Genomic DNA, 45882 nt, shown 5'->3' with positions numbered 1-45882 from the left:
AATGGACACCCTTGCTTTCAGCTAACAGTTCCTACTGCCAAGCCTGTAGTGGACTTTCACCACCAAGTTATAGCCCATGCTGGGCGCACTAAAAATAGCAGACTGCCTTCAATTTATAAAGGCGGTCTGCTTACTTGATTTACCATATTATTTAGATATCAGATTGTTAATTAAAACTGCCACTGTTTTTACTCATTTATTCTTCTTGAATGTACTTTCTCTTTGTTGTGCTTTCCAATTGTTCCTTTTCAAGCTCCTTACATACGTGTGGTGCAGTCCAAAAGGTTGTTAACATCAATAAGGAAACAGGAACAGCTGTGACAACAATAAAGGATTGCAACGAATTAACGCTATCTTCACCGATCGTTAATAGAACAGTTGCTACAACCCCCATTAGAAATGCCCAGAATACACGTAATAATTTTGACGGGTCACCATTTCCCGTAATCGCCATCGAAATCGTCAGGGACATAGAGTCCGTTGTTGTTAGCACAAAAATAACGGTTGCCAACAAGAACAGAAAGCCTAAGATTGTACCAAATGGAAGCTGATCAGCTATAGCAATCATCGCTGCTGGTGGGCCGTCACTACTCAACGCTTCAGATATGGAACCAGGATTTTTTATTTCCTGAAAAATTCCTGTTCCACCAACTACCGTGAACCAAAAAGCTGTCACAATAGGTGCAATGACTGCAACAGCAGTAACAATTTCCCGAATTGTACGGCCTCGGGAGATACGGCTGACAAACATTGCCATCATCGGTCCATACCCAATGAACCAGGCAAAAAAGAAGACCGTCCATCCCCCAAGCCATGCCCCATCACTACGGAAGGTATTCATGCTAAAGAAGTTTTGTACGTATAATCCAAATGATTCTAGATACGAATCAAAAATAAATAACCCCGGACCTAGCAATAGAACGACCACCATAAGGAACAGAGCCAAAATAACATTATAACTACTCAAAATCTGAATACCCTTATGGATTCCTGTAACTGCGGAAACACCAGCAACGAATACAATGACAATAATGATTAAGGACTGGATATACACATTATCAGGAATCCCAAACAAAGCACTCAGTCCATAACCAGCCTGTAAACCAAGGAATCCAATTGGCCCAATGGTGCCCGCAGCTACCGATACAACGGAAAAAGCATCTACAACAGTACCAAGGACACTTTTCTTCATAATTTTTTCTCCAAAAATGGGATAAAGTAATGCTCTTGGCTTTAATGGCGCCCCGCGGTGGTAATGGGCATACATGAGTACAAACGTACCCAACGTACCAAGAATTGCCCACGAGAGAAAGCCCCAATCAACAAAGCTAGCTGCAAGTGCGGGCGTAACTGCTTCTGTACTGCCTGGCTCGATACCGGAAAAATGCGGTGGGACCGTTAAAAAGTGACTCAACGGCTCAGCAGCAGCCCAGAACACACCACCTGCCGCAAGTAACGTACACATAATGATGGAAATCCATTTAAAAGTACTAATTTCCGGTTTATCCAGCTTTCCTAAGCGAATCTTCCCAAATTTTGAAAACCCAAGAAACAAAGCAATTAGGAATGTCCCTAACATAAGAATTTGATAAACCGAACCAAAATACTTCACAGATAAATCAAATAGATAATTTACAATATTTGTGACCAATTCCTGATTGGTCCATGCGAAAATCACAAAAGCAATCAACGCTCCACCACTTAGAAACAGCACTGATTTGTCAATCGATTCGCCTTTCTTACTTAAATTCTTCAAAAATTAGTTCCTCCTAGTTTTTTTAACTTGTATCTATAAAACAACACAAAAATTCTCACTTTCCCCCAAGCAATTATTTAGAACGCGAGAATGAAAAGACATTTTCAAATGAGTATACAGCGTATTACTATATAGCTTTTTTTAAGCCATGTCAATTCTAAAAAGTTAAAAATTAACGAGAGAGTGAGACTGTAGCTCTTGCAGTTTTTTGATGCATTAATAAAACCATAATTGATATTAATAAAAACTCTCTTCTAATATTATAAGAATTCTTTACCCATATTTGAAATTCAGTTACACTCATTCTAATCCATCTTTCGTTTTTAAATTAATGAAGATTTTTAAACGATTTATTTCAGGAGGAGATAAAACATGAAATCGTTAGCAGTATTTTGTGGATCAAGTAATGGAGCTTCGGATGCTTATATCGAAAGCGCAACAATGCTTGGGAAAGAACTGGCAAAAAGAAATATAGCACTTGTGTATGGCGGTGCAAGCGTTGGGTTGATGGGTGCAGTTGCAGATTCGGTTATGGAAGCAGGTGGTAAAGTGATTGGTGTCATGCCTGACTTTCTTGAAAAAAAGGAGATATCTCATGAAGGCTTAACGGATCTCATCATTGTGGATTCCATGCATGAACGAAAAGCAAAAATGGCAGATCTAGCTGATGGATTTATCGCTTTGCCAGGCGGTGCGGGTACATTAGAAGAGTTTTTTGAGATTTTTACATGGGCCCAATTAGGCCTTCATCAAAAACCTTGTGGGATTTTAAATATCAATCATTACTATGATCCGCTTGTTCATTTGCTGAACCATATGACGGATCAGCAATTCATGCAAGAAAAATTCCGTTCGATGGCGCTTGTAGATACCGTACCAAATAGACTGCTTGATCAATTCCTTACATATGAAGCCCCTTCAGCAAAGTCATATCTAACGGATAAAAAGCAAAGCTGATTGGGACAAGAAAGAGCAATATATCAGGATGCAAGCGCACCTTGATATGTTGTTTTTTTGTATTTCTAGATTATACGCGGTCACATAAAGAAGTAGAGAAGAAAGACAAAATAGTTGCGGTCATGACGCTTTAACTTTATATCGTTACAGTGCGCAACCAATGATTTTATACTAGAATATAATCAAAAGGGAGATTCTATTATAAAGGCAAGGAAAATTTGAAAGGATGGGATCGCTTTGGTAAACCAAATCATTTTAAATAATTATAGTATTTCGGTAAAAGATTACGAGGAAAAAAAGGCGAAGGATGGCGATGTTATCTCCGTTACATTTGACGTGGCTAGCGAAGCCTACCATGACGTGACCACACTTCTGTATGAAGGAACTTTTGATGTCAAAGTACCTGAAAGGGATCTCAAATTTAAAGGCACGATCCAGGAGTATTCAACCTCAATCACAAACCTTTATGAAAAAGGCAATGTAGGTGAATTTCAGCTGTGTTTGAAGGGGGTCTGAGCCCGCCCCCCTGCTGTATTTCAAAGTCCATCTCCATTATAATGTTACCCTCATTCAGATGTATGCGCAACTGCCTCATGACAGGAAATGCTCCTATTCGAAGCCCTTTTTTAATTTTTCGCAAATTCAGTTCACCATATCTATCATGCTAGGAAAATATGGCCATCAAGGAATTTGCGAATTATTACAGTAGCAATCATAACTGCGCTTGCGCTACTGCTTATGAAAGTCGGGGACTTGCAACGCTAGAAGTGCTGTTCGGGCTCATGGGAATACCAATTATCATCATCCAATTTTTAACCATCTACGCAACAAAAAAGATGATCGACGAAGACAAGGCATGGAAATATAATGTACGAGCTGAACACCGGAGAAGATAGAGGGGAATATTCCCCTTCCTCTGCCTATTGCTTAGGCTAGCGTCTTCCCACTGTCCTTTTTGAATAAGAATCGACAAAAAAATTGGGAGGTGTCACTCCCAATTAACTATTTAAAAAGACAACCACCAAAGATAGGACGAGCAAAATAGCTGGCATCTTTGTTTGTGATATTGGATCTTTTGCGCGTACATGGGCTAAAATAGCAAAAAACATAATCATCGCAAGCCACATGCCGGATAAAAATGCAAGTTGTGGATACCAAATGCCAACAATGATTCCTATCGCTCCGATCCATTCAAATAAGCCTGTTACGATCCGAAACCATTGTGGCAGCCCAAAATGATTAAACCCATCAACCATTTCCTTGGAAGTGAATTTCATCCAACCGAACATGATAAAACCCAACCCGAGTAGGATTTGTACGATAATTGATAAAATATACATATGAATTCCTCCAATACAATTGTTATATTATAATTATGGAGGATATAGGAACTATTTTGAAGTACGCACAAAAAAGTGCTATAGTATCCAAAATGATACTATTGTAGATTGATTTAGGAGGGAAATGGTATGGAGGATAAAACCTGTCACGGGGTAGAAGTCGCTATTGATGCAATGGCTGGAAAATGGAAGCCGATTATTCTATTTCACTTAATGGAAAATAAAGTAATGCGGTTTAACGAACTAAAACGATCCATTCCGAACATTACGCAGAAAATGTTAACTTCACAATTAAGAGAGCTTGAATACCATCATATTGTTCATCGAAAAGTGTATCCACAAGTTCCTCCAAAGGTCGAATATTCCCTTACAGATTACGGACAAAGCATTATCCCGATTCTTAAATCCATGCAAAAATGGGGAACTTCGCATTTTGAACACTTAAACAAAAATGATAAGGAACAAGCAAGAGAATAATCGTCTATGATTCGTAAATTCAAAAGTATAACGGAAAAAGAAGGAGAAAAAGAATGAATAACATGGATGGTAGCTTTTTTGGCATTACCTGGTTAATTATCACGGCTTTAGTCATTATTTCGGTAATCATCATTTTAAAAAATAAGAAGAAACCGGCGTGCAGCGAGTCTATTTGCATGATCAATGATCGCTACCGACGTGGAGAAATTACGGAGGAAGAATATCGAACATTACTGAAGAAGATAAATGAATAATTGCGGGGTCTATCCCCTTCCCTAATATTATTCGACAAAATTCGGGTGGTGCCAGGCACCTTTCAGAAGGGTGTGCATATATTGATTGAAGTCTATACAGACGGAGCATCCAGCGGAAACCCAGGCAAGAGTGGGGCTGGCGTGTATATGAAAGCAAACGGAAACATATATGAATACGCCATTCCGCTTGGGGTACGCTCCAACCATGAAGCGGAATTTCAGGCGGTCATCGAAGCATTGAAAATCTGTCAGGAACATTTCCCAGATGAAATATTGTCCTTTCGCTCCGATTCCCGGATAGTCGTAGATACGGTAGAAAAAGACTTTACGAAAAATAAAACATTCCTTCCACTACTTGAGGAAATTAAGAAAGAATCCAATTCTTTCCCGTATTTCTTTATCAAGTGGATCTCAGAAAGTCATAATAAACATGCCGATGAATTGGCTAGAAAAGCAATCAGGATATAAGATGAATGGAATTAACAACAAAAAAAGCTGTACAGAGAAGTTCATTCCCCGTACGGCTTTTTTTCTTTACACTATATTGATTATTCGACAAAATTCGGGTGGTGCCAGGCACCTGTACTCCACTGTGTCCATGGGTGTTTTTTGGGTGGCTTGGAGTGGAAGGAGACGGGTTCTTTTTTGACTGGGTGTTCAAATTGTAAATAGTGTGCCCATAGCGCAATTTGTTCTCCTATTTTATTGGTATGACCCCCGTATTTTTGATCTCCGTAAAGCGGACAGCCTGTTTCAGCGAGCTGGACACGTATTTGATGCGGTCTGCCTGTATGAAGTTCAACAGAAAGTAGGCTCATATCCCCTGTTACGTCGAGTACTTCATAATCTAACACTGCTTTTTTAGCTTGTTTATCGCCGGGGCTGGTAGTAAACACTTTATTCTTTCGACGATTTTTAACTAAATAATGTTCCAACGTCGCTTCTCTTTTGAGAGGAACTCCACGAACGACGGCTAAATATTTTCGATGAATGACCCTTCTTCGCAGCATGTCGGATAGTCTGGATGCAGCTTTAGATGTTTTGGCAAATACGATCGCACCACCTACTGGCCGGTCCAGCCGATGGACAAGCCCAAGATACACATTCCCCGGCTTCTGATAGCGGATTTTTAAATCCCTTTTTAAGAAATTGTGTAAATCATCGTCTTCGGTCTTATCCTTTTGCACGGGCATATTCACAGGCTTTTCGACAACAAGCAAATGATTATCTTCATATAAAATTGGTATATTCATAAAGCAAGAACTCCTTTAAAACATCGTGCATCCATCATATCACAAGTAGATAGGCGGACATAGAAATAAGAGACACCCTTCCAGGTGCCCCTGCTTCTAACGATATTCAACTGTTCATCCTTAGCTTCGATAACGATCATATGGCATTGGATTCCACGTTCTATATTTTATCGATTCAGAGCGCAGTGATGATGGTGTATCTTCAAAAATTTTCCGTGCTACTTCCAACTCACGCTCGGCTTCTTCCTTATCCTGGTACATATATTCATCCGAAGCAGTTTCTGGTGCTTTATCCACCTTTTCTTCCAAATAATCAATAACCATTTGCTGCTGTTTCCTGACCGATTCACGAGCATCTGCAACCCACTCTGGCTGCACCTCACGCCTGATGTCCGAAGCATAACTAAATTCATCATAAATTTCTTTGTAAATTCGGTCCGCATTGGATCGAACATCCGTTATAGCCGCCTCTAAGTCATCAATTGTAAGTTGTTCTACCTCTAAAGGCTTCTTGCGCTTTGGTCCGCCCAGTCTTGAATATTCCAAGTAAGATGGAAATATACTTTTGATGGCTTTGCCTACAGGGTTAACGGCTTGATGATGCTCATCGACCCCTTTTGGCTGAATACCTTGCATCGCAATCCGAGCAGATTCCGGTCTCACAATCTCCTTTGGAGGCAAGACTCCATAACGCAGCAATTCCCTAACACCAGTACCAGAAATGTTAATCCGGTATTGTTTATCATGTGGGCACGTTTGCTCCGTTGACGGGCTGTCACAACGCGTGCAATAAAATACTTCGTGGAACAATCGAATATCAATACCTAATTCATCTTCTGTAAATTTATCAAAAACAGAATGGCTGGCATATTTATCATAGAAATCCCCGATCCCAGCATGATCCCGGCCAATCAAGGCATGCGTACAACCGTAATTTTTCATAATTAAAGCATGAAGAACGGCCTCACGTGGACCGGCGAAAATATACGTAACCCTTAGTGGTGCAAGTACAGAGCGTTCTTTCGGATAATACGTATCCATCACACTGCGGTATGCTAACATACGAAACTCAGGACGTGTATATTCGCGCTTTGCCATCTCCACAAGCGGCTGAACGAGTAATCCATCAAGCTCTTCCAGCGCATTTCGATGGATATATTCGTGACCGCGGTGCATAGGATTGGCCCCTGTAATAAATCCACCAACGGATCTGAAATTCTTTTCCTCATAAAAAAGTTCAAATGTATCTTTCGGCTCAAGTCTTAGCTGCTCAAAAGGACCCCAGTGCACGCGACGAAGCATCGTAATTGGTCCGCCTAAAGCAGTATCCCCCATCCGACGGTAAATCGAATCAACACCTGGGTGACTTCGATCAGTCGTTCCAAAAAGGTGAGAAGCACGAAAATCTCGATCATAAGCAAAAATGTCTTCCAATTTGAGAATCGCAACCGGCTCTTTCGTGTCGTCAGCAAGACAGACTTCATCGCCAACGGACAGCGAATCAATGACCTGCTTATTACGGTCTCCTGTTGGTGCAAAACTAAGTGGCGTCGGCCAAATCAGACCATTTTTTAATCTGCCCTCTGTCAGAACTGATTTATAATCTTCTTTATTCATAAAACCTTCATTCGGAGACAGAACACCCGTGGCAATCATTTCGAGCGTAATGACAGCTTCCATATCAACAACGATCATTGGCAGCTGCTTTGCTCTTTCCATCTCCTGATCACGTTTTTTGCCTGTAAGCAGACGGTTAACCAATTTCCCACCATGCGGTTGTTGGGGGTAACTCGCCATTTTCTCTTGATCCAAAACAAATGATTTTTGACTCATGACATCTCCTCCTTGTTTCAACTACTAACTTCCCAGTTTCCAAAACTTTCTCAAAAGCAATCTTGAAAAATAGTAGTCTATCTATGTAAGACTACTATTATCATAACATAATTTGTAACCGCTTTCAGTAGTGAACTATTCGAAAAGGTGAAATATTTTGTCTTTTAATGACTGATCCCCCTTGATTTACGTCTGCATTAAAGGAGGTCCGATTATATGTTCAAGCACTAGATGAATCCCTTACTCCTTTATTCGAATTATATACAGGGTTCTTTGTAATTCTCCATATAATTATATGCAAGCAAACAGCAAAAAAGTACGATCTATTTCAAGGACTATATCCATCCCGAGAACAGAGTAATGATTGAATTTGCTATCTATGCAAAGAACTATTTGGAAATGAACGGTTTAAAACCACTAAGAGTATGATTGCTAATGATGCTACAAGACCCTTGATTTCTCAAGGGTCTTGTAGCATCCAATCTTATTGACTTTCGTTAGGCAAACAAAGGACAACCGCAATCATTAACTTATTCATGTCTCATAGGACACGGCAATATTATTCGACAAAATTCGGGGAGTGCCAGGCACCTAACGTAATGATGTATGTTAAAAAATGGATGTGGATGAAGTCATAAAAAGCCTTCCAAATGGATTAAACAGTAGACTTCAGGATAGTGGGGCGAATCTCTCCAGTGGACAAAAACAGCGGTTGTATTTGGCTAAAACACTTTTAAGCAACCCTTCTAACATCATTTTAGATGAAGCAACGAATCATCTCGATGCGAAAACGGAAGAATCCATCTTGGAAGCTTTAACTAAAATAAAAAATGAACAGAAACTTATTATAATTATGATCAACCACAATAAAAATATGTGGAATTATGCAGACGAAACAGTTGAATTAGGTGAATACAGACGAGAGAAACACACACAAAAAGCTTAATAGAGAGAAATATTAAGCTTTTTGTGTGGATCTATAAGTCATGGAATTGACCACAGGGCACCCTGGGAAAGTCTGATTGTACGGTTAAAATGGCTGGTCCATTTTACGTAAGTAACGAATCAAAATCCCTCCTTGCTGTAGCTCAATCCTCTTTTATATTTATCTAGATGTAAATAGTTGCCCTAAGGAAAATTTAGATCAAAAAGTATACGTTATATTAATTTAGCTGAAAACGGTGTGGTGTGTGATTCGGACGCTGCCATGAAATTACGGACGAGGAAGCTCGCCTGCATTTGCTTTATCTGTTCGGCAAATCCTTTATTTTTAGCACAAACAGCCAGTTTATACGCTGGATCGAGTGCGTATTCTTTAACATAAAAGGTTTGTTTCCCGTTTTCAACCTCATATTGCCCAGAACGAATCGAAGGGGTGATGCTAAAAGCATCCATGGAATGATACAATCCTTTTCCAGTTGCTTTTAGGTAACTTTCTTTCAAGCACCATAACCGATAATAATATGCTAATCGCTCTATTTCTTCTTTGTTCAGCAATTCCGCATATTCATCAGGAGTGAAAAATCGTTTCGCTTTAGCATAATCAATCGGATTCATTTTTTCAATAACAACCCCAACAGACGTTGAGCTGATACTGCAGACAACCCACTCTCCAGAATAAGACAGATTAAAGTGAAGGGGCCTACTTGACTTCAACAATGGTTTACCATACTCATTTTGATAAAAGCATAAATCACTGCTTGCAACTTGTAATTTTTTGCTTAACACATATCTGGCCAACAGGCCGCCGATTAATGTCCGATGTGCTGCCAGATTATTCTGTAATGCACGTATTCGATTTTCCCTTTCTACTGACAGATAAGTCGACAATTGATGAAATGTTTCTTGGTCAAGCATCTGATCCAAATGAACTGCATAAATCCTAACCAATCGACACACCATCCTTTATTTTCGAGGAGATCCCCCCTACCGCTAGGGCAGGAGTGTAACCCCCTCTTATTTTTCGACAAAATTCGGGAAGTGACAGGCACCTGCGATTTCTTTGTTGGTTGCGCCGGAGTTTTTGGCATTTTTTAAGTGTAAGTCCATGCAGTGGGTACATCCGGATGCACATGCAACAGCGACCGCAATGAGCGCTTTTTCTTTTGCGTCAAGTAAACTTGGCTGCTCATGCCGATGAGAGAATTCGGTAAATGCTTTTGAAGCAGCCTTACTTAAAGAGGAGAATGCCTGAAGTTTATGGAAATAAACAGACCGATACACCCTACCCTGGTCAACTTTACTGAAGGCGTTTAAGGAAACCACACCATGCGCGATATCTGCTCCCGCCTTTAAGGCTGCTGTGAGCTTGATCACTTTCACTGCTTCTTCTTTTGATACTACTTTATTTTCCGCATGATTAACATGAAGTTTAACATAATAAGGACACCCTGTTGTATGTGCAACCGCAATGATAATTAATTCTTTTAACTTTGGTGATAAGACGTCTGAATCCGGGCCCTCTGGATGAACAAAAAACGTCTGGTAGATATCCGAATTTTTATTTTTAATTTGTTCTAATCGCTTGAAATATGCACTTTTATATAGGGTGTCTTTATACATACTTTTTCCTCCTGTTCATCATTCATTTCTTATTCGACAAAATTCGGGAAGTGACAGGCACCTTCTAAGAAAGGTTCATGACGATTCTGCCGTCAATTTTTCCTTTTTCCATTCGGTCAAAAATATCATTAATATTTTCAAGAGGTTCGACTGTTAAATTGGCTTTGATCTTGCCTTGTGCTGCAAAGTCGATCGCTTCTTGTAGGTCTTTTCTTGTGCCAACGATCGAGCCTTTAACGGATACGCCATTTAATACAGTATCAAAAATCGGAATCGGCAATTCATCGTTCGGAAGAGCTACCGCTACCAGTGTACCGCCACGTTTGACAGATTGATAGGCTTGTTCGAACGGCTTTTTGGCAACAGCTGTACTGATCGCTGCTTGAACGCCGCCAACCTCTTCTTTCATTACCTGTGCAGGGTCCGCTTTTATGGAATTGATGACTTTGTCTGCACCTAACTTTTTAGCAAGCGCAAGTTTATCTTCATGAATATCGACTGCAATCACGTTAAATCCCATTACTTTGGCATATTGAAGCCCAATATGTCCAAGACCGCCGATTCCAAAAATAGCTACCCAGTCCCCTGGTTTTGCGCTAGAGACTTTTAGAGCCTTGTACGTGGTCACTCCGGCACAAAGAATAGGAGCGATTTCTTCAAAACTGACATTTTCAGGAATCTTTGCCACGTAATCCGCTGGTGCCTTGCAATATTCAGCGAAGGTCCCGTCCACTGAATAACCGCCATTCTCCTGATCATGACATAATGTCTCTCTGCCAGTTAAACAATATTCACATTCGCCGCATGCAGAGTATAGCCACGGAATCCCAACCCGGTCACCTACTTTAATCGATTTCACACCATCAGCAACCTTTTCAACAATTCCAACACCTTCATGCCCAGGGATAACAGGAAGCTTCGGCTTAACCGGCCAATCACCCGTTTTGCAGTGCAGATCCGTATGACAAACTCCAGTAGCTTTTATTTTGACCAGAATTTCACCGTGTTCCAGCTCAGGAACAGACACCTCTTTGATTTCAAGATCTTTGGTAAACTCATTAACAACTGCAGCTTTCATGAAATAACCTCCTAAAATAATTTTAAGATATCGTTTCATGATGATACATGCAATTGTCATGCCAATAGAAAAAGTGGATCATTTCAACATGAAAGGGAGATGAAGTGCCAAAAAATCGGCAAATCTGTCGAAAAGTCGGCTAACCTGCCAAAAAATTGGTATTGGTCTGGTTCGTAAAAGATTATCAACCGGAGGACCGGGCAAATCGACTGGAGGGATGAAATTTCAACCGGAGAAACGTGCAAATCGACCGGTGGGATTACCCCCTCACATATGCCAACGTTGCACTCGCTTTCCATTTCAGAAGCGTTTTTAATCTTCCTTATTTTTTTCATTCAACAGATAACGGAACTTTCGCTGGGAAATATTTAAGAGATGTGCCGCTTCTTTTCGGTTCCCATCAGCTTCAATGAGAGCCTGTTTCACAAATGTGGTTTCGACCCGATGCTCCAGTTCTTTAATCTGGTTTTCGATGTGATTAAAGTCAAAGTTACGAAGATCCTCCAGCGAATGGATCATATGATTTTCCCATGCGTTTAAAAAAGATTTCAGGTCTGTTGTGTCATCATCCGTTGTTTGGACTGGCTGGCTACTATTCTTTTCACGCGTTTGAATTTCATTTCCAAGAATAATTTTTTCTGGTAAATCAGCTGGCGTGATGGTTGTCTTTTCCCCATCCATTAGTGTCGTGAGCTGCGTTACAGTATTTGCAAGTTCGCGGACATTACCGGGCCAGCTATAGTTTTTCAGGAGATTCATCGCCTCATCAGAAAAGGTTAAGCTGGAACTATTTTTTTCAAGGAAATAAGAGACAAACAAGGGAATGTCTTTGTTCCGTTCTCGTAAAGATGGAATTTGCAGTTTTACCACATCCAAACGGTAAAATAAATCTTCTCTGAACTGTTGCTGACGAACCGTTTCTCCCAGATTCGCATGGGATGCGGCAAGGATGCGTGTATTTGTTCTCAAAGGTTTTTCTCCACCGACTCGCATAAATTCGCGTGTTTCCAGTACACGCAGCAATTTTACTTGGACGGCGGGAGTCATTTCTGCGATTTCATCCAACAGCAATGTCCCTTGGCTTGCAATTTCAAAAATGCCGCTACGCTGGTTGACAGCGCCCGTAAAGGCTCCTTTTTCATGTCCGAACAACTCGCTTTCGAGTAAAGCGTGGGACAGTGCGCCACAGTTAATTCCAATAAATGGCTGATCTCTCCTCGCGCTTGCCTGATGGATAAAGCGTGCCAAAACCTCCTTCCCTGTACCTGTTTCTCCTTCTATTAGTACGTTGACATTTTTAGATGCAATTTTATAAGCCAATGTAACCAAATGCTTCATTTTTGCCTGCTGACCAATGATAAATCCAACCCCATGTGCCAGACTTTCAATTGTATTTTCTGTGTAATCCTTATCATTGAAAAGTGCATCAATTTGAACTTCCAACTGATCGATATCTTCAAATGGTTTTTCAATATAATCATTTGCACCAAGCTTGATTGCCTCCACTGCCGTTTTTACCGTGCTATATCCAGTCATGATAATTACTTTGCACAATGGGAGCTTTTGCTTGATTTCTTTTAATAGATCCAGTCCATTCGCATCCGGCAGCCTGACGTCGAGCATCGCAAGTCCAAACTTGTGATCGTTTAATAAATCCAATGTTTGTTTTCCACTTTCAGCCACACTAACACGATAGCCTTTCTCTTCTAATAAAAACGATAAAAAATTGCCAACTTCCTGCTCATCGTCAACGACTAATATGTTATCCATGCACATCCTCCCCATTTTCTTTTTTCGTGTGGGAAGGAATCATGAAGCAAAAACAGCTCCCCTGTTCTTCCCTATTACAAATCTCAAGTATTCCACCATGTGACTTTGCAATGCCAAGGCTTACCGACAGTCCCAAGCCTGTCCCTTTCATCGCTTCCTTTGTCGTATAGAAGGGATAAAAAATGTCATCTTGTTTTTCCACTGGGATTCCTCTCCCGTTATCCGAAACGCTAAGCATGACCCAGCTTGAACCTCCCCTCTCCTGTACACTTGTTTTGATCGTTATATTTTTGTTTGAATGGGTACATGCCTCTAGCTCGTCTTTGGCATTCATAAGCAGATTAATAACGATTTGTTCGATTTGCTGCATATTTCCTTCAACGAATGGAATATCATGGTTCAATTGCTTATTAAGTTGAATATTTTGCCGCTCTATTTGATAACCAGTTAAGCTAATGACTTGTTCCACCGCCAGATTGACCGAACATGTTTCAAAGCGTAAATCATCCTGTCTAGAAAAAGTAAGCAGATTGCGAATAATTTTTTTGCTTCTTTCCCCGCAATTATAAATAGCTTCCACCATACGGTATGGCTGATCTTGTTTATCCAATTTCCGCATGAGCAATTGGGAATTTCCGAGAATGGCAGTTAACGGACTGTTGAGTTCATGGGCTACCCCTGCTGCCATTTCGCCAATGGCGGCCAGTTTTGCCGATTGCATGAGCTGTGATTCCATATGAACTCTTTCGGTGACATCCTTCATATTAAGAATCGACCCAATGGTGTCTTGCGTTTCCTCATGGTAAACAGGTGATATCGACACCGCAAAAATACGGTCATTTTTTAGTCGAATTTGCTTCGAAACGGAGCTTTCCTTGAGGTGACTTTGCCTTAGAAGTTCTTGATTCTCATCATCAGACAGAGAAAAAACGCTTTGTATTGTTCTTCCATTTATTTGTTGATCCGGCAGTTGGAGAAGTTTGGAAACTGCTGCATTGAAACGCTGGATGACACCATTTTTATCCACAACAATGAGAAGATCCTGTACACCATGAAACGTATCTTCCCATTCCTTCTTGCTCTTAACAACTGCATGGTACAAGCGTGAGTTTTCAATACATACGGCAAATTGATCTGCCAGATGCTGAAAAAATGCCAAGTCTGCTTCATGGAATGTGATGTTTTCTTTACTACCAAGACAGAGCACACCTATCACACTTCTTCTTGAAATCAGAGGGATTACACAATTACTCTTTATTTGTAGTTGCTCAAAAGCCTTTTCTTCCAGGTACGATCCCATATGTTTATTTTCAGGTGTTCGACAAATGATCCTTTTTTCTTTAATCACTTGCCAATAAAGGGAGTTTTCATCATGAATTTCACACCCGACTGGCCTGAAGAAGCTGCTTGTGGGATAGACATTTTTTAAAACAAGCTGGCTATCTTCCAGCATCGTAAAACTGAGTCTAGATAAACGAAAAATCGGCTTTAGTTTTTCTAGCAGATTTTTAAGCATCGCATCGATCGACATATCCAAATCAAAACTTTTCATCATATCATTAATGATTGCTAGTTCTGCGTTTTTCTTCTGCATTTGCGCCATCGTTTTCTTCAGCTCTGTATAATAACTTTTTTTCGAGGACTTGATGCCTGTTAGTGATTCAATAAGATCTTGTTTACGCTGCATAGGTTTTCCTCCTTACAAAGCCAGACGAAACAATTCTTCGACATCACGAATCGTTACGTCTCTGGGGTTAGTAATCATGCATGCATCCTTTATGGCAATCTGACTCATGACAGGAATAGCGCTTTCATCCAGCCCCATCGCCGATAATGTTGTAGGTGTTCCAATGTCCCGAGCTAGCTTTCTTACATAGGAAATCGCTTTTTTCCCGGCTTCCATGGCCGTTAAGCCATTGATGTTTTCCCCCATCATTTCTGCCATAACGGCAAATTGTTTCGGGGCTGCCAGCAGGTTGTACTCCATGACGTAGGGGAGCAACACAGCATTGATCTCTCCGTGTTCTAAGGAAAAACGTCCTCCAATCGCATGAGACATGGCATGTACAGCACCAAGGATAGCGTTTGAAAAAGCAAGTCCAGCCTGCAAACTTGCCATGGCCATTGCATTTTTCGCTTCTTTATTGGACGTTGAAGCAACTGAGGGACGCAAATATTCAGAAACAAGGGAAATGGCATTTTTCGCCTGTACGTCTGTCAACGGAGTTGCAGCAACACTGACATAAGCTTCAATTGCATGGGTTAAAACGTCCAGTCCGGTAGAAGCAGTGAGTGCAGCGTCTTTCGTTGAGAGCGTAATCGGATCCACAATCGCAATATCTGGAATAAGCGATTTCGAAACAATTGTCAGCTTCTTTTTTAATCCTGTATCAACAATGATTGAGAATTGAGATACCTCCGAACCTGATCCAGCGGTTGTAGAAACCATGACAAGCGGCGGCAGAGGCAGGTCGATTTTATCAACACCTTCATAATCGTGAATATTGCCACCATTTGTTGCGATAATAGCAATCGCCTTCGCTGCATCCAGTGCGCTCCCTCCGCCAACACCAACAACAGCGTCACATTCGTTGTCAAGATATACCTTAACTCCGCGATGAACTTCCTTATCTTTCGGATTGGAAGTTATATCACTAAATACGGTGCAGGCAAGATTGGCATCCTGGCAGTTTTTCACCACCTTTTCTCCCCAGTTCGCATGCATCACACCATCATCACAGACAATAAGCACTTTTTGAGCACCAAGCCTCCTACAGCTTTCTCCCACTTGATCCACAGCTCCATCTCCAAAAATAATTTCCGGTGTAACAAATTTGCTGATATGCATGAATAACGCCCCCATCCCTATTATTCTAGCTTTCTCATAAATCTGAAGTTTTTCCCTCTTATCCGGAGCTCATCGTACAAATACAACGTTTTCTTTCAGTTTACTTGACGCGTTTTTTTCTGTCTAGTGGATTGGATGTTAAAGTGCGTTGTGCTCCACTCGAGCAATAACGCTCCGGACTCGCGCAGTTTCATGCCTCACTCGAGCGGCAGCTACATGAACTCGAGCGGCTCCATGCCTTGCTCGCGCGATAACGCTACTAAGTCGAGTAATAATACCCAAAACTCACGCAGCACTTCTACCCCTAGCTATCTATAAATTTGTCACACATCCATAGGAAGATAGTCTATCTATACAAACTACACCTTACTCACACCATCCCACTCCCAAAAAAGCAGACTGCCTCATCAGAAAGAAGGAAGTCTGCTTCATTGTTTAAAATGCTTTAATTGGACCACATCCAATCCGTTTCCCGGAATCTCCGGATGGCTGTGAGCGGTAATCATCGGGATTTTGGTGGATCATAACCGATCTTCCGACCACATCTTGGGGGCGGAACCGATTTGTAAAAAATGTCATTCTTGCGTAACCATCATTGGAAAAAAGTACTGGAAAATCCCCTGCGTGATTGCCGTGGGGCTGATTATCGGGATTCCAGTGTCCACCTGCTGCTTGGAATGGATCTGATTCATCTCCTACTGTACAGTTTGCATGTTTATGAATATGGAAGCCGTGGGGGCCGATGGGATCCTGATCTCCTTGTGCAGGTTGATACGCAGGCAGGCCTGCTACTTCCACGGTTACCTCTGTCCCATAAGGAACCTCCATAAATGTGACGTACCCATGGAGGTTTGGAGCAAGCTCGCTTCCTCTTATTTGTGCAAATGCTCTTGTTACCTCTTGCCTGACTGGGTAGTACATTTGATATGGATGATAATGATAAAAATACATATTTATATTTCCTCCCTGATTCTTGGTGACACACTATTTTATGCCCAGGGAGCCCACTTCGTGAAAGGTGGTTAAAAAAGGGCTAGAGATTTTTTATCTAATCTCCGCTATTAACAAGGAGTGATCTGAAAAATTTTCAATTCGTTCGTGGTGGGAGAGGCAGCATTCCGTCAAACGACCGGAGAGATCCGGTGATAGGAAAATGTAATCCAAACGAAATCCGTTCTTTTTATGGCTATACCATGTATAGTCCAGTGTATCTTTGTGTATTTGTTTCCAGGCGTCGGTCCATCCGTTTGCTTCCATTTTCATGATAAAATTACTATATTTCTTTGGTGCGCGTTTCTTTTCATCACTTCTTGCGGTATTAAAATCCCCTGCAACGATGGAACGGATACCGGATCTGCGTTCACTATGCTCAAGGATTTGCTCCCAAAAAAATTGCTTGTCATACGTTTCATTCACATTTGGGACATGGACCCCTAGTAAAAATAAGTGATGGGTCGGGAGATATACTTCGTTCCAGCGGTGGGATCCATGCTCGTTGGAAAAAGGGACTTCACAAGTTTCGAGTGGATAAGTGGATAAAATAAGAATACCATTTTCCCGGTTTGGCGGATCGGATGACTGGATATGATGCCACCCTGCTTGCCTCAGCTCCGAAGTAAGAAACGCACCTGTCTGATTTTGCTTGTATTCTGTCAGCACGATCACATCAGCCCGGTGCTCCTTGAGTGAATCAACAATTTGAAGGATTGCCTTTTTTCCGCCCTGGCGTATATTCCACGTTAAAACTTTTAATCGATGTATCAATGCTAATCCCCCCTTAACGGAGACCGATGGCATTAACCGGACCCCAGATTGTTAAGTAGGAAGCCATACGTGGCTGTTTGATAAAGCAGCCCTCCCTATCCTTCCTTTCATATGTTGAGAGGGATGAGCTTTTTAAAATGATTAATTGTGGATAAAACCTGTGGATATCTGTGTTTTATCTTGTGGATTTTGTGTATAACCTTGTTAATTACTTATTTGATCCTGTTAACGATGTGTATAAAACTGTGTATAAAATTTAAACAAGCTATAGTTTATAATGGTTATTACCACAATTTTTTTAAAAAGAGAAGGAGAGCAGGTGAGCAAGAACTTAGTCATGTTTCCTTTCAGGCACATTCAAATGTAGGAATGGTAAAGGGATTTGGAAGAATGAAAATTACTTTGATGCAGAAGCACCATGTATCCGTTGAAACGAATATAGGGGAAATTAATATTGTCGAACGGGGATAAAGGGGGCAGGCGAGGAGCTGTCCCCCTTTATTTCTTTTTTCGACAAAATTCGAGGAGTCCCCTATCTCACAAGCTGATTTACTTGAGAAACGATGCCCACTACCAATTCACGTGCGGATAACCTTTTGCTTAACCGAGACCCCTGCCCGCTCCAAAGGCTCAGCCACTCCGGCCTATCTTGCTTTGCCGCTTCTGTGCGGATTTCCTTTGTGAGCGCGTTTTGTACGGGATAACTCGGCAATTCTTTTTCATATGGCGCCATTTTCGTCATGAATTCATTTTGAATGCCTCGTGCCGGCTTCCCGCTGAATACGGAGGTGATCTGCGGCTGATCCTCTGTGCTGTTTAAAATTGACTCGATGTGCTGCTTTTTCGCCCCGCTTTCCAGACTGGTGACAAAGGCTGTTCCCATCTGGACGGCCTGGGCACCAAGGGTGAGTGCTGCGAGAACTCCCCGCCCATCCATAATGCCCCCTGCTGCAATTACCGGGATACCGATATGATCCACGGTTTGCGGAACAAGCGCCATTGTGCCAACCATCGCCTCACCAAAAGGAATCGAGAAAGTTCCGCGGTGACCACCTGCCTCACTGCCCTGCACGACAACCATATCCACTCCGATTTCTTCATTGATCATTGCCTCGTTGACCGTTGTTGCAGTACCTACGAGTGTAATATTTTCCCGTTTTAGCTGTTGAATGATTGCTTTTGAAGGAACACCGAATGTAAAACTGCAAACAGGTACTTGTTCCTCGATAATGATCTCCAATTGTTGTTCAAAAAGAGCAGTCGATGGCTTTCCCACAGCCGGTTCCTTCAATTTTAGCTCTTCGCGAAAAGGACGCAGCCATTCATTCGCCTTTTCCAAATCCACTTCAGATACTTCTGGAATTTCTGGTATGAAGACATTAACACCAAAGGGCTGATCCGTTAATGCTTTAACCTTCTGAATCGTCTGCTTCATCTGCTCCGGTTGCATATAGCCTGCACCTAAGTTTCCTAACCCACCGGCGTTGGAGACAGCAGCTATCAATTCTGGTGTGGTCACACCCCCGGCCATTCCTGCCTGGATAATTGGATAAGCAATTCCCAACTTTTGCGTAAGCTCATTTTTATTCCACATGCAACTTATTCCCCCTATCAGTTGTTCAACTTTCAAACGGTTTCTAAAAATGCTTTATATCTATTATAATGAAGAGACATAAACACGTAAAAGGATGTTTCTTGTTGCTTACCATCAAAAATAATGATACCTGAACATCGGCTGGAGGTTTTTATATGAATCTGGAAGATCTTCGTGTTTTTAAGGAAGTGGCAAAGCATGCCAACATGACAAAAGCGGCTGAGAGCCTGAACTTTGTTCAATCCAATGTCACCGCGAAAATGAAACGGCTGGAACAAAAATACGAAACCAAGTTATTTTATCGGCATAAACAGGGTGTTGAACTAACCTCACCCGGCAAAATGCTTTTATCCTATGCGGTGCAAACGCTCCAGCTGATGGATGATGCGGAAAAATCATTAAAGGAATCTCATGCACCGAGTGGAACTTTGTCCATCGGTTCCATGGAAACAACAACTGCTACCCGATTGCCGCGGATATTATCTGGATATCATGATCACTATCCAGTAGTTGAATTATCGCTTCAAACCGGAACTACAAAAGAACTTATCAAAGCTGCTTTAAAACGTGAAATAGATGGTGCATTTGTTGCAGGAGAAGTCCGTCATCCAAACCTTGTGAAAATCGAGGCTTTTGAAGAAGAACTGATGCTGATTGCAAAGAAAAATTCCCTTTCCAACGCGGAATTTGATCAGTTAGATAAGCAACTGTTCATCGTATTCAAGTCCGGCTGCTTTTACCGAGATACGCTGGAAAAATGGCTGGAGTCAAAAGGAATTATTCCCACACGGATGATGGAGTTGAACACATTGGACGGGATAATGGGCTGTGTTCAAGCTGGACTGGGCGTTTCCCTTTTGCCAAAAACGGCAACTGATCAACTTGACCAAAGCAAAACGATCACAAGATTTCCCCTGCCAGAACCATATGGGAAGGTCCAGACATGGTTTATTCATCATAAAGATATTGTGCAAACATCCGCATTTTGTAAGTTTAAGGAGATTTTTTATGATGAGGGAATTGTTGAAGTTGAGGGATAGTAGGTGTGATAAAAATGACAAAAAATAATCCCTCATGTGCTTTATCCAGCCGGTGAGAGATTATTCCTATCCATCCCCCCTTGATGGGGTTGTCTATTGTTTTCATAATAACTCCACTTTCGCACCCTGAAAATAGGTAGGTATCCCTTGATATAGTGGCCATGAAAACACGACATCCCTTGTAAATACAATGGTAGTATGACTGTGCTAGCCGCTACAAATTGACTTTTTTCCTTCCCCAGTCAGGTAATGATTCCTTGATCCGAGCACCTAACCAAGCCTTTCGTATCTTACGCCAACTTAACGAAGAAGTGACGGATTTGATTCGCTAGTACAGTGGCGGATGTGCTTGAAGTTGAAATTCAATAAACCTGAAAAACCAATTATCACGATCTATACTCGACGTTCTTTTCATTGGCTTTTCGTCTGCCCCGCCATATTGAAGTCTTTTATCCCTTGCTTTATCTTGTGCTAATCCTAATTCACGGAGACCCTCTGCCATTTGGGTCATTCCACCCTCTAAAAGCTTTGCTCCTAAAAAGTCAGCCCGAATTTCCGTCCATTGTGCAACAAAAGATATATATATAGGGAAAAGGATCATTAAAATATAAATAAGAGTGATTTTTACCCACTACGGGAAAGACGCTTTAAAAACGAACCACTTACTTCACCGTATCCATTGTTTCCGTTAATGCTTGTAACTCTTCCAATGTAAGGCTTGGATCAATGATAACAAGGGAGTAATTTAATCCATCTTCTTGCCAAAATAAAGCACGAAAATCATTTGAATCTGTATAGGTTCCGTCCTGATTACGAATCGTAACCTTTTCTTCATCAGGGAGGAGAAGATCTTCATCTGTATCTTCAGGCGATTCAAAAACAGATAGTGTTAAAAATGGTGCATCTTCTTTCTTATAATCAATATTAATCTCCGTCCGGTTAAGTTTACCTTTTAGTTCATCCATTTCGATGGCTGATATCGCTACCCCGTCTTCCTCAGGAAAGTAAAGAAAAGGTTTTCCAATACCTTCTTTTGCTTCCTCTAACGTCACTTCTTCCGTCTTTAGTAAGTCATCTGAGTTAACGATATCTACATCATCAGGTAGATCAAGTGTAAATTTTTCATCAGGAATGCTCGTATCAAAATCAATATTGTTATAGACTATTTCTGTCTTTTGATTGCCTGTACTGGAAACGATCTTTAAAACAATCCAATTTTCTTTATCAATCCATATTTCTTGTTTTCCCAGTAAAACATCATCTTTTTTCGGGGTAGCTACCAGATGGTACGCGGATCGACCAGCTATTTCTTCTTCCCCTTTTCCTTCTATTTGATGCGTATCACGAACCATATCAAGAATCAAATCAACTTGTTCTTTAGGTGATGGTTGATTAAATTCCAATATTTCTTCATCGTCAACCACAATCGCTTGATTTTGCTCTACTTCATATGTTGTAATCTTTTCCCCATCATTGACCGATATCGCTTTTTCTTCTTCATTTTGATTTTCAATTTCGACCCTTATCTTTCCATCTTTACTATGCCATTCTTTCATCTTCATTGCTTCCACAACGTCTTCATTTTCACGAATCGTTGATGTCGCTTCAGCTACGTATGATTCAGATTCTTTCTCATCTAAAGCATTATTAATCATTTGCTCTGGAGAATAATCACTTGTTTCCGAGCAAGCCGTCATCATAAAAATTCCTCCTGTCACACATAAAGTTACTAAAGCTTGATAGATTTTCATTTTTCTTCCCCTTTTCACTTCAATTTAGGTAGTTTGCATATGACACATGTACCAACGTTTTCTTTTGAAAATAAAAAGACTTCGCCGCCATGTTTTTCAATAATTTGTTTAGTAATACTTAAACCTAGTCCCGATCCATGTTTATATTGTATACTCCGTGCTTCATCTGCTTGATAAAGCGGTTCAAAAACATAAGCTGATTTTTCTTTTGCTATTCCTTTTCCTTCATTTTGAACGATGAAATAAACAGCACCTTTCGTTAACAATTCATTTGTGGGTATAAATTCAAATAACCAATCAGGGGGCATCTTTTCACTTGATCGGGCAGCAATCCACAGATGACCTGCCTTTTTTGTATAATGAATCCCATTACTAACTAAATTATCAGCCACACGTATCATTTGTTTTGGGTTCAAGTCATACGTTCCAACAACATCCGCATCTGCCTGTAATTCAATGCCTTTGTTTATGCATAACGCCTCATAATCTGAGACTAGCATTTCAAAAAACTCACTGCCTTCCACTTCCACTAATTCCATCGTATGGCTCGGTGACTTGAGTAACGTGTATGTTAACAAGTCATCTAACATAACCTGCATAAAATCCGCCTTTTCCATAATCACTTGGCGATATTCATTTTGTTCTTGATCTGTTAGTTTTTGCGTGTGAAGGGCTTCAGCATAAGCCATAATGGATGTAAGTGGCGTTTTTAGATCATGGGAAACACTTGCGATTAAGTATTCTTTCGCTTCTTGTTCCTGTTCAATTGTTTTTCTTGCTGTATCGATTTGATGTTTCATATGAAAAAAATGCGCTGTTAATTTTCCAATTTCATCTTGCTTTGTCTGGCGTTCATGAACGTCTTTACCAGCAGCAAAAGCTGTCATGTCATTCATCAACCCGGTTAGACGCAAGTTAAATTTTTTATTAACAAGAAGAATAACTGTTAAATAAATAAGCGTAAATACAACAAAAAACAGTCCTCCAACAATATAACTACGATTTGTCACACCTGCTACCCATTCGTCACGAGCTATGTGCACATCAAAAAAACCAATGAGTTTTCGATTATCGAAGACGGGTTGTTTATACGAATAGGAACTGTATCCTTGTTCTAATGTGTATAAGTCTTGATATAGTTGCTCTTTGCTAAGTCCATACCTCGTTGATTTAAATGAAGGATTAGATGTATAGATAATCACTCCATTCTGGTCATAAAGCGTGATTGATTTTGTCTGATCCGCATATTTCTTAATTTTTTTTCGATCTGTTTGAGAGGTATATAGTTTTGGATCGTCTAAAATTTGTTTTAGGTCATCTAACTCCATTTGGATTTGCACGTGCTCTTCCACTTTTTGTTCATTGTTATACGAATGGATCCAGGCAAAAAGGAAATAAGCTGTCATCAAAGGAAGAATCATCACGATTAAATAAGATAATAATAGCCATGTTTTTATTTTCACAGCAGGTCACCTATAAACTTGTAACCTTTTCCCCAAACGGTCTGAATAAAATAGGGGGTTTTTACAGGGTCTTTTAATTTCTCACGTAACGATTTAATATGCACAGTAACCGTGTGCAACCCTTCCGCTTCAACTTGGTTCCATATATGTTCATAAAGTTCTTGTTTTGAAAAAGTGCGCTGCGGATGCTTTGCTAAAACATGGAGTAAGTCAAATTCTTTTACAGTTAATAAAAGTTCATCCCCATGAAGCATGACCTTACGTTGATCCCAATCAATCGTTAAGCCGTCTGCGTACCTAGATCTATTTCCTGTTTCACAAACGCCTTGATATCGTCGCCATCTACGTAGTTGTGACTTGATGCGTGCTTTTAATTCAACAAGACTAAAGGGTTTTGCCAAGTAGTCATCCGCGCCCAGGCCAAGCCCTTCGACTTTATCTTCATCTTCTTTTCGGGCACTGATAATAATGATCGGGACATCACTTTTCAAGCGAATGTTTTTGCATAAAGTGAAGCCATCCATTTCTGGCAACATGAGATCAACAAGGACGAGGTCATACTTGGCTCCCTGAAAATCTTCCCATCCTTCAAGACCTGTAGTTGCCCAAGTTACTTCATACCCTTCTTGTATGAGTGTATTCCGCGTAATGCCAGCAATTTCCGAGTCATCTTCCACAAGTAAAAGACGAGCTTGCATGATGATTCCTCCCCTACAAATGTAAATATAGCATCCTTTTATAAAGATAAAGGAAAGTTTATTATTTCTTTATAATTAAGCGTTCTTCATTTTATCATTTCGCAGCTATGTCAAAACGTGTATGATTGACTTTTTTAAAAATAAAACGTAATATATATATGCCTAAATGACATATATATATAGCGTGGATGGTGACTAAATGTCGAATCGAATAAAAATGGCTCGAGTAGAAAAATCACTTACACAAGAGCAGCTTGCCAGCCGGGTGTCGGTGGCAAGACAGACAATCGGACTGATCGAAAAAGGAAAATACAATCCGAGTCTTAAGCTTTGCATTGCAATTGCCAAAACATTGGGGAAGACGCTCGATGATTTATTTTGGGAGGATGATTAAGATGGAAAAAACATGGATTGCCAATTTACTTCCACAGGATGAGTATAGGGAAAAACGACTTCTTTACTTTATTGCCGAAGCCGTTTTCATACTGGGTGTGTCGCTGTTTCTGTATTTAATGGTTGAATCATTTATAGTAGAGATGGATATGCCTGGTGATAGGATGGCACTTCTTTGTATTGGATTTTTAATCACGTATACGACTCTTCGCTCTACGTTGACCGGTATTGAATATCCAGACGTTGCATCAGAAAAACGATATCAAAAAGAAAAAAGGTTGAGAATTTATAGCACTATTCATTTCTGGATCATTTTTTTATTTATTTCCATCTTATTCAAAGGCATTCCATCCAATCTTGAAGAAACATTTGATATTGTTGGATCAGCTACTTTTGCCGCAATTTTCTTCTTTATCTTGAATTACCTTTCCTTAAAAAAATCGTACAAGAAAAACAAGGATTTGCTGGATGATTAAGACTTGATAGAATCGATTTGGTACTGTGGTTTGCGATGTTCTACTGATAATTTTCATCAAAGTTGAATTTCCAGCGCTATTTGGACAAGACCCATAACGCTGTCACTCAAGCTTTTACGCCTTAGGCTTTCCTATGTAGTACCCTTGCATTGCATCGACACCGAAGTTTTGCCATGTTTTTAGTTGATCGGCAGTTTCAATGCCCTCTACAGTCACATCCCATTCCTGCAACCTGAAAATTTCTAGCATTTTTTTAATTGTTGACTCCAAATTGGGCTCCTGATCTAATTTATACACGAGGCTTTTGTCCAGTTTCATAAAATCAATCGGTAAATCGACGAGGTCGTTGAAAGAAAAATATCCGTTTCCAAAATCATCAAGTCCAACCCGGAATCCCTTTGTCCGAAGAGAATGCATAATCTGTTTGATCTGCTTCCGCTTATATAATTCTTTGCTCTCGGTAATCTCAAACTGCAATCGATCAGGTTGCACACGATATTCCCTGCATATATTAGACACGCTTTCTGATAATCCTGACAAAAGCAGCTGTTCAACAGAAATATTTACGGAATAGATTCTTGTAATATAAATGGAAATTATTCGCATGAATTTTATCTAGTTTTTGCATCGAGGCAAGTAATCGCAAATCCTCATCCGTATCTTCTTCCGCGAGATAAATTTGCATCAAATCTGTATATGCCTTTTTGAAAAAATCCTGTCCCCCGTGACGCCCAAAACCATTTGGCGCTTCGTATACCAAATCCCTTACCATGTTACTATGTAGATCAAATAATTGGAAAAAAGTTCCTTCAATCCGCTGCCTCACTGATTCTTCTTTTTGTAATTTAAGCTGTTCCTTCTGACTCAAAAATGCCCATAAAGCAAATAATGCCGTAATTATCGTTAATATGGGTGTGGTGATTCCATTAAAAAAATCAGCTAGATAGCCATAATTATCTCCAAAAGTAAATGCTGTTGTATCTTCATGGTGGATAATATAGTACATACTAAAATAAATCACGGAGCAACTCATCATCATGATGATGAAGGAAGAACATAGTAAAGTGCAGTCTTCCTTAACTGCGTAAGTCGTTTTTTCTGCATTTTAATTCCCTCTTTATTAAAACTAAGATTCTTCTTCATTATACACGACTTCGTAAGGGCAGTCCTGCCAAAATTATTCGGTATAAACTGGAGGGAGAACGATCGTAACCCCTCCGTTTCATTCGGTAAAATTCGGGGATGTACTTCGTGTGGGCAGTTCCCCTCCTCTCGCCTAGAGGACAGACCCTCTTATTGTCAAAATCTTATCATTTTTAATAGCTATTCAAAATATACTTATAGAGGCGCTATAAATAATCCGTATCGTTTAGCAGGATAACACTTATACGCAAACAAGGAGGGTGTGTATGGACAAAAAGAAGGTTGGTTTCGTTGGACTTGGAAACATGGGATTTCCGATGGCATCCAATCTATTAAAAAGCGGGTTCACGGTATACGGTGTGGACATTAAGAAAGTAAATGAGGAACGTTTAGCAGCGATTGGTGGAAAGACAGGCTACACGGTAGCAACGCTTACCGATGAAGTGGATATACTATTCACCAGCCTCCCGACACCGCAAATTGTAGAGGAGGTTTATCTTGGTAAAGCTGGCCTGATTCATCATGGCTCCTCTCCCCTTACATTCGTCGATGTAAGCACGGTTTCTCCGGAATTAAACCGAAAAATAGCGGAGAAAGCCACAGAAAAAAACATGCAATATCTAGGGGCACCAGTAAGTGGCAGTGTTTCCGGAGCAGAAGCAGCTACACTGACCGTTATGGTTGGTGGCAAAAAAGAAGCCTATCCCCATGCTTTGCCATATCTGCACGCAATTGGGAAAAATATTTTCCAAATTGATGAAGATGCTGGCATGGGGACGATAGTCAAATTAATCAACAATCTCATGACTGGTATTCATAATCAAGCGGTCGCTGAATCTTTGTCCATTGCAGATCATTATGGGCTTGATCACGATCTTATTCATCAGATCGTTTCTGTAAGTTCCGGGCAAAGCGATGTGTTCTCAAGAAATCACAAAAATTTTATCTCTCAAGATGAATATAGGAAGGGAGCGTTCACTGCTTCCCTATTACACAAAGATTTGAAATTGGCCAAGTATGTGTCCGGAGGAACGCTGCCCCTGGTTGAAACACTGATTCAATATTTTGATGACCATATGGATGGCTATGCAGATAAGGACATGTCTGCTACGTATTTGATGTTAAAGCAGCTGCATGCCAAGAAAAAGCAATCATGAATTTTATTTTAAAAAGGATGGATGGATAAATGGAAGTAACAACATTAGATCGGATTATGCATTATATCAATGGTAAAAAAGTAAAAGGTACGAGTAGCAGATTTGGTTATGTGTACAACCCTTCATCGGGGCAAAAAATTGCCACGGTACCGTATGCTACGGATGCAGAAGTGGATCAGACGATAAAATTAGCCAAAGAAGCCGCTGCAAAGTGGGCGAAAACTTCCGTTGGAAAAAGAGTAGCGGTATTGTTTAAATTTCGTCAATTCGTAAGCGAACATACGGATGAGCTGGCTCGATTAATCGGCAAAGAAAATGGTAAAACGATTTCTGATGCAAAAGGAGCTATTAAACGGGGCATGGAGTCGATTGATCTAGCTATCGGGGCACCGCATATCCTAAAAGGCGAGCACTCTGTCAATGTGGGTGGAGATATTAATGCCTATTCGATAAAACAGCCGCTCGGCGTCGTTACATGTATTTCGCCTTTCAATTTTCCTGTGATGGTGCCACTTGCGATGAGTACGATGGCAGTTGCTGTTGGAAATGCAATGGTTTTGAAGCCTTCTGAAAAGGTGCCTTATTCCGCTCTCTTCCTCTCGGATCTCTGGGAAAAGGCCGGGCTTCCTGCGGGGGTTTGGAATGTTGTCAACGGGGACAAGGATACAGTCAATGCCATTATTACCCATAAAGATATAAAAGCAATCAGTTTTGTCGGTTCTACGAAAGTCGCAGAAAAAATCTATGAAACTGGCACCAAACATCATAAGCGGGTTGCTGCATTTGGCAGTGGAAAAAACCATATGGTGATCATGCCAGATGCTGATATGGACCTTGCAGTTGATGCTTTTGTTGGTGCGGCTTTTGGCTCTGCTTCCCAGCGTTGTATGGCTATTTCAGTCGCTATGCCAGTGGGAGAAAAAGCAGCAGAAATTTTTACAAAAAAAGCAAAAGAGAAAGTAAAAAACCTAAAACCGGGTGCTTATCAAGATGAAACTGCCGATTTCGGGGCCTTGATCAGTGAAGAAGCAAAACAGAGCGTATTACGCGCAATCGAATCGGCGGAAAAAGAAGGAGCAAATATCGTCGTCGATGGAAGGAATCCTTCTGTAAACAATGCGAACGGATTTCACCTCGGTGCCACGCTGTTCAATCATGTCACACCGGAAATGGCGATGTATAAGGAGGAAGTTTTCGGCCCTGCACGTGCAATTGTGACGGCGGAAAGCCTTGATCAAGCAATTGATCTCATTAATGATCATGCATATGGAAATGGTGTAACGATTTTCACCAACTCCGGCAGACATGCACGCAAATTTACGCAGGAAATCGAAGTCGGCATGGTCGGTGTCAACGTACCTGTTCCAATTCCAGTCGGCTATCATAACTTTGGTGGGTGGAAAGGGTCTCGTTTTGGTGAGGGTCAGATGTTTGGACCAGATACCGCGCGCTTTTTCACAAACACAAAAACCGTTTCAGAACGATGGCCGGAAGCAGATACAAAGAGCGAAACAAATTTTGATTTTCCGAGCAGTTAAACGAAAAATGATGATGGCTCCGTTTTCACACGGGGCCCAACCATAATCACATATCCATTTGAAAACGTTAACGTTTTTCATTCTCGAGGTGATTGGATGCTAGGAATTGTATTAGGGCTCTTGTTGCTTATTATCCTTGCATACAGAGGCTGGTCTATTATCTGGATTGCCCCGATTTGCGCGGGGGTTGTTGCATTATTTGGTGGACTTGATTTACTCGATGCCTATACAGGCACCTATATGGAAGGTTTTGTTGATTTCACGAAAAGCTGGTTCCCTGTCTTTATGCTTGGTGCTATTTTGGGAAAATTAATGGAATATACCGGTATGGCCCAATCGATCGCATCAGGAATCATCAAGCTTTTCGGAAAAAAACAAGCAACAATTGGCGTCGTACTCGCTTCCAGTGTTCTGGCTTATGGTGGGATTAGTGTTTTTGTCGTTGTATTCGCTGTTTATCCACTTGCCGTAAGTATGTTCAGGGAGGCTGACATTCCAAAAAGACTGATGCCGGGAACCATCGTTGCTGGCATGATGACCTTTGCCATGACTGCGCTTCCCGGGACACCGCAAATCCAAAATTTGATCCCAACGGATTATTTTGGTACAACCGCTGCTGCGGCACCAATGATGGGGGTTGCTGCGGCGATTGTAATGGGAGTTGGATCCATCCTTTATTTAAAATGGAGGGAAAAGAAATTAAAAGCAGCGGGCGAAGTTTTCATTGGATCGGACGAAGATGAAAAGGTAAAAAAGCAGCTGATGGAAAACCCGCCACACATTCTTTTATCTTTACTTCCCATTTTAGCTGTCATTATTACACTGAATCTCTTCAAATGGGATATTGTCATTTCCCTCCTGAGCGGTATCCTCTTGATTTTGCTTTTATCCGTGAAACGATTTAAAGGGTTTGTACCTGCACTGAACAAGGGTGCAGGGGATTCAGTGATGGCGATGATCAATACATCTGCTGCAGTCGGGTTTGGAACCGTGGTACGCGCAGTTCCCGGATTTCAGAAATTGAGTGATTTTGTGCTTGGATTGGATGCAAATCCATTGATATCCCTGACGGTTGCTACCAATCTATTATCAGGAGCAACCGGCTCCGCTTCAGGAGGGCTTGGTATCACCATGGAAGCTTTAGGGCAAAAGTACAACGAAATCGCACAAGCTACCGGAATCGCGCCAGAAGCATTTCACCGTATTGCTTCCATTGCCTCCGGCGGACTGGATGCACTTCCGCATAATGGAGCTGTTTTAACCATTTTAATCGTCACCGGCATGTCACATAAGGAATCGTATAAAGATATTGCCGTTATCGCGATTGCCTTTCCAATGTTGTCACTCATACCAGCTATTCTGCTGGCTAGTTTGGGAATCTATTAATCGGAACGCAAGCGGATTTGAACAAACGATGTAAAGAAAAATTCGCTTTTTCCAGCAGTGATATGCATGATGGTGAAGAAGATTAGCTTTTTCGCTAATAAGACAGAATAAGCCACCTTCTAGTAATCTGGGAGATGGTTTATTTTGTAATTTCGCTGTAAACAATGCTTATTCAATATGGCACAGTAAATATAAGTGTATAAGGATTTTACGGGTGGTTATATTTGTTGCCTGTGCTAAACAAACATAAAAATATGGTAAATCTTATCTTTTTAAGATGTATTTTTATTTTTTTACAGATACCCTATGATTAGCTACATCACGATAAAGCTTCATTACCTCTTCATTTCGTTTATTAAAAAACGCGTCGTTTATAATTGGTATCTTATACGCTTTTTCTAAATCCGTCATTAACGCTGTTAAACGTAAATCCTGCTGAAACATATTGATATCAGCTTCCATAATATTTTTAAATCTTTCTTCAAATTCTTCTAACATCCGAACACCTCCGATTCATACATTCACTCTCAGCTTTTTTATATTTGTATGCATTCTCTTACTTTTCTTTATCTTATCGTTATTTTTTTGCTGCTTTTATAGCAAGGAACTCATCCCATTCTCTGCATACAATGTTCCCTTAAGGGACACCCATCACAGATCGGCTTTGCTTTGCAATGCTGCTTCGCATGCTCAACAAGCAATGCATGAAACTCTTTCCAAAATAAAAGATCCTGCGATAAATCACCTTCCACTTCGATTCGAAACGGATCATATGACCCTGGCATATCATAACCAAACCGATAAAATATTCTTCTTGCATAAGCGTCCACCACAAACACTGGCTTATCAAATCCATAAAGCAGCATGACATCGGCTGTTTCCTGCCCCACTCCTTTAATCCCCAGCAATTCTTTCCTTAAATCTTCACGGCTTTTCCCTTTTAAGGAACACACATCAAATTGATGATCCCTAAACCAATGGAGGAAAGCTTTCAGCCGCTTTGCTTTGATATTGTAAAAACCACTTGGGCGAATTAACTGGGCTAATTGTGCTTCTTTTAATGAACGCATTCTTTTCGGATACAAATATGGAGCTACATTTTCCAACGCCTTCTCTACATTACGCCAGCTTGTATTTTGAACGAGAATAGCACCGACCATCATTTCAAAAGCCGTATCAGCCGGCCACCACCTCTGTGGTCCGTAATGTGCATATATTTTTTTATAAATAAAATCATAATGAAGCATAGAAACCTCCAAAAACTTTACAAAATATTTACTTCAGGTAAGTATTTATTTTATATTCCTCTGATATCATTGAAATAGAAGATCATAAGATAGTCAGAATGGAGGTGTTCAATTGCGACTGCTTGCTAAAGTAACTATCTGTCTTACAGTCCTTATGATCTATATGAATTATTAATTTCCCTCATTTTTTACTCCTCCATTTTTGTATACTTCTATATTCCATATACAACGGCGAAACCCTTCATACTTTTTTTTCCGCACATTCTGTTATATTCTTAAATAGTAGAAATCTACTTTTAGGAAAACAGGAGGGAATACATATGTCTATGAAAAAAACACTAACACTAGCTGGTTCAGATACCAGCGGCGGTGCAGGCATACAGGCAGACCTGAAAACATTTCAGGAACACAGCGTGTATGGAATGACTGCACTGACATCCATTGTGACGATGGATCCGAAGAACAACTGGAGTCACGGGGTATATCCGATCGATGCTGCCATTGTGAGTAAGCAGCTGGACACCATTCTGTCGATTGGTATCGATGCAATGAAAACCGGAATGCTTGGTTCTGTTGATATAATCGAGCTTGGCGCACAGAAAATGGATGAATATAAACTGGATAAATTCGTTCTCGACCCAGTCATGGTATGCAAAGGAGAAGATGAAGTTTTACAGCCTGAAAATACGGATGCAATGCGGGAATTATTACTTCCTCGTGCAACCCTTACAACTCCAAATCTGTTTGAAGCTGGTCAGCTTGCACAAAACGGGCCAATCAAAACAATGGATGATATGAAAGAGGCAGCAGTGAAGATCCATGAACTTGGTGCAAAAAATGTTGTGATTAAAGGCGGCAAGGTATTTGATCACGAAAAAGCGATTGACCTCTTCTATGATGGAAAAGCGTTTACAGTTCTCGAAAATGAAAAAATCAATACCACCTACAATCATGGTGCAGGATGTACATTTGCAGCAGCAACAACGGCTAATCTTGCAAATGGCAAATCTGTGAAAGAAGCTGTAGCAAATGCAAAAGAATTTGTCACCGCAGCAATTGCACATGGATGGAAGATGAATGAATATGTCGGGCCTGTTATGCATGGCGCCTATCATCAATTTGGAAAATAAATGAATGGAACTGTTATGAAAATATTCCTTAGGAGAAGGATTTTTTCAACATGTTCCCCTAAATTAGGAACATGCATTTTGAAAAAGTCCTTCTCTTTTTGTGTAACACGTGTACAATGTGGATTTAACCATTTCCCCGTCTTTAGATAAACCATTGTCCCATGGGGATTTTTATGATAAAAATAACATAATGTTATTGCAAGAAAATAAAAATAATAAGGTAGGAGCTGATTCGCATGGAACATGCTAGAGGATGTATAAAGTGTGGAAGTACAGATGCAGACACAAAGGATGTATCAATGACTGGTACAGGACTATCGAAAATGTTTGATGTTCAAAACAATCAATTTACTGTTATCTTCTGTAAAAATTGTGGGTATTCGGAGTTTTATAATAAGAACAGTTCAAAAGCCAGCAATATTTTCGACTTTTTCCTCGGTGGTTAAATGGTGAATGGAAAAATCCCGCCACTATCATCATTCAGGCTTTGTTCCAGTAACAGGGCGCTTTGTTGAAGAGAATCACACATACGAATTGGTGTGATTCTTTTTTTCCTTAAACGAACAACAGCACGGCAAGATGCCTCAATTAATGATACCGAAACCAGACGAACCATCCATCCTCTTTATCTTTAGCTATAAAAATCTGGCCTTCTAATGCGCTGGCACTCTTCCCTTCCCATTTCGGAAAATATAATCTGACTAACCACGATTGTTCAGCAACTGCTTCCCCGCAAAAATTCTTCGCCATTTCATCATAAACCGCATCCTTTTTTTCAGCTGTTTTTGGGAAAGGAAGGGCAGTAATTACTTCCCACTCCGAAAACATTTCTCCATGCTCTCCTTTTTGGTATGTCGCAGGAACAATTTCTTTCAATGCCTTTAAAAGTTCCTCTTTATCTTTCATGGATGTTTTCTCTAATTGTTTTACATCAGGACATTTCACATCGGATTGGGCGTGAATTAGACTTGGTACAAAAGTGAAAAATAAAAGGAAAGAAATGATCATGCTTTTCTTTTTCATAAATGTCACCTCTGTAATAATATCCCAATGATCTTTCTACTTATGTGCAAAATAAAAATTTTTTCTTCATCCCGGAACAAGCCGGCCAAATTATGAAAAAGGCTGACATTGTTATATTAAAGTGGTCATTCGTCCAATCGTATTTATTTTTTATATAAACTTAACCCTAATCTGAAAAGCAATATTAAGAAAAATACAGTAATTACAACACCAATTGTATCCCAATTTATTTCTTCATTATTCAATAAATATACAATAATTATCCCTGTAATTACGCCCGCAATTCCATAAAGAAATTGCTTCAACGAGTGAATCAAATTATCTCATCTCCCGTCTTTCATTCTAAACACTACTACCAGTTAGTTCTGGAAGCGAACTTCTTGTTGAACCATCACACTATTAACAATCACGAATCAGATACAGGCATATATTTTGTAAAATAAGCACCTATGATTAACAAAATAACAGTAATAGACCAATTTAACAGCCCCATAAAATTAAACCAATAAGCGGAAAGGTTTGTTACAGCAATAAGAAAAAAACAAATTGAAGTTAAAGCACTCCTTATCCCTGCAATACCAGCTTTTTTTCTTTTTCTTATCACAATAGACATGGAAAAAACAAGAGCAATTAGCAGTATGACACTTAAAATAATCGGTATCATTGCCTTTATCACCTCTCCAAACATTAATTTTACTTATCTGTGATTTACCACCTGTAAAAAGTTTTACCTTTTCGCAAGACTATGCTTTATAAACTTATAAATGAGAATGATAGTTATCATAGCTAAGATTGAGAGGGCAATTATTTTAATAATTCCCTGTTTTCCATCAAAAGCACTTTTTATAAATAGATCCGTCCCAAACTGCAAAGGCATAAACCCAACTTGTTTCTAAAGTCTTACCTGGTAAAAGAGAAGTGAAAGCTTACCAAGAGATAAATGAATCAATTTCTAAGAATAATGAGTTAAAACATAAACGGCCAACCCCTCAACCACAAGATTTTGAAGATATCGAGTATTAGAAAAGACCATTTACCGCTTTCCAAATCGTCCATTTATTTTTTTCAATGGTATTTGTGTTTTCCGGCAGTGGCTGGTCGATAGGCTCGATTAGCACTTTCCATTCTTTCTCATTTAATTCATGCAAGCTACTTCTTCCAGTTTTTTCGCTTACAATCACTTATGGAAGGACAAATAACCAAATGAACATTGAGAAAGCAAAGTTAATTATTATAAGATATAAGAGAAGGAAGTTTGATGAAGTTTTTATGCTGTGCATTTTCAGCCGGTTTTATTTGAGGGGGTAAAATAGATGGATCGTTGGTATGCTTCATTTATTGTAGGAATTGCTGTTTTTCTAGCAATCTTTTCATCAAAGATGATTGGAAATCAGCAATAAATTCTGGAGTCGGCTTTTTTCTAGGTTATTTTATCATTTTTTTAATAATAAAATTTAACAAAAGGAAGCATAAATCATGACGGCAAAGGTTAACCATACTGGAAATATCCTCATCAATGAAGACATCGTTATGCTACTCATCTCATAAATAACGCTGCTCCACTTGAAATTATCCAGAGTCCTCTAGAACACGAGAAAAGCGAAACACACGAATTTATGCCCAATCATGCGGAAGACTGTGATGAATTGCCTTTTACGTAGCAACTCGTAACGGAGCTAAATGGTGGATAGTTCAATTGATGCTAATGTAGTTATTAGTTCATTTTTTTCGATATAAAGTAAGCAATGGTTGCAGAAAGAAACGCTATAAATAATAGTAACAAAAAAGAGCTTTGACTGCTTTTAATAATAACTTCTTGAGATAAATTAGCACTCATATTCCAAGCATCATCTACATCTGGAGTATATGTAAATGTAAGAAGCATTCCAGACAATACTTGGAATAATAAAAACAATAATATAAAACTAATAGCGAAAATAAAATACCTTTTCATTGTTGACACCCCCCCAGTATTTAAAACGACTATACTTAAGGGAAAAGGTTCATTATTCCTCTAAACTGCCAGTTGTATGATAACTTCTATGAAAATAACGTTAATCCTGCTTGTATTATCCCCTCTTCCCATGAATTCCTTTATGGTCTATATCCTAACGTCATACTAAAGAAAAAGGCGTAAACAAAAAGCATTACCAATACAACTACAAAGAAAAGAAATATAAGGATTTTTTCTTTTAATTCCTGCTCTCTTTTCATCCAAAAAAAGCATAGGATTAGAAATATGACTACCGTTGGCAATAAATATAATAATAACGCTATATCAGCCCAATTTGAATTCTTTTCCCAATACATATCAGGTATTGGAGGATGTTCATAAAGGGAACTTATTCTTTCTCTTACTATGATGAAAACCAATGTTAGTACAAAGAAGTACCCATAACCAATATATCTAACAATATTAGGAAATATTTTTGAGCGATGGAGTACAGCGATAACACCGACTAGTAATGGTATTAATAGAATATAATCGCTCACTTCTTATCACATCTCCTCTGAAGTTTGATTATCCAGTTAGATATCCGAAAATAATACCTTCTATTTCCGCTACCTGAGTGTATAAAAATCATTCGCATTGATTTTTGAAAAACGTTGTTCCATTTCTTTCGGATGATACCCTAATTCTCCCATTAAAACTGCCAGTTGCTTGCTATCTTTTTCAGTTGCTTTTCTTATCAACATACATCTTTCCTATAGCTCACCTTTATTTCTATTCTGCTTTTATTGATGTTTATCTATCATTTTCTTTCGGTATTCTTCCGATTTTCCCTTTTGAATAGTGAGACTTTCCCATGCTTCATTTTTTATTTGTTTCCCGATATAGACGATTTGCCCGACGTGATAAGCATAATGTGCCATTTGTCTCTCAATCGCTTCAAGTACCAGATGATTTTCTCCACGAATAGTCACCTTTTTTAATAAGTCTTGTTCGCCTAGACTATTTAGTGTACGAAAAAGGGTTTGCCAGCCTTTTTCCCAAATATGGTGAAGCTCTGATATGGATGAAAGATCATCAATGAATTCCTCATCCCGCTTTCTATCCTCCTTCTCCCCATCAGAGGTTAAAAAGTCCGTCCATCTTGATACCATGTTTCCACTCATGTGTTTTACGATGACTGCAACACTATTAGACGTTTCATTATAAGTCCAGTGTATTCCTTCTTCGGATAATTGATTGATGGTTTTATCACCAAGGTCCTTTACACTTTCAAATCTGTCAATAATCACTTTTAAATATACCGATCCAATAGCCACTATATTCCCTCCTCGCTTTCAGGTTTTATAGACTTTTTAGATAATGTTTCAAGTCTCTCCTTATTTCTTGCTAAAAACAGTTGTATTTACATCGTTTTCATTGAACCATAAGGAGACATCTGCAAGCATCCCAGTTCCCCCGAAAATAAACGCATGCTGCACATCATCCCTTCCTTAAGCAATTTGTTTTATTGAAATAATCGTAACATACTGTGCATGTTATTTATTCAAAATTTTCAAATATAAATGCTGCTTATGTGTTCAATCCATCCGTTTATCCTGTTCCCCATCGACAAAATGATTTAGTAAGGAAAAAAAGAATTGTATACACACACCATAGCCACTAAAAATTTAACAAAATTTTTACACGCTCTTAATAGAGAGTCAATAATCATTATCTACAATTTTATATGTAGTGAAAAAGGCGACCATAAATTACCAAAAGGAGTAGATAAAGATGGAAAAGATTGATAGACGCAAGTTTTTAACATACGCGGGAAGTACGACGGCTGCGTTAGCTGTAGCTTCAACTGGAATTGATTCAGTGGCAAATGCTATGGCTCCACAGCAAAATAAAAAAAGTACCGGAAAGGCTGGTGGCAAAGGAAAACCCCTTACAGCTCCTTTTAAAGAAATTGAGCGCACTTGGGAAAATGATCTGGTCCTACCACAGGGATATCAGTATAACATTATTGCTTCGTATGGAGATGTAATCAATTCCAAAGGAGAAGAGTTCGGCGATTCGGCAGATCTTACGGTTTACTTTCCCATCGATAGCTTAGAAGGCGGCAATCATTCAGAAGAAGGGTTAATCTGGGTGAACCATGAATTTCCAGAACCAGAAAATTATATGAAGATGCTTGGAATCAATCCCGATACCTTTGATCAATCAAAGCTTGCACAATATCCTAAACTATTAAAAATGGAGAAAAAGGCCGTTGGCGGCTCTGTCATTCGCGTTAAAAAAGATAAAGGCGAATGGAAGTTAGTCAAAGACGACAAATATAACCGCCGAATCGATGGGACAACCAGCATCCAACTAACAGGTCCTGCAGCTGGTAGCAAAGCCGTAAAAGGGGCAAAAACTGTTAAAGGGACGCTAGGAAACTGCAGTGGCGGAAAAACCCTATGGAACACTGCTCTATCCTGTGAAGAGAATACGTTTTATGGTGATGACTATGGATGGCCTGATTTCACAGACGAACATTATGGATGGGTCGTTGAGGTGGATCCATTTGATCCAGATAAACCAGTACGCAAACACACAGCACTAGGGCGGTTTGCTCATGAAAATACGGCTGTAGGGTTAACAAAGGACGGCAAAGTGGCCATTTACATGGGTGATGATAAACGGGATGAATTCTTCTATAAATTCATCAGCCATAAGACATACAGCCCGAATAATCGTAAAGCAAACTTTGATATTTTGGAGAGTGGAACATTATATGTAGCGAATCTTGAAGAACAGCAATGGATTACGCTTGACTATGAAACAAATGAAGAACTACAGAACTATGAAAAGGACGGCAAAAAATTCTTTGCAAATCAGGCGGATGTACTTACATATGCACGCGAAGCAGCTCGCGCTGTTGGAGCTACACAGTTAGATCGTCCGGAAGATGTGGAAATCCATCCGCATGACGGAAGCGTATTTCTATCACTGACAAATAACTCGGATCACGGAAATTTCCACGGCCAAATTGTACGTTTTGAACCTGCTGAAAATGACCATGGCAGCGATCGGTTTACTTTCCAGGTATTTGTTGCAGGCGGACGTGAAAGCGGGATTACTTGTCCTGACAACCTTCACTTTGACAGCAAAGGCAATCTGTGGGTAGTAGAAGATTTCAGTGCTACAGAAGACAATGTTTATGCAACGTACAAAAACTGTGGTGCATTCATGATTCCAACAGACGGTAAGAATTATGGAGAACCGTTCCAGTTTGCATCAGGTCCAAAAGGCTGTGAAGTAACAGGGCCCTGGTTAACACCTGATGAACGTACACTATTCTTGGATGTACAGCATCCTGAAACCTGGAACCCATATCCTGACTATGATTTCGGACGTTCTTGCCTGGTCGCTGTACAAGGTGGAAAATTCCATTAATACGCATTGAAATGTTGTATAGAAGGAGTTCCTGCTATGGTTTTGGTCTGTACAAAACACGTCAAGGAAGGTTTAAAGTTCATACATCTTCCACATATTTATCCACTCTCGAGTGAAGATAAAACAAGTGAAAATGTTAATTGTCTTATTTGCGGACATCAGGCGGAGTACAAATTATTTAACTTCTTTTTCAAAGGAAGTAAGCGTAAAAAAATGCTATCTAACTAGGGAGGTCAATTGTTATGCTGCAAAATATAGGAATTCCCGGTTTAATCCTTGTCCTCATTATCGCTTTAATTGTTTTCGGCCCAAAAAAATTACCGGAAATCGGCCGTGCATTTGGATCAACACTACAAGAATTTAAAAAATCAACACGAGAATTAGTTTCGGACGAGGAGTCAAGTGAGAGGAAGCCACAGAACAAGAACGATCAGGCAGTTTGAGTCAAAAGTTGATGAAGAAGGTGTAAGTAATTTTTATGCTTGCATCTTCTTTATTTCGTAAAGGGGGGATGATGATGGAACATCAAGATATGGAGTTTGTCGAGCATCTGGGAGAATTACGCAAACGAATCATAATCACGCTCGTTACATTTATCTTACTGTTTATTCTATCCTTCATTTTTGTACAAGATATCTACAAATGGCTTATGAAAGATGTATCGATGAAATTGGCTGTGTTAGGACCTGCCGAGATTTTATGGGTCTATTTGACATTGGCTGGTATCGCCGCAATTGCCGGAACAATACCCATGGCCACCCATCAAATTTGGCTTTTCGTTCGACCGGCATTAACCAAGAAAGAGCAAAAGGTAACAATGGCTTACGTTCAAGCTTTATTTGTTCTTTTTGTTGTGGGCAACAGTTTCGGTTATTTTATCATATTCCCGATTGTTTTTAATTTCCTGGTTTCATTGTCAGAAGGTATCTTTGAAACCTTCTTTACGATAGAGAAATACTTCCAATTTATGCTACACATGACATTGCCGTTCGGATTTTTATTTGAACTTCCCGTGATTGTAATGTTTTTAACCAGTCTAGGGGTGCTAAATCCTTACAAGTTGTATAAATTTAGGAAACATGCTTATTTCGTATTGGTTGTGACTGCCGTTCTCATTACCCCGCCGGATCTGTTATCAGATATTTTAGTCATTATTCCACTGTTGTTTTTATATGAATGTAGTGTGTTATTGTCCAGAGTGGTTGATCGAAAAAGAAAACGTAAACGATCACTCACTGCATGATTGCCTCCTAGGTTTAATTCAGTGAAAATGTTGAAGCGATACAAGATTGATCATTTATAATTAAACTTCTTGAATCATCTCCACTCTATTGCCGAACGGATCTCTAAACTCAAAACGCTCAAAATTTGGTATTGGTACTGAATCAAATAATTTAATATCATTTTGTTCCAACACCTTTCTCCAATAAGATATATCTTCCACTTGGTAAGCTAAATGCGCTTTTGTCTGTATTCTGTCAAAGCCATCTTCTGTCCCTATATGTACTTCTTTATTTCCAACTTTTAACCAAAAGCCTCCTCGTCCTTGAAGCGATTTAGGCTTTTCAATCTCTGGTAATCCTAATACTCCACAATAAAATTTTTTCCCTTCCTCTTCGGATCCTTTTGGAATCGTAATCTGGGCATGATGCAAACCAGTAATCACAAAATTTCCCTCCTAATCCTATGTTCCTTGTATCTAATTTTCATATTGAATATAGAATATAACTTTTCTGTATTCGTAAGAAAATATATAACGGTGCCATTAGTTAAAAGCTTATCGGGATGCTGCTAGCAAAAAGGCAATTACCATCCCTATTGGAATAGAAAGCCACATTATCCTGACCGATGTATGGAATTTCCTAAAGACGAGAAACAGTACGCCGACGAACCAAAATACTATAATAAGAAAGAAGATTGGAGCTACAAAAGTGTCATCGGTATAATTCTCCGCAATTGCTCCGGAAGCAAAAAACGTTGCCACTAAGATTGCAATGATCCCACTTAAAACAGTATGGAGAGTCATTTTTACCTTGTTACTTTTCAATAATTGTCCTCCTCTCTTTTAACTATTTTTATTCCACCAGCCCTCGCCTTTAGCACAAAAATATAATGAACGTTCGGGGTTTTTCTGTTCCAAGTTTTAAAAGAAACGATCACGAAAAAGGAAGAAGCTGTAAAACGTAACCACCTGCAACACCTAATATAACAATAAACCATGCGGGTACTTTCCATATATTTAACAAACCAAATAAAATGACACCTAAGGCAAAGTCTGTTGCATTAAAAATCGAACTGTTCATCACCGGGTCATAAAATGCAGCTAACAAAATACCTACAACACTAGCATTTACCCCCATTAAAATGCCTTGAAAAGATGCTCGTTTACGTAATTCATTTAGAAACGGTAAAGCTGCAACAATGAACAAAAATGAAGGTAGAAAGATGCCTATCGTTGCTACAATCGCTCCAGCTACCCCTTCCATCATTGTTCCCAGGTAACTAGAGAACGTAAATAGTGGACCTGGTACTGCTTGTGCCATTCCATATCCAGCTAAAAATTCATTCGCCGTTAATAAACCTGCGGGTACTATTTCTCGCTCAATCATTGGTAATACGACATGTCCCCCACCAAATACGAGAGAGCCAACCCTAAAAAAGATATCAAAAATAGTAAGTAGAGGGTTATCTGATAGTTTATTTAAGAACGGCAGTAAAATAAGCAAACTTATTAAAATGCCTAAAGAGGTTAAACCAAGCTTTTTTGAAATCGTAATGGAGAAAGGCTGAACTTTTGATTCGGCTTTATCTTTAAATAATTTTAAACCTAGTAAACCAGCACCTAAAATAATTAAAATCTGCATCCATGCGGATGGATATAATAACATGATAGCAGCAGCGACTATAGCGATCGCTAACCGTGATTTATCAGGTGTTAATTTTTTGCCTAATCCTATTAGCGCGTGTAGGACAACTGCTGCCGCGACTATCTTTAAACTGTGTATGAAGCTCGCATCTTCTAGGGCGAATGTTTGATACATGACAGCAAATAAAATCAACACAATAATCGATGGTACGGTAAATCCAAACCATGAGAGAAGCCCGCCAAGCAAACCTCCACGCAACATACCAATGGAAATGCCTACCTGACTGCTAGCTGGACCAGGTAAAAACTGACATAATGCAATAATATCCGCATATGTTTTATCATCAAGCCATTTGCGACGGTCAATATATTCATCTTTAAAGTATGCTAGATGGGCAACGGGGCCCCCGAATGAAGTCAATCCTAATTTTGTTGAGGTTAGTAATATTTCAATGAGCGTTTGCATTTTATTTTTTTGTTTGGACATTGTGATTCCCCTCCTCTCTTATTTTATTTCTTTAAATAATTCATAAGCTTTTTTTCTTGCCTCTTTAAGCATTTCATTCCCTTTATCCGTCGTCGTGTAGTACTTTCTTATTTTGCCTTCCACATTTCTCTCTTTCTTTTTCAATAGCCCATCAGACTCCATGGAATGTAAGATCGGATAAAGGGTACCTGAGCTAATGGTATAACCATGCTCTTTCAGTTCATCCACCATCCAAACACCATAAATAGGGTGTTCCTTTGCATGGTGTAAAATATGAATGTGTATGAATCCAAGAAACAGCTTACGTAATACTTTGTTTTCCATTCTATCACCTCCAACAGCTCATTATCGATTTTAAATATCGAATTCCGATACCAATATCGTACATTTGATTCTTGAATATGTAAAGACCATGATGAAAAAATTTACAGTACTTTTACATTTATCTGAGGAAGAATTAGGAATAGTAGTGACCAAGAGAGGTTGACTCATATCATTTAGGAAACGACATTCCCTCTTAGCATGTCGTTTTTTTATGATGTTTGCGGCGCATGAAAGATAAGCATTCATATCAACAAAAGCAACCGTTAACACAATAAAAAGAGAACCGAAAATGGTCCTCTTTATCTTTTTTTATAGTGATCATTCGGTTTATATATCTAATAATTGCCATTTCCTTACCGAGCCTATCATCATTAAATTCCAAACTGAGTATAAACGATGTGCTACGAATAAAACCAAAACGGAATCATTTGGGATAAAACTTAATTCTTAATGGAATCATTTAGTTTCCCGTAAATGGATAATAATTGTTGCTGTTCCTCGTCTGACAACTCCTCAAACAAATTTTCACGGAGGCTTTTTCCTTCTTCATGTGCTTTCCTAACCAAATCGATTCCTTTATCCGTAATAGCTAAATAAATAATTCTACGATTGTTATCGTCTGTAAATCGAGTGGCTAATCCTTTTTGCACGAGTTTTTCTGATAAATGAGTTAAAGTAGAAGGAGTTAATCCTAACGTTCTCGCAATATCTGATGGACGGCTTTTTCCGTTATCTCTAAGGTGGCCAAGCACAAGAATATGGGAGATACCGAGGCTTTCATTGAACGTTTTATTCCATTGAATAATTAAATAATTCGTAACTCGGTCCATGGAATGAATAATTCCAAATATGTCTTTTTCGATCATAACTTACATCCCTGCTTTCTGTAATAGAAAAGCCCCTTCATAAATAGGGACTCTCACTGCATATAGTCAATTTTATCACACTTCATAGGGATGGGCAGGAAGGCACCCACCTTAAATGAGAGAAGCGAAGGTGAGCGATAACTGCCCATAAGAACCTAATAAGCTCAAACGAATTATGAATAAAGAATGAACGAAAACCAACGATTGGTAGTTTCCTTTATTGGGCAGAAAATCCGCCATCAATGACTAATTCTGCACCTGTAATAAATGAAGATTCGTCAGATGCTAAGAATAACGCCGCATTCGCAATATCCTCAGCTTGCCCTAATCGTTGAAGCGGAGTTGCTTGAACGAGGCGGCCGAGAAGTTCTTTTGATGTTTCCAACGATTTTGTCATTGGTGTTTCAATAATCCCAGGGAAAAGTGTATTGACACGTATTCCTTGATGGCCAAAAGTGGTGGCAGCTGCTTTAGAAATAGCACGAACTGCGCCTTTAGAAGCTGAATAATGATTAAATCCTTGCCCAATTTGCGCAGTATAAGAAGAGATATTTACGATAGAGCCTTTCTTTTGTTCTGCCATAAAAGGTGTTACATGTTTCATACCTGCGAATGGTCCAAACCCATTAATGGACAACATCTTTTCCCAATCATCAACATTAATTTCATGATATGGTTTTTCCGATGAAATCCCAGCATTGTTTACAAGAATATCAATTTTTCCGAAGCGATTATTCACTTCCTTAGCTAACGCAATCCAGTCTTCCTCTGAAGCTACATTTAACTTTATTCCATATACATTTTCTTTTTGGCTTGCTTTTTCAAGTGCTTCTTCGTTAATATCGGCAGCAATGACAATCGCCCCTTCTTTGCTGAAAAGATCAACCATGCGTTCACCGATACCCGAAGCTCCTCCTGTAATAATGGCCACTTTATGATTTAATCGTCCCATGTTGAATACCCCCTTAACGTAATTTAATTGATCCGCCATCTACCATAAGTGTTTGTCCAGTCATATAGTCCGAATCTTTGCTTGCTAAAAAGACAGCTACTCTACCGATATCTTGTTCCGGGTCACCAAGGCGACGAAGTGGAATTTTGTTAAGCATTGCCTCGTATAATTTTGGATCATTTTGACGCCATTGTTCAACACCTGGAGTACGTGCAATCGGTGAGATTAAATTGACGTTAATACCGTCTGGCCCCCATTCGTTCGCGGCGACTCGGGAAATTCCGCGAATAGCTTCTTTAGCCGCTGCATAGGAAGTTTGTGTAGGTTGTCCTTCTAGTCCCGCTCCTGAAGCAAAGTTAATCACTTTCCCTTTGGATTTTTTCAGTTCAGGGTATGCGGCTTTCATGAAATAGAAAGTTGGATAAAATCCAGTTCCAAAAGATAAATCAAAATGTTCTAATGTTGTTTCCATGAAAGGCATCTGTCTGGATACATGTGCATTATTGACTAAAACATCTAACTTACCAAATTTCCCGACGACTTCATGGACAACTTCATCAACGTTTTCTTTCATTGATATATCTTTTATAAAAAGCATGCCTTCTGCATATTTGTTAACTTCAGCTAATGTTTCTTTTCCTTTTTCCTCATTTACATCAACAATGACGATATGAGCCCCTTCTTTAGCCATTGCTAGAGCTATTCCTCTACCAATACCGGAAGCACTGCCAGTTACAATTCCAACTTTTCCTTGTAATCGCATTTGAATGACCTCTTTCCGTTTATATATTTCTATATAAAACTATTTGATATCTAAATAATACCGAACTCTAAAATAAATTTCAACGAAGACCCCTTAAATGTTGACCTACGATTTCTCTTGACTTATCCATACAAACTGCTGATCATTAGAAAATATGGATTGAAAGCATATTTTCTAGATTTATATCAGACAGATTATAGGGTATCCTCATGGCACTATCCAAAATCGAGTAGGTGACTAACCATTACTTGGTTAGTCGACCTCTCACACCACCGTACGTACGGTTCCGTATACGGCGGTTCAATCTCTTGAGTAT

The 45882-nt window shown here is 39.6% G+C and carries 53 protein-coding genes; 18 read left to right on the top strand and 35 right to left on the bottom strand.

What is annotated here, in order from left to right; genetic code table 11:
* Nucleotides 1-196: 196 nt before the first annotated feature.
* Nucleotides 197-1756 (bottom strand): BCCT family transporter, encoded by a 1560-nt coding sequence (locus J2Z81_RS12120; protein ID WP_029266362.1) that lies wholly within the window; start codon nucleotides 1754-1756, stop codon nucleotides 197-199.
* Between the two features lie 372 nt (nucleotides 1757-2128).
* Here J2Z81_RS12120 and J2Z81_RS12115 point away from each other — a divergent pair, with 372 nt between their 5' ends.
* The 3 genes from J2Z81_RS12115 (at nucleotide 2129) to J2Z81_RS12105 (ending at nucleotide 3609) form a co-directional block, all read left to right on the top strand.
* A complete protein-coding gene (locus J2Z81_RS12115) occupies nucleotides 2129-2713 on the top strand; it encodes an LOG family protein (RefSeq protein ID WP_029266364.1) in 585 nt (194 codons plus the stop codon).
* 237 nt (nucleotides 2714-2950) lie between these two features.
* Nucleotides 2951-3229 (top strand): DUF3219 family protein, encoded by a 279-nt coding sequence (locus tag J2Z81_RS12110; protein ID WP_029266366.1) that lies wholly within the window; start codon nucleotides 2951-2953, stop codon nucleotides 3227-3229.
* Between the two features lie 158 nt (nucleotides 3230-3387).
* On the top strand, nucleotides 3388-3609 hold the full coding sequence (locus J2Z81_RS12105; RefSeq protein ID WP_390337672.1) for a hypothetical protein: 222 nt from the start codon (nucleotides 3388-3390) through the stop codon (nucleotides 3607-3609).
* 102 nt (nucleotides 3610-3711) lie between these two features.
* Here J2Z81_RS12105 and J2Z81_RS12100 read toward each other — a convergent pair whose 3' ends face one another.
* Nucleotides 3712-4053 carry a DoxX family protein gene (locus J2Z81_RS12100; RefSeq protein ID WP_029266369.1) on the bottom strand — a complete coding sequence of 114 codons (342 nt, stop codon included), beginning with the start codon at nucleotides 4051-4053 and terminating at the stop codon, nucleotides 3712-3714.
* Between the two features lie 129 nt (nucleotides 4054-4182).
* Here J2Z81_RS12100 and J2Z81_RS12095 point away from each other — a divergent pair, with 129 nt between their 5' ends.
* The 3 genes from J2Z81_RS12095 (at nucleotide 4183) to J2Z81_RS12085 (ending at nucleotide 5252) form a co-directional block, all read left to right on the top strand.
* A complete protein-coding gene (locus J2Z81_RS12095; RefSeq protein ID WP_029266371.1) occupies nucleotides 4183-4530 on the top strand; it encodes a winged helix-turn-helix transcriptional regulator in 348 nt (115 codons plus the stop codon).
* A gap of 53 nt (nucleotides 4531-4583) precedes the next feature.
* On the top strand, nucleotides 4584-4784 hold the full coding sequence (locus tag J2Z81_RS12090) for an SHOCT domain-containing protein (protein WP_029266373.1): 201 nt from the start codon (nucleotides 4584-4586) through the stop codon (nucleotides 4782-4784).
* Nucleotides 4785-4865: 81 nt separating this feature from the next.
* Nucleotides 4866-5252: a reverse transcriptase-like protein gene (locus tag J2Z81_RS12085; RefSeq protein ID WP_029266375.1), complete on the top strand. Its 387-nt coding sequence runs from the start codon at nucleotides 4866-4868 to the stop codon at nucleotides 5250-5252.
* A gap of 80 nt (nucleotides 5253-5332) precedes the next feature.
* Here the strand turns inward: J2Z81_RS12085 and J2Z81_RS12080 are convergent, their stop codons facing one another.
* Both J2Z81_RS12080 and J2Z81_RS12075 read right to left on the bottom strand, forming a co-directional pair.
* A complete protein-coding gene (locus J2Z81_RS12080) occupies nucleotides 5333-6037 on the bottom strand; it encodes an RluA family pseudouridine synthase (protein ID WP_226371446.1) in 705 nt (234 codons plus the stop codon).
* A gap of 120 nt (nucleotides 6038-6157) precedes the next feature.
* Nucleotides 6158-7870, bottom strand: coding sequence for a sulfate adenylyltransferase (locus J2Z81_RS12075; protein WP_226371445.1), 1713 nt, complete (start codon nucleotides 7868-7870; stop codon nucleotides 6158-6160).
* Between the two features lie 616 nt (nucleotides 7871-8486).
* On the opposite strand from J2Z81_RS12075, the gene J2Z81_RS12070 reads away from it, so the two are divergent.
* Entirely contained in the window at nucleotides 8487-8816 is a 330-nt protein-coding gene (locus J2Z81_RS12070) for an ATP-binding cassette domain-containing protein (RefSeq protein ID WP_226371444.1), read from the top strand.
* 212 nt (nucleotides 8817-9028) lie between these two features.
* On the opposite strand, the gene J2Z81_RS12065 is transcribed toward J2Z81_RS12070, so the two are convergent.
* From J2Z81_RS12065 to J2Z81_RS12025, 9 genes are all read right to left on the bottom strand, one after another.
* A complete protein-coding gene (locus tag J2Z81_RS12065; RefSeq protein ID WP_226371443.1) occupies nucleotides 9029-9760 on the bottom strand; it encodes a 4'-phosphopantetheinyl transferase family protein in 732 nt (243 codons plus the stop codon).
* Between the two features lie 66 nt (nucleotides 9761-9826).
* On the bottom strand, nucleotides 9827-10432 hold the full coding sequence (locus J2Z81_RS12060; RefSeq protein WP_226371442.1) for a carboxymuconolactone decarboxylase family protein: 606 nt from the start codon (nucleotides 10430-10432) through the stop codon (nucleotides 9827-9829).
* A 64-nt stretch (nucleotides 10433-10496) separates the two neighbouring features.
* Nucleotides 10497-11510, bottom strand: a complete 1014-nt coding sequence (adhP, locus tag J2Z81_RS12055; RefSeq protein ID WP_226371441.1) for an alcohol dehydrogenase AdhP — start codon at nucleotides 11508-11510, stop codon at nucleotides 10497-10499.
* Nucleotides 11511-11822: 312 nt separating this feature from the next.
* Nucleotides 11823-13280: a sigma-54-dependent transcriptional regulator gene (locus J2Z81_RS12050; RefSeq protein ID WP_226371440.1), complete on the bottom strand. Its 1458-nt coding sequence runs from the start codon at nucleotides 13278-13280 to the stop codon at nucleotides 11823-11825.
* Nucleotides 13273-14967 (bottom strand): GAF domain-containing sensor histidine kinase, encoded by a 1695-nt coding sequence (locus tag J2Z81_RS12045; RefSeq protein WP_226371439.1) that lies wholly within the window; start codon nucleotides 14965-14967, stop codon nucleotides 13273-13275. Before J2Z81_RS12045 ends, J2Z81_RS12050 begins: the two co-directional genes overlap by 8 nt.
* A gap of 12 nt (nucleotides 14968-14979) precedes the next feature.
* Nucleotides 14980-16128, bottom strand: coding sequence for an iron-containing alcohol dehydrogenase (locus J2Z81_RS12040; protein WP_226371438.1), 1149 nt, complete (start codon nucleotides 16126-16128; stop codon nucleotides 14980-14982).
* Nucleotides 16129-16563: 435 nt separating this feature from the next.
* Nucleotides 16564-17079 (bottom strand): superoxide dismutase family protein, encoded by a 516-nt coding sequence (locus J2Z81_RS12035; protein WP_226371437.1) that lies wholly within the window; start codon nucleotides 17077-17079, stop codon nucleotides 16564-16566.
* A 93-nt stretch (nucleotides 17080-17172) separates the two neighbouring features.
* Complete coding sequence (locus tag J2Z81_RS12030; RefSeq protein WP_226371436.1) at nucleotides 17173-17892, bottom strand: endonuclease/exonuclease/phosphatase family protein; 720 nt, start codon at nucleotides 17890-17892, stop codon at nucleotides 17173-17175.
* A gap of 532 nt (nucleotides 17893-18424) precedes the next feature.
* A complete protein-coding gene (locus J2Z81_RS12025) occupies nucleotides 18425-19486 on the bottom strand; it encodes an NAD(P)H-dependent flavin oxidoreductase (protein ID WP_226371435.1) in 1062 nt (353 codons plus the stop codon).
* A 155-nt stretch (nucleotides 19487-19641) separates the two neighbouring features.
* On the opposite strand from J2Z81_RS12025, the gene J2Z81_RS12020 reads away from it, so the two are divergent.
* The gene (locus J2Z81_RS12020; protein ID WP_226371434.1) at nucleotides 19642-20526 is read left to right on the top strand and encodes a LysR family transcriptional regulator; all 885 of its coding nucleotides are present in this window, start codon (nucleotides 19642-19644) and stop codon (nucleotides 20524-20526) included.
* Nucleotides 20527-20854: 328 nt separating this feature from the next.
* On the opposite strand, the gene J2Z81_RS12015 is transcribed toward J2Z81_RS12020, so the two are convergent.
* The 4 genes from J2Z81_RS12015 to J2Z81_RS12000 all read right to left on the bottom strand — a co-directional run bounded on the left by J2Z81_RS12015 (nucleotide 20855) and on the right by J2Z81_RS12000 (nucleotide 24438).
* Complete coding sequence (locus J2Z81_RS12015) at nucleotides 20855-21028, bottom strand: hypothetical protein (RefSeq protein ID WP_226371433.1); 174 nt, start codon at nucleotides 21026-21028, stop codon at nucleotides 20855-20857.
* Between the two features lie 160 nt (nucleotides 21029-21188).
* The gene (locus J2Z81_RS12010) at nucleotides 21189-22226 is read right to left on the bottom strand and encodes a LolA family protein (protein ID WP_156947666.1); all 1038 of its coding nucleotides are present in this window, start codon (nucleotides 22224-22226) and stop codon (nucleotides 21189-21191) included.
* Between the two features lie 65 nt (nucleotides 22227-22291).
* Nucleotides 22292-23740 (bottom strand): sensor histidine kinase, encoded by a 1449-nt coding sequence (locus tag J2Z81_RS12005; RefSeq protein ID WP_226371432.1) that lies wholly within the window; start codon nucleotides 23738-23740, stop codon nucleotides 22292-22294.
* Complete coding sequence (locus tag J2Z81_RS12000) at nucleotides 23737-24438, bottom strand: response regulator transcription factor (RefSeq protein ID WP_226371431.1); 702 nt, start codon at nucleotides 24436-24438, stop codon at nucleotides 23737-23739. The genes J2Z81_RS12005 and J2Z81_RS12000 overlap by 4 nt, the downstream gene beginning before the upstream one ends.
* A 199-nt stretch (nucleotides 24439-24637) precedes the next feature.
* Here J2Z81_RS12000 and J2Z81_RS11995 point away from each other — a divergent pair, with 199 nt between their 5' ends.
* Together J2Z81_RS11995 and J2Z81_RS11990 are read left to right on the top strand one after the other, a co-directional pair.
* Complete coding sequence (locus J2Z81_RS11995; RefSeq protein WP_029266434.1) at nucleotides 24638-24832, top strand: helix-turn-helix transcriptional regulator; 195 nt, start codon at nucleotides 24638-24640, stop codon at nucleotides 24830-24832.
* 1 nt (nucleotide 24833) lies between these two features.
* Entirely contained in the window at nucleotides 24834-25307 is a 474-nt protein-coding gene (locus J2Z81_RS11990; RefSeq protein WP_226371430.1) for a hypothetical protein, read from the top strand.
* Nucleotides 25308-25421: 114 nt separating this feature from the next.
* Here the strand turns inward: J2Z81_RS11990 and J2Z81_RS11985 are convergent, their stop codons facing one another.
* Complete coding sequence (locus tag J2Z81_RS11985) at nucleotides 25422-25826, bottom strand: EAL domain-containing protein (protein ID WP_319023839.1); 405 nt, start codon at nucleotides 25824-25826, stop codon at nucleotides 25422-25424.
* 31 nt (nucleotides 25827-25857) lie between these two features.
* The gene (locus J2Z81_RS11980; protein ID WP_226371428.1) at nucleotides 25858-26328 is read right to left on the bottom strand and encodes a hypothetical protein; all 471 of its coding nucleotides are present in this window, start codon (nucleotides 26326-26328) and stop codon (nucleotides 25858-25860) included.
* Nucleotides 26329-26716: 388 nt separating this feature from the next.
* On the opposite strand from J2Z81_RS11980, the gene J2Z81_RS11975 reads away from it, so the two are divergent.
* The 3 genes from J2Z81_RS11975 (at nucleotide 26717) to J2Z81_RS11965 (ending at nucleotide 30531) form a co-directional block, all read left to right on the top strand.
* Nucleotides 26717-27607, top strand: a complete 891-nt coding sequence (locus J2Z81_RS11975; RefSeq protein WP_029266440.1) for an NAD(P)-dependent oxidoreductase — start codon at nucleotides 26717-26719, stop codon at nucleotides 27605-27607.
* Nucleotides 27608-27636: 29 nt separating this feature from the next.
* Nucleotides 27637-29145 carry a CoA-acylating methylmalonate-semialdehyde dehydrogenase gene (locus tag J2Z81_RS11970; RefSeq protein ID WP_226371427.1) on the top strand — a complete coding sequence of 503 codons (1509 nt, stop codon included), beginning with the start codon at nucleotides 27637-27639 and terminating at the stop codon, nucleotides 29143-29145.
* 96 nt (nucleotides 29146-29241) lie between these two features.
* On the top strand, nucleotides 29242-30531 hold the full coding sequence (locus J2Z81_RS11965; RefSeq protein WP_029266442.1) for a GntP family permease: 1290 nt from the start codon (nucleotides 29242-29244) through the stop codon (nucleotides 30529-30531).
* 285 nt (nucleotides 30532-30816) lie between these two features.
* On the opposite strand, the gene J2Z81_RS11960 is transcribed toward J2Z81_RS11965, so the two are convergent.
* Both J2Z81_RS11960 and J2Z81_RS11955 read right to left on the bottom strand, forming a co-directional pair.
* Nucleotides 30817-31029 (bottom strand): hypothetical protein, encoded by a 213-nt coding sequence (locus J2Z81_RS11960; protein WP_226371426.1) that lies wholly within the window; start codon nucleotides 31027-31029, stop codon nucleotides 30817-30819.
* A 110-nt stretch (nucleotides 31030-31139) separates the two neighbouring features.
* Nucleotides 31140-31778 carry an endonuclease III domain-containing protein gene (locus J2Z81_RS11955; RefSeq protein ID WP_226371425.1) on the bottom strand — a complete coding sequence of 213 codons (639 nt, stop codon included), beginning with the start codon at nucleotides 31776-31778 and terminating at the stop codon, nucleotides 31140-31142.
* A 320-nt stretch (nucleotides 31779-32098) separates the two neighbouring features.
* Between J2Z81_RS11955 and pdxK the strand changes: the two genes are divergently transcribed.
* Together pdxK and J2Z81_RS11945 are read left to right on the top strand one after the other, a co-directional pair.
* Complete coding sequence (gene pdxK, locus J2Z81_RS11950) at nucleotides 32099-32908, top strand: pyridoxine/pyridoxal/pyridoxamine kinase (RefSeq protein WP_029266449.1); 810 nt, start codon at nucleotides 32099-32101, stop codon at nucleotides 32906-32908.
* 236 nt (nucleotides 32909-33144) lie between these two features.
* Nucleotides 33145-33354 (top strand): zinc ribbon domain-containing protein, encoded by a 210-nt coding sequence (locus tag J2Z81_RS11945; protein ID WP_029266451.1) that lies wholly within the window; start codon nucleotides 33145-33147, stop codon nucleotides 33352-33354.
* A gap of 142 nt (nucleotides 33355-33496) precedes the next feature.
* Here J2Z81_RS11945 and J2Z81_RS11940 read toward each other — a convergent pair whose 3' ends face one another.
* From J2Z81_RS11940 to J2Z81_RS11920, 7 genes are all read right to left on the bottom strand, one after another.
* A complete protein-coding gene (locus tag J2Z81_RS11940; protein WP_029266453.1) occupies nucleotides 33497-33931 on the bottom strand; it encodes a hypothetical protein in 435 nt (144 codons plus the stop codon).
* Between the two features lie 406 nt (nucleotides 33932-34337).
* Nucleotides 34338-34595, bottom strand: coding sequence for a hypothetical protein (locus J2Z81_RS11935; protein WP_226371424.1), 258 nt, complete (start codon nucleotides 34593-34595; stop codon nucleotides 34338-34340).
* Nucleotides 34596-34950: 355 nt separating this feature from the next.
* Nucleotides 34951-35079: a hypothetical protein gene (locus tag J2Z81_RS16005; protein WP_264315445.1), complete on the bottom strand. Its 129-nt coding sequence runs from the start codon at nucleotides 35077-35079 to the stop codon at nucleotides 34951-34953.
* A 566-nt stretch (nucleotides 35080-35645) separates the two neighbouring features.
* A complete protein-coding gene (locus J2Z81_RS11930; protein WP_029266457.1) occupies nucleotides 35646-35885 on the bottom strand; it encodes a hypothetical protein in 240 nt (79 codons plus the stop codon).
* 140 nt (nucleotides 35886-36025) lie between these two features.
* On the bottom strand, nucleotides 36026-36424 hold the full coding sequence (locus J2Z81_RS11925) for a hypothetical protein (RefSeq protein ID WP_029266459.1): 399 nt from the start codon (nucleotides 36422-36424) through the stop codon (nucleotides 36026-36028).
* Between the two features lie 69 nt (nucleotides 36425-36493).
* Nucleotides 36494-36625 carry a hypothetical protein gene (locus J2Z81_RS16000; protein WP_264175918.1) on the bottom strand — a complete coding sequence of 44 codons (132 nt, stop codon included), beginning with the start codon at nucleotides 36623-36625 and terminating at the stop codon, nucleotides 36494-36496.
* Nucleotides 36626-36667: 42 nt separating this feature from the next.
* Nucleotides 36668-37201, bottom strand: a complete 534-nt coding sequence (locus J2Z81_RS11920; RefSeq protein ID WP_226371423.1) for a DUF1572 family protein — start codon at nucleotides 37199-37201, stop codon at nucleotides 36668-36670.
* A 457-nt stretch (nucleotides 37202-37658) separates the two neighbouring features.
* Between J2Z81_RS11920 and J2Z81_RS11915 the strand changes: the two genes are divergently transcribed.
* From J2Z81_RS11915 to tatC, 3 genes are all read left to right on the top strand, one after another.
* Nucleotides 37659-39308, top strand: a complete 1650-nt coding sequence (locus tag J2Z81_RS11915) for a PhoX family protein (RefSeq protein ID WP_226371422.1) — start codon at nucleotides 37659-37661, stop codon at nucleotides 39306-39308.
* 242 nt (nucleotides 39309-39550) lie between these two features.
* Nucleotides 39551-39751 carry a twin-arginine translocase TatA/TatE family subunit gene (locus J2Z81_RS11910; protein WP_226371421.1) on the top strand — a complete coding sequence of 67 codons (201 nt, stop codon included), beginning with the start codon at nucleotides 39551-39553 and terminating at the stop codon, nucleotides 39749-39751.
* 74 nt (nucleotides 39752-39825) lie between these two features.
* Entirely contained in the window at nucleotides 39826-40551 is a 726-nt protein-coding gene (tatC, locus tag J2Z81_RS11905; RefSeq protein ID WP_226371420.1) for a twin-arginine translocase subunit TatC, read from the top strand.
* A 60-nt stretch (nucleotides 40552-40611) separates the two neighbouring features.
* Here tatC and J2Z81_RS11900 read toward each other — a convergent pair whose 3' ends face one another.
* From J2Z81_RS11900 to J2Z81_RS11870, 7 genes are all read right to left on the bottom strand, one after another.
* Nucleotides 40612-40974 (bottom strand): VOC family protein, encoded by a 363-nt coding sequence (locus J2Z81_RS11900; protein WP_029266463.1) that lies wholly within the window; start codon nucleotides 40972-40974, stop codon nucleotides 40612-40614.
* 111 nt (nucleotides 40975-41085) lie between these two features.
* The gene (locus J2Z81_RS11895) at nucleotides 41086-41355 is read right to left on the bottom strand and encodes a hypothetical protein (RefSeq protein ID WP_226371419.1); all 270 of its coding nucleotides are present in this window, start codon (nucleotides 41353-41355) and stop codon (nucleotides 41086-41088) included.
* A gap of 109 nt (nucleotides 41356-41464) precedes the next feature.
* Complete coding sequence (gene chrA / locus J2Z81_RS11890; protein ID WP_226371418.1) at nucleotides 41465-42661, bottom strand: chromate efflux transporter; 1197 nt, start codon at nucleotides 42659-42661, stop codon at nucleotides 41465-41467.
* An 18-nt stretch (nucleotides 42662-42679) separates the two neighbouring features.
* The gene (locus tag J2Z81_RS11885; protein WP_029266469.1) at nucleotides 42680-42985 is read right to left on the bottom strand and encodes a PadR family transcriptional regulator; all 306 of its coding nucleotides are present in this window, start codon (nucleotides 42983-42985) and stop codon (nucleotides 42680-42682) included.
* A gap of 440 nt (nucleotides 42986-43425) precedes the next feature.
* Nucleotides 43426-43851 carry a MarR family winged helix-turn-helix transcriptional regulator gene (locus J2Z81_RS11880; protein ID WP_029266471.1) on the bottom strand — a complete coding sequence of 142 codons (426 nt, stop codon included), beginning with the start codon at nucleotides 43849-43851 and terminating at the stop codon, nucleotides 43426-43428.
* Between the two features lie 217 nt (nucleotides 43852-44068).
* Nucleotides 44069-44803: an SDR family NAD(P)-dependent oxidoreductase gene (locus tag J2Z81_RS11875; protein WP_029266473.1), complete on the bottom strand. Its 735-nt coding sequence runs from the start codon at nucleotides 44801-44803 to the stop codon at nucleotides 44069-44071.
* 13 nt (nucleotides 44804-44816) lie between these two features.
* Nucleotides 44817-45566 carry an SDR family NAD(P)-dependent oxidoreductase gene (locus tag J2Z81_RS11870; RefSeq protein WP_029266474.1) on the bottom strand — a complete coding sequence of 250 codons (750 nt, stop codon included), beginning with the start codon at nucleotides 45564-45566 and terminating at the stop codon, nucleotides 44817-44819.
* Nucleotides 45567-45882: the final 316 nt, after the last annotated feature.

Source organism: Virgibacillus alimentarius (assembly GCF_017874635.1).
GTDB classification, from domain to species: domain Bacteria; phylum Bacillota; class Bacilli; order Bacillales; family Amphibacillaceae; genus Virgibacillus_B; species Virgibacillus_B alimentarius.
Note: the sequence above shows the minus strand (reverse complement) of the source record. Positions and strands in the feature narration are given on the sequence as shown.

Coding starts and splice junctions, on each gene's coding strand:
- J2Z81_RS11995 (WP_029266434.1), top strand. CDS start 24,638: ATGTCGAATCGAATAAAAATGGCTCGAGTAGAAAAATCACTTACACAA.
- J2Z81_RS11935 (WP_226371424.1), bottom strand. CDS start 34,595: ATGATACCGATTATTTTAAGTGTCATACTGCTAATTGCTCTTGTTTTT.
- chrA (WP_226371418.1), bottom strand. CDS start 42,661: ATGTCCAAACAAAAAAATAAAATGCAAACGCTCATTGAAATATTACTA.
- J2Z81_RS12020 (WP_226371434.1), top strand. CDS start 19,642: ATGAATCTGGAAGATCTTCGTGTTTTTAAGGAAGTGGCAAAGCATGCC.
- J2Z81_RS12100 (WP_029266369.1), bottom strand. CDS start 4,053: ATGTATATTTTATCAATTATCGTACAAATCCTACTCGGGTTGGGTTTT.
- J2Z81_RS12000 (WP_226371431.1), bottom strand. CDS start 24,438: ATGCAAGCTCGTCTTTTACTTGTGGAAGATGACTCGGAAATTGCTGGC.
- J2Z81_RS12115 (WP_029266364.1), top strand. CDS start 2,129: ATGAAATCGTTAGCAGTATTTTGTGGATCAAGTAATGGAGCTTCGGAT.
- adhP (WP_226371441.1), bottom strand. CDS start 11,510: ATGAAAGCTGCAGTTGTTAATGAGTTTACCAAAGATCTTGAAATCAAA.
- J2Z81_RS12025 (WP_226371435.1), bottom strand. CDS start 19,486: ATGTGGAATAAAAATGAGCTTACGCAAAAGTTGGGAATTGCTTATCCA.
- J2Z81_RS11870 (WP_029266474.1), bottom strand. CDS start 45,566: ATGCGATTACAAGGAAAAGTTGGAATTGTAACTGGCAGTGCTTCCGGT.
- J2Z81_RS12040 (WP_226371438.1), bottom strand. CDS start 16,128: ATGCATATCAGCAAATTTGTTACACCGGAAATTATTTTTGGAGATGGA.
- J2Z81_RS11955 (WP_226371425.1), bottom strand. CDS start 31,778: ATGCTTCATTATGATTTTATTTATAAAAAAATATATGCACATTACGGA.
- J2Z81_RS11930 (WP_029266457.1), bottom strand. CDS start 35,885: ATGAAAAGGTATTTTATTTTCGCTATTAGTTTTATATTATTGTTTTTA.
- J2Z81_RS12045 (WP_226371439.1), bottom strand. CDS start 14,967: ATGCAGCGTAAACAAGATCTTATTGAATCACTAACAGGCATCAAGTCC.
- J2Z81_RS11990 (WP_226371430.1), top strand. CDS start 24,834: ATGGAAAAAACATGGATTGCCAATTTACTTCCACAGGATGAGTATAGG.
- J2Z81_RS11970 (WP_226371427.1), top strand. CDS start 27,637: ATGGAAGTAACAACATTAGATCGGATTATGCATTATATCAATGGTAAA.
- J2Z81_RS12095 (WP_029266371.1), top strand. CDS start 4,183: ATGGAGGATAAAACCTGTCACGGGGTAGAAGTCGCTATTGATGCAATG.
- J2Z81_RS11880 (WP_029266471.1), bottom strand. CDS start 43,851: ATGATCGAAAAAGACATATTTGGAATTATTCATTCCATGGACCGAGTT.
- J2Z81_RS11975 (WP_029266440.1), top strand. CDS start 26,717: ATGGACAAAAAGAAGGTTGGTTTCGTTGGACTTGGAAACATGGGATTT.
- J2Z81_RS12070 (WP_226371444.1), top strand. CDS start 8,487: ATGGATGTGGATGAAGTCATAAAAAGCCTTCCAAATGGATTAAACAGT.
- J2Z81_RS11940 (WP_029266453.1), bottom strand. CDS start 33,931: ATGAAAAAGAAAAGCATGATCATTTCTTTCCTTTTATTTTTCACTTTT.
- J2Z81_RS11915 (WP_226371422.1), top strand. CDS start 37,659: ATGGAAAAGATTGATAGACGCAAGTTTTTAACATACGCGGGAAGTACG.
- J2Z81_RS12015 (WP_226371433.1), bottom strand. CDS start 21,028: ATGGCAGAGGGTCTCCGTGAATTAGGATTAGCACAAGATAAAGCAAGG.
- J2Z81_RS11885 (WP_029266469.1), bottom strand. CDS start 42,985: ATGGAAAACAAAGTATTACGTAAGCTGTTTCTTGGATTCATACACATT.
- pdxK (WP_029266449.1), top strand. CDS start 32,099: ATGTCTATGAAAAAAACACTAACACTAGCTGGTTCAGATACCAGCGGC.
- J2Z81_RS11945 (WP_029266451.1), top strand. CDS start 33,145: ATGGAACATGCTAGAGGATGTATAAAGTGTGGAAGTACAGATGCAGAC.
- J2Z81_RS11960 (WP_226371426.1), bottom strand. CDS start 31,029: ATGTTAGAAGAATTTGAAGAAAGATTTAAAAATATTATGGAAGCTGAT.
- J2Z81_RS12060 (WP_226371442.1), bottom strand. CDS start 10,432: ATGTATAAAGACACCCTATATAAAAGTGCATATTTCAAGCGATTAGAA.
- J2Z81_RS12080 (WP_226371446.1), bottom strand. CDS start 6,037: ATGAATATACCAATTTTATATGAAGATAATCATTTGCTTGTTGTCGAA.
- J2Z81_RS11965 (WP_029266442.1), top strand. CDS start 29,242: ATGCTAGGAATTGTATTAGGGCTCTTGTTGCTTATTATCCTTGCATAC.
- J2Z81_RS12010 (WP_156947666.1), bottom strand. CDS start 22,226: ATGATGACGGCTTGCTCGGAAACAAGTGATTATTCTCCAGAGCAAATG.
- J2Z81_RS12050 (WP_226371440.1), bottom strand. CDS start 13,280: ATGGATAACATATTAGTCGTTGACGATGAGCAGGAAGTTGGCAATTTT.
- J2Z81_RS12035 (WP_226371437.1), bottom strand. CDS start 17,079: ATGTATTTTTATCATTATCATCCATATCAAATGTACTACCCAGTCAGG.
- J2Z81_RS12075 (WP_226371445.1), bottom strand. CDS start 7,870: ATGAGTCAAAAATCATTTGTTTTGGATCAAGAGAAAATGGCGAGTTAC.
- J2Z81_RS12090 (WP_029266373.1), top strand. CDS start 4,584: ATGAATAACATGGATGGTAGCTTTTTTGGCATTACCTGGTTAATTATC.
- J2Z81_RS11910 (WP_226371421.1), top strand. CDS start 39,551: ATGCTGCAAAATATAGGAATTCCCGGTTTAATCCTTGTCCTCATTATC.
- J2Z81_RS12105 (WP_390337672.1), top strand. CDS start 3,388: ATGGCCATCAAGGAATTTGCGAATTATTACAGTAGCAATCATAACTGC.
- tatC (WP_226371420.1), top strand. CDS start 39,826: ATGGAACATCAAGATATGGAGTTTGTCGAGCATCTGGGAGAATTACGC.
- J2Z81_RS11875 (WP_029266473.1), bottom strand. CDS start 44,803: ATGGGACGATTAAATCATAAAGTGGCCATTATTACAGGAGGAGCTTCG.